Origin of the sequence: Paenibacillus intestini, from assembly GCF_030803945.1 — a bacterium.
Taxonomy (GTDB): Bacteria; Bacillota; Bacilli; order Paenibacillales; family Paenibacillaceae; genus Paenibacillus; species Paenibacillus polysaccharolyticus.
In genome coordinates, this window is the sequence record NZ_JAURUN010000001.1 from 518,831 (window position 1) to 576,501 (window position 57,671).

42 protein-coding genes (1 of these 42 cut by a window edge) are annotated in these 57,671 nt (G+C 42.8%); 7 read left to right on the forward strand and 35 right to left on the reverse strand.

The window, feature by feature from the left end:
• Positions 1–209 precede the first annotated feature (209 nt).
• The 8 genes from J2T16_RS02300 to J2T16_RS02335 form a co-directional block, all read right to left on the reverse strand.
• Positions 210–965: a phosphotransferase family protein gene (locus J2T16_RS02300; RefSeq protein WP_336120075.1), complete on the reverse strand. Its 756-nt coding sequence runs from the start codon at positions 963–965 to the stop codon at positions 210–212.
• Positions 966–1,045: 80 nt separating this feature from the next.
• Positions 1,046–1,318 carry an MFS transporter gene (locus J2T16_RS02305; RefSeq protein ID WP_336120074.1) on the reverse strand — a complete coding sequence of 91 codons (273 nt, stop codon included), beginning with the start codon at positions 1,316–1,318 and terminating at the stop codon, positions 1,046–1,048.
• Positions 1,315–3,720: an alpha-L-rhamnosidase-related protein gene (locus J2T16_RS02310; protein WP_445645166.1), complete on the reverse strand. Its 2,406-nt coding sequence runs from the start codon at positions 3,718–3,720 to the stop codon at positions 1,315–1,317. Before J2T16_RS02310 ends, J2T16_RS02305 begins: the two co-directional genes overlap by 4 nt.
• 26 nt (positions 3,721–3,746) lie before the next feature.
• Positions 3,747–4,568: a carbohydrate ABC transporter permease gene (locus tag J2T16_RS02315; RefSeq protein WP_336120072.1), complete on the reverse strand. Its 822-nt coding sequence runs from the start codon at positions 4,566–4,568 to the stop codon at positions 3,747–3,749.
• A gap of 2 nt (positions 4,569–4,570) precedes the next feature.
• Positions 4,571–5,491 (reverse strand): carbohydrate ABC transporter permease, encoded by a 921-nt coding sequence (locus J2T16_RS02320; protein WP_336120071.1) that lies wholly within the window; start codon positions 5,489–5,491, stop codon positions 4,571–4,573.
• Positions 5,492–5,557: 66 nt separating this feature from the next.
• Positions 5,558–6,847 carry an ABC transporter substrate-binding protein gene (locus tag J2T16_RS02325; protein ID WP_336120070.1) on the reverse strand — a complete coding sequence of 430 codons (1,290 nt, stop codon included), beginning with the start codon at positions 6,845–6,847 and terminating at the stop codon, positions 5,558–5,560.
• Between the two features lie 194 nt (positions 6,848–7,041).
• Complete coding sequence (locus J2T16_RS02330; protein ID WP_499017699.1) at positions 7,042–8,634, reverse strand: response regulator transcription factor; 1,593 nt, start codon at positions 8,632–8,634, stop codon at positions 7,042–7,044.
• Positions 8,627–10,222 carry a sensor histidine kinase gene (locus J2T16_RS02335; protein ID WP_445645167.1) on the reverse strand — a complete coding sequence of 532 codons (1,596 nt, stop codon included), beginning with the start codon at positions 10,220–10,222 and terminating at the stop codon, positions 8,627–8,629. Before J2T16_RS02335 ends, J2T16_RS02330 begins: the two co-directional genes overlap by 8 nt.
• A gap of 652 nt (positions 10,223–10,874) precedes the next feature.
• Between J2T16_RS02335 and J2T16_RS02340 the strand changes: the two genes are divergently transcribed.
• On the forward strand, positions 10,875–12,104 hold the full coding sequence (locus J2T16_RS02340; RefSeq protein ID WP_445645168.1) for a cytochrome P450: 1,230 nt from the start codon (positions 10,875–10,877) through the stop codon (positions 12,102–12,104).
• A gap of 167 nt (positions 12,105–12,271) precedes the next feature.
• Here J2T16_RS02340 and J2T16_RS02345 read toward each other — a convergent pair whose 3' ends face one another.
• The 7 genes from J2T16_RS02345 to J2T16_RS02375 form a co-directional block, all read right to left on the reverse strand.
• Entirely contained in the window at positions 12,272–13,042 is a 771-nt protein-coding gene (locus J2T16_RS02345) for an SDR family NAD(P)-dependent oxidoreductase (RefSeq protein WP_445645169.1), read from the reverse strand.
• Positions 13,043–13,174: 132 nt separating this feature from the next.
• Positions 13,175–14,407, reverse strand: coding sequence for a cytochrome P450 family protein (locus J2T16_RS02350; protein ID WP_445645170.1), 1,233 nt, complete (start codon positions 14,405–14,407; stop codon positions 13,175–13,177).
• 200 nt (positions 14,408–14,607) lie between these two features.
• Positions 14,608–15,693 (reverse strand): Gfo/Idh/MocA family protein, encoded by a 1,086-nt coding sequence (locus tag J2T16_RS02355; RefSeq protein ID WP_445645171.1) that lies wholly within the window; start codon positions 15,691–15,693, stop codon positions 14,608–14,610.
• 40 nt (positions 15,694–15,733) lie between these two features.
• The gene (locus tag J2T16_RS02360) at positions 15,734–16,825 is read right to left on the reverse strand and encodes a Gfo/Idh/MocA family protein (protein ID WP_145331231.1); all 1,092 of its coding nucleotides are present in this window, start codon (positions 16,823–16,825) and stop codon (positions 15,734–15,736) included.
• Positions 16,818–17,678: a sugar phosphate isomerase/epimerase family protein gene (locus J2T16_RS02365; protein WP_445645172.1), complete on the reverse strand. Its 861-nt coding sequence runs from the start codon at positions 17,676–17,678 to the stop codon at positions 16,818–16,820. The genes J2T16_RS02360 and J2T16_RS02365 overlap by 8 nt, the downstream gene beginning before the upstream one ends.
• 85 nt (positions 17,679–17,763) lie before the next feature.
• Entirely contained in the window at positions 17,764–17,919 is a 156-nt protein-coding gene (locus tag J2T16_RS02370; RefSeq protein ID WP_186331783.1) for an SGNH/GDSL hydrolase family protein, read from the reverse strand.
• A gap of 174 nt (positions 17,920–18,093) precedes the next feature.
• A complete protein-coding gene (locus tag J2T16_RS02375) occupies positions 18,094–20,916 on the reverse strand; it encodes a glycosyl hydrolase (RefSeq protein WP_445645173.1) in 2,823 nt (940 codons plus the stop codon).
• A gap of 239 nt (positions 20,917–21,155) precedes the next feature.
• Between J2T16_RS02375 and J2T16_RS02380 the strand changes: the two genes are divergently transcribed.
• Positions 21,156–21,524: a MerR family transcriptional regulator gene (locus J2T16_RS02380; RefSeq protein ID WP_145331225.1), complete on the forward strand. Its 369-nt coding sequence runs from the start codon at positions 21,156–21,158 to the stop codon at positions 21,522–21,524.
• 80 nt (positions 21,525–21,604) lie between these two features.
• Positions 21,605–22,453 carry an oxidoreductase gene (locus J2T16_RS02385; RefSeq protein ID WP_260984743.1) on the forward strand — a complete coding sequence of 283 codons (849 nt, stop codon included), beginning with the start codon at positions 21,605–21,607 and terminating at the stop codon, positions 22,451–22,453.
• Positions 22,454–22,636: 183 nt separating this feature from the next.
• Here the strand turns inward: J2T16_RS02385 and J2T16_RS02390 are convergent, their stop codons facing one another.
• The 14 genes from J2T16_RS02390 to J2T16_RS02455 form a co-directional block, all read right to left on the reverse strand.
• Positions 22,637–23,992 carry a glycosyl hydrolase 53 family protein gene (locus J2T16_RS02390; protein WP_445645174.1) on the reverse strand — a complete coding sequence of 452 codons (1,356 nt, stop codon included), beginning with the start codon at positions 23,990–23,992 and terminating at the stop codon, positions 22,637–22,639.
• 487 nt (positions 23,993–24,479) lie between these two features.
• Entirely contained in the window at positions 24,480–27,230 is a 2,751-nt protein-coding gene (locus tag J2T16_RS02395; protein ID WP_499017700.1) for a glycoside hydrolase family 78 protein, read from the reverse strand.
• A 100-nt stretch (positions 27,231–27,330) separates the two neighbouring features.
• Positions 27,331–28,758, reverse strand: coding sequence for an MFS transporter (locus J2T16_RS02400; RefSeq protein ID WP_499017701.1), 1,428 nt, complete (start codon positions 28,756–28,758; stop codon positions 27,331–27,333).
• 103 nt (positions 28,759–28,861) lie between these two features.
• A complete protein-coding gene (locus J2T16_RS02405) occupies positions 28,862–32,563 on the reverse strand; it encodes an alpha-L-rhamnosidase-related protein (protein ID WP_445645177.1) in 3,702 nt (1,233 codons plus the stop codon).
• A 251-nt stretch (positions 32,564–32,814) separates the two neighbouring features.
• Complete coding sequence (locus tag J2T16_RS02410; RefSeq protein ID WP_445645178.1) at positions 32,815–34,113, reverse strand: UDP-glucose dehydrogenase family protein; 1,299 nt, start codon at positions 34,111–34,113, stop codon at positions 32,815–32,817.
• A 2-nt stretch (positions 34,114–34,115) separates the two neighbouring features.
• Positions 34,116–35,261, reverse strand: coding sequence for an NAD-dependent epimerase/dehydratase family protein (locus J2T16_RS02415; RefSeq protein WP_216514284.1), 1,146 nt, complete (start codon positions 35,259–35,261; stop codon positions 34,116–34,118).
• Positions 35,243–36,013 (reverse strand): glucose-1-phosphate cytidylyltransferase, encoded by a 771-nt coding sequence (gene rfbF / locus J2T16_RS02420; protein WP_145414311.1) that lies wholly within the window; start codon positions 36,011–36,013, stop codon positions 35,243–35,245. The genes J2T16_RS02415 and rfbF overlap by 19 nt, the downstream gene beginning before the upstream one ends.
• On the reverse strand, positions 36,013–37,104 hold the full coding sequence (locus tag J2T16_RS02425) for a Gfo/Idh/MocA family protein (protein ID WP_499017702.1): 1,092 nt from the start codon (positions 37,102–37,104) through the stop codon (positions 36,013–36,015). The genes rfbF and J2T16_RS02425 overlap by 1 nt, the downstream gene beginning before the upstream one ends.
• Positions 37,056–38,246: a radical SAM protein gene (locus J2T16_RS02430; RefSeq protein WP_445645482.1), complete on the reverse strand. Its 1,191-nt coding sequence runs from the start codon at positions 38,244–38,246 to the stop codon at positions 37,056–37,058. Before J2T16_RS02430 ends, J2T16_RS02425 begins: the two co-directional genes overlap by 49 nt.
• Positions 38,247–38,303: 57 nt before the next feature.
• On the reverse strand, positions 38,304–39,398 hold the full coding sequence (locus tag J2T16_RS02435; protein WP_445645180.1) for a radical SAM protein: 1,095 nt from the start codon (positions 39,396–39,398) through the stop codon (positions 38,304–38,306).
• Positions 39,361–40,527 carry a UDP-glucuronosyltransferase gene (locus tag J2T16_RS02440; protein ID WP_445645181.1) on the reverse strand — a complete coding sequence of 389 codons (1,167 nt, stop codon included), beginning with the start codon at positions 40,525–40,527 and terminating at the stop codon, positions 39,361–39,363. The genes J2T16_RS02435 and J2T16_RS02440 overlap by 38 nt, the downstream gene beginning before the upstream one ends.
• Positions 40,528–40,577: 50 nt before the next feature.
• Positions 40,578–41,918, reverse strand: coding sequence for an ATP-grasp domain-containing protein (locus J2T16_RS02445; protein WP_499017703.1), 1,341 nt, complete (start codon positions 41,916–41,918; stop codon positions 40,578–40,580).
• Positions 41,915–42,157 carry an acyl carrier protein gene (locus J2T16_RS02450; RefSeq protein WP_445645183.1) on the reverse strand — a complete coding sequence of 81 codons (243 nt, stop codon included), beginning with the start codon at positions 42,155–42,157 and terminating at the stop codon, positions 41,915–41,917. The genes J2T16_RS02445 and J2T16_RS02450 overlap by 4 nt, the downstream gene beginning before the upstream one ends.
• On the reverse strand, positions 42,147–42,992 hold the full coding sequence (locus tag J2T16_RS02455) for a class I SAM-dependent methyltransferase (RefSeq protein WP_145414308.1): 846 nt from the start codon (positions 42,990–42,992) through the stop codon (positions 42,147–42,149). Before J2T16_RS02455 ends, J2T16_RS02450 begins: the two co-directional genes overlap by 11 nt.
• A gap of 210 nt (positions 42,993–43,202) precedes the next feature.
• Between J2T16_RS02455 and J2T16_RS02460 the strand changes: the two genes are divergently transcribed.
• From J2T16_RS02460 to J2T16_RS02470, 3 genes are all read left to right on the forward strand, one after another.
• Positions 43,203–43,997, forward strand: a complete 795-nt coding sequence (locus J2T16_RS02460) for a helix-turn-helix domain-containing protein (protein WP_499017704.1) — start codon at positions 43,203–43,205, stop codon at positions 43,995–43,997.
• Positions 43,991–44,971 (forward strand): cysteine peptidase family C39 domain-containing protein, encoded by a 981-nt coding sequence (locus J2T16_RS02465; RefSeq protein ID WP_441930174.1) that lies wholly within the window; start codon positions 43,991–43,993, stop codon positions 44,969–44,971. The genes J2T16_RS02460 and J2T16_RS02465 overlap by 7 nt, the downstream gene beginning before the upstream one ends.
• Positions 44,972–45,074: 103 nt before the next feature.
• Complete coding sequence (locus tag J2T16_RS02470; RefSeq protein ID WP_499017705.1) at positions 45,075–45,839, forward strand: nucleotidyltransferase domain-containing protein; 765 nt, start codon at positions 45,075–45,077, stop codon at positions 45,837–45,839.
• Positions 45,840–45,972: 133 nt separating this feature from the next.
• Here J2T16_RS02470 and J2T16_RS02475 read toward each other — a convergent pair whose 3' ends face one another.
• The 5 genes from J2T16_RS02475 to J2T16_RS02495 form a co-directional block, all read right to left on the reverse strand.
• Positions 45,973–46,725: an SDR family NAD(P)-dependent oxidoreductase gene (locus tag J2T16_RS02475; RefSeq protein WP_441930210.1), complete on the reverse strand. Its 753-nt coding sequence runs from the start codon at positions 46,723–46,725 to the stop codon at positions 45,973–45,975.
• A 406-nt stretch (positions 46,726–47,131) separates the two neighbouring features.
• Positions 47,132–48,121, reverse strand: coding sequence for an alpha/beta hydrolase (locus J2T16_RS02480; RefSeq protein WP_441930176.1), 990 nt, complete (start codon positions 48,119–48,121; stop codon positions 47,132–47,134).
• Between the two features lie 200 nt (positions 48,122–48,321).
• Complete coding sequence (locus tag J2T16_RS02485; protein WP_441930177.1) at positions 48,322–49,551, reverse strand: cytochrome P450 family protein; 1,230 nt, start codon at positions 49,549–49,551, stop codon at positions 48,322–48,324.
• A gap of 164 nt (positions 49,552–49,715) precedes the next feature.
• The gene (locus tag J2T16_RS02490) at positions 49,716–52,556 is read right to left on the reverse strand and encodes an alpha-L-rhamnosidase (RefSeq protein ID WP_499017706.1); all 2,841 of its coding nucleotides are present in this window, start codon (positions 52,554–52,556) and stop codon (positions 49,716–49,718) included.
• 58 nt (positions 52,557–52,614) lie between these two features.
• The gene (locus tag J2T16_RS02495; protein ID WP_445645185.1) at positions 52,615–54,258 is read right to left on the reverse strand and encodes a type 2 periplasmic-binding domain-containing protein; all 1,644 of its coding nucleotides are present in this window, start codon (positions 54,256–54,258) and stop codon (positions 52,615–52,617) included.
• Positions 54,259–54,437: 179 nt separating this feature from the next.
• Here J2T16_RS02495 and J2T16_RS02500 point away from each other — a divergent pair, with 179 nt between their 5' ends.
• Positions 54,438–56,120, forward strand: coding sequence for a sensor histidine kinase family protein (locus J2T16_RS02500; RefSeq protein WP_445645186.1), 1,683 nt, complete (start codon positions 54,438–54,440; stop codon positions 56,118–56,120).
• Between the two features lie 103 nt (positions 56,121–56,223).
• On the opposite strand, the gene J2T16_RS02505 is transcribed toward J2T16_RS02500, so the two are convergent.
• A protein-coding gene (locus tag J2T16_RS02505) for a type 2 periplasmic-binding domain-containing protein (RefSeq protein WP_499017707.1) crosses the window boundary here: on the reverse strand, positions 56,224–57,671 show its 3' portion. The gene runs 256 nt beyond the window's last position; 1,448 of the gene's 1,704 nt are visible here — the last part of the coding sequence; its start codon lies beyond the right edge, outside the window; its stop codon occupies positions 56,224–56,226.

A 57,671-nucleotide genomic window follows, 5' to 3' on the forward strand; every position in this document is an offset into this window, starting at 1 on the left:
TTAGTTATGCATTTAAGGTTAACTTTTCCAATTGAATTATCGGTTATCCTGATGAAGATAGAAGAAAAATACAAAAAAGGAGCTTGATTAAGCCCCTTTTTGACGGATAATTTATGAGGTCGATTCAGAAGATCTTCTCCATGGATTGCCAGAGAATTGAACCAGCCGAATGACTTACATTTCTTCAGAATTAAGCACTTTATTATCGTTTAGTCTTCCGGTATAGCTCTTCCAGAACCCCGGTTCCTTCCTAACATCCTTGAACAAAAGAAATGCCGGCGGAAAATCAGCATAATATTCCCCGGCCAAAGATCGAAGCTGATAAGACTAGGCGAAGTAACTGCTTCCAGCAAATGCTCCTGCTTACCAACTACCCTCTCAATGCGTTCATAAGGAAGTTTGACCTTCAGCCTCTCTCCGTCGGCAAGGATCAATTTTAGCATGTGACGATAGGCTTCTCTCCAGGAGGGGAATTGAAGTTCCGTTTGATCTGTGAAATATCCAAAGTAATTCCCTCTAATCTGGTGAAGCTGGGCAAAATAGTCGCCTAACTTACTTTTAATGTTCTCCTTCTGAGTCTGGCTGAGCTTTTTACGGAGACTGTGCATACTTTGGCCCTTTAGCGCACTCATAAAGAAGTAGTCGCTGGGGATTAAGCTTCTGCTGAAATCAGAGCAAATCACTCTTGGGGCCGGGATGGACGTTTCAGCGGATATTTTATGAAAGACTTCCACTTCAGTTTGCATGAGATGATGTTCATAAGAGAGCAGTTCGGTTTCAGGCGACGACGATACTTTTAGCACTAGCGGTTCCAGTACACCCGTTCTTTGGATCAGATATGCTGCATTAAACATGCCGCCTTTTAACTCATGAATGGAGCTCAAATTTCCTTCATCTCCGAAATTCACTTCAACCAGTTTAGCGATTTGTGTTTCAGATAATCTGAATTTTGTTTTACTCTTCATCGTCCCTCCACTTACCCGCTTTGCGGCATCTTTCAGACTTGAATAGCCTGTAAATCGTTGTCGAGCTGTTGAATCTCTTCCTAATGTTGATTACGGCGTTCTTCCAGTTCCTTAACGATCTGAGGATACTTCGCATCTATGTCATACTTGCGCAGGAAGATATACGTAAGTGCAAAGGTAACTGCAGGAAGATATACAGTAAGGGTAAGAATACTGGTTATTGCGGAATCTGGCTGTGTAGTTAATGTTCCATTATAATTACCCATGGCCAGAATCCAACCGATCATTGCTGCGGCGAGACCCGTACCGATTTTAATACCAAAGCTGTTTGCACCTTTCTCCGATGTCGTCATAAGCTCCCATTCATCTTAGATTCCGATGGATTCTGCCAATCCATTACGATGCTGAATTCGCCGTTCTCTTCTCCTCTTACCATTTGACCATTCGGCAAAACAATCATGCAAGAGATTTCCTCTGGCCAAGTGGCATGCATGCGAAATGTAGAATCGACAAGCTGCCATTGTACGGAAACCATGCCTTTAGAGGTCATTGCACACCCTTCAGCGTGTGAAAGGCGGCCGATTTGCGGACTTATTTTTATCTTCTCGCAGCCTGGGGCAGAAGGCTGAATCCCTAACGTTTCTGTTGTATATTCATAAATCGGAACGGAGCCCCAAGCGTGGGCATCGCTGCGTTTGCTCACAGTATCTTCCATCCATGTTGTTAGTCCTTCGCACGCCATTTGCCTCCATGGAGCCAGCAAATCATATACTTTATCGTACAAACCAACCAAAGAAAGCGCACGGAACTGGTAGATGGACATCGCAAATGAACAGGATACAAAGTCTGGGCATTCGATCGAGTGAAGGATTGCATGCCTGGCCTCTCTTCCTGTCAACGTTCCACTTAGAACAGCCCAAATTTGGGTATGTTGGCTGAAAAGCTCCAGTCCGGGGCCGTCGGTAAGGCAGCCAGGCCGGCTGATCGACATACAGTTTTCCTTTACAGCTAGCTGCATGCGTTCGGCTCGATCAAGATACTCCTTCGCAACGCTCCTTCTATCAGTAAAAGCAGCAAGCTCAGCAGCTCTTTGCAGTGCGTAAGTATACATTAGACAATAAACCGTCAGCGGACCTTGGCGGGCTGCGTCAGGAACGCCATATTCTTCTTTCCATTCGTCAGCCCAGTCCACAAAAGACCAATACCGAGGGTTCATCTTACCAATCAGACCGCTTGCTTCAATCTTCCGGTGGAAATAACCGAGTATGGCGTCTACACCCGGTAGGTACCGCTCGACAAGTTCCCGGTCTCCCGCAAACATCATGTGGTCATGCAGCATGTAAATCCAATATAATGAAAAGCCTGGTATGACTTGGGTTGATACACTAGGATATCGGGACTGTGTTAATCCCTCCGGGAGCAAGGAACTGTAGAAATCAAACAAAGTTCTGCGGGCAAGCCTGTCATCGCCAGATAGAATATACGTGAACTGGATTTGGGAGCGGGTATCCATCACATACTGCAGCTGCTCATAATACGGACAATCTTCGTATGTTTCATGCATGCATCGTTTAAGTGTCCTGATGCTAATATCCCATAAAGCAGTTTCCTGAGGATCTGAAGAACGATATTGGGCGACGACATCAAGCGGGTAACCCGTTTCTCTGTAAGAAAATGTACGAAGCGTTAATGGTGCTTCTCCCGTCCTGATTTCAATTCTGACATAGCGGAATGTGCGAAACCAGAAAGGTTCATATTTCTCTATAAATTCTCCGCTTTCCTGTTCCAGGCCACTAGGTCTATAAATATCCAAATCACCATATAAATCTCCATTTGTACTGTCCGTCCGATCCCCTTTGTCACGTATCCAAGGGACCGATATGGGCGGATTCTCATAACATTCGGCGCACAACAGCCTGATTTCACTTCCTTGTCCGCCGGACAAATCCATTTCCAGGTAACCTGTAGTCAGCTCCCCGGCGTCAAGATCTACCGTTATCATTGAATCAGGTGCGATCGTTAACGGGCGTTCGTACGTCAACAATTCCAACCAATCAGGTTTGCTTCCTTTTGCGGAGAGCTGGGAAATACCAACAAATTTGCGTTTAGTTTCATAGAGAAAAGGAATGGGACGTTTTCTTAACTCCCACGGTTTCAGTTCCCCATGAACGATATCGAATACATATCGGGAGGCCTTCTCCCACTTTTCCGAAACATAGCCTGCTTCTGTCCATCCAAAAGGACGCTTGAACCCGTCAACGGCTTCCGAAATTCCGAGAAATTGCGTATAGACGCCTTGGGATAAAGTAATCGCCTCATCCTTTATACATTCCCAGGATTCATCGGTATGTGCATCTGCAGTCTGAGTATTCTGTTCATCTCTGATAACTGCATGCACATACAGCCCGGGAAGCCGCGTACGCCATACAGACTGATTTCCCTCGCCGGCATAAGGATAACGCAGCACCTGAGCAGCAAAAACGTTTGTGCCTTCTTTCAGGTATTCTCCAACCTCAACTTCCTCATAATGCCATGTGAACCGATCCCCTTTGCAAGGTCCCCGGCTTACGGGTATACCATTGACATAAAGCAGGTAGCGGCTGTCAGCTGAAATGCGAAGCGCGCAGTTATGCCTGCCTTTTCGAAGTTCAAATATTTTTCTAAAATAGACAAATCTTCCTCCCTTGGCTTCATCTTCTTCCTTCCAATGAGGGTGCCATATCCAGCTTGCCTCTTCTTCCCAATCAGGACGCATAAGTGCCCTCCTTTTTTGCAGATCAATTACTCTTTTACACTTCCTGAAGTGACTCCTGAAATAATTCGTTCCGAAAAGATGAAAAATAATACCAGAACCGGAATGGTTGCAATGACGGAAGTTGCCAGTGCTTTATCCATATTAAGCAGAATATTGGATGTATACTTCATAACTGCCAGCGGTATGGTTTTGACTGCGTCGTCTTGAAGCATAATTAACGGCAGGAAAAATTGGTTCCATATATTAACGGACAATATAATGCACAGACTGACGATTACTGGTGAAGCAAGCGGAAACATAATGCGGTAAAAAATTCTCCATTCCCCGGCGCCGTCTATTCGTGCGGATTCGGCCAGAGCATCTGGCAAGCCGGCGAAGAAGTTCGTGAGCATCAGTACAGCCATTGATAAACCCGCTGATAACACCAGAATTACGCTCCACGGAGAATTAATCAGTCCAAGATTTTTGATAATCAAAAATACGGGAACTACACCGAGCTGGACAGGGAACATGAGACCAATCAAAAAGTACAGCATTACACCTTGCTTGAACTTAAAGGAGTAACGACCTAAGCCATAAGCAACCATGGAGGCTAAAGCTACAATGATGATGATGGTCATCATGAGGATAAATACGCTGTTCCAGATATTGACGCCGAAATGTTCGTTGCGGAAAACTTTGACATAGGATTCCAATGTAAAGGACTTGGGCCAGCCCAGTGTATTGGACAGTACATCCTGCTTGGTGCGAAATGAGTTCCATGTAAGATACCCAAGGATGAGTAAGGTGAAGGAAGAGTACATCCAGAGGATCAGCTTTGTTACATACAGCTTTTTGATATCAGCCATGATCATTTCTCCTCCTTATAAGTGAATCTTAGCTGAATCAAAGCAACCACAAAGATGATGGCAAACATGACGACGGCAATGGTAGTCCCCATACCTACGGAGTTTGTGCTTACCGTTCCTCCCATCGCGCCATTCGTTCCGAAAGTAATTCTGTAGAAAAACAGTGTCATCACATCCATCGAATTGTTAATACCGCCGCTTACCCCTCCCAGCAAATAGCTGAAATCAAATAAGGTCATGGCAGCGATATAACTGATCATAGCAATATTTACGATACTGGAACGGATCTGCGGTATAATGACCGAGAAGAACCGTCTCCAGTAGCCGGCTCCGTCCAGATAAGAAGCTTCCATCACTTCGTCGGACAGCATCTTCATGGCTGCCACGAAGTAGATCATACTGAAGCCCACACCGGCCCAAGCATTCATAATAAACAAGGTAAGGACCTCGTAGCCCGGAACCCCTAACCAATTTCGAGCATGTTCCCCTAACCCGATTAGCTGGAGAAACTCGTTGAAAATACCGATATTCTGGTCAAAAACTAGCGTAGCCAGAAATACGATAACGCTAGTGGTAATAAACTGCGGAGCAAAGATCATTGTTTGGAAAAAGCGGTACCCTTTTACACGTGTATAAATTACATAGGCAAAATAAAGCTGTATAGGAATCAGCAGCCCGACGTTAAGCACGACTAATATTGCATTGTTTTTAAGCGCATTTAAGAACTGCCGTTTTAATTCCGAATTAGTGAACAATTCAATATAATTATTAAAGCCTACAAACACCTTCTCACTAAAACCGTTTGACTGAAACAGACTAAGCTGGGCAGCTGAGAAAATGGGATAGATCACGAAAATAGAATACAGAATAAAACCGGGTAATATAAACCACAGATAAGGTCTCTTTCCAAGCCACTGCAACATCTAGATCGCCTCCAAATGATTTGGACGGTTAAGCAGCTCGGCTTAACCGTCCAAAAATCGTTCTGATTATTTTGTACGGAGCAGCGCTTCTTCCAGCATGTCTGCAGCTTGCTGACCATCAATATGAGAGGTTAACAGTTGCGGCATTACTTGCTGAAGAAAGATATCATTCAACTTGATCTCTTCTGTTGATATGTTCGTTAATACGGAATAAATATTATGACCCAGGGAATCAAACGCACTCAATTCTTTGACTCCCTCATCTCTAGGCGTGATATCCTGCAGGGCCGGCACCATACCTGTTTCATCCTCAAACAGCTGTTGGGCTTTTTGACTGGACAGAAACTTTACATATTCGACTGCTTCTTTCGGATGCTTGGTTCCAGCAGATACGGCAAAAGTGGTCGCATTACTGAAGCTTTGCGGAGCAATGCGTTCACCAGATACTGTCGGGATATAAAATCTGCCGAGGTTTATTCCAGCGCCTACGAAGGTTGGATCATTCCAGGTACCATCTGCCATCATTGCTGTCTTGCCGTTAGTAAATGCGAGCTGGGCACCGGCATTGTCTACAGAGGCCAAATCCTTGGTGAAATAACCTTTATCGGCGAACTCTCTGATCGTTTGGAATACCTTAATTATGCTTGGGTCTTTGAAAGAACCAGTCCCCTCATTAATCTTGGTTAATGCTTTCTCAGCGGTAGCAGGCATTAGCGCAAAGGCAAGCCAAGCCCGCTCGAATTCAGATTTACCGGGAACGCTGAAGGGGGTTATTCCCTTATCCTTTATTGCTGCGACCAACGATATAAATTCATCTAAGGTTGCCGGGGCCTGCAATCCTTCCTTTTCAAAAATGTCCTTGTTATAATAAATCAACTGAGAGTCCATAAAGGCCGGAGGCGAGGAATATAGTTTTCCGTCCACCTTCGCGTATTCCATGAGGTCTTCCCCGAAACGGCTGGTATCGAGCCCGTAATCATCCAGATTAAGCAATGCACCGCTCTGCACATACAGCTTCATTTTAGGCGTCTTGTTTCCTTGAACATAGAACACATCCGGCAGCGAGTTACTCTTAACAGCCGTATCGATCGCTGTCTCTGACCCTGAGAATTGAAAGTTTAATTTGATATTCGGATGTTCTTCTTCAAATGCTTGATTGATTGCGGTAAATCCCGCCTCAAACGATGATTGGTTAGACTGGTCTCCCCACACGGTTAGTTCCACTTGTTTTTCGGTTCCGGCTTTGCTGCCTTGATCAGGTGAAGAGCTGTTTGTGTTGTCGCCACATGCTGCCAGCAGCAAGATGGAGACACTTGTCACTGCAAGAAGTGCTTTTCTGAATAACCCCTTTTTCATTTTTTATTTCTCCCTTCGTGTCTAACGGTTTGTAAGCATGTAATAATCATAGTTCACAAAATAAAGCGTTTCCATGAACAAGTTTTTGTTTATGATTCCACATTATTGGATAGTTGCATTTGATGTAGGGCAAAAAACCGGAACAGTGATGTCCCGGTTGATCGTCATTCCAAATTATTAGATGAACATTCCATTTAATTAGATGAGAAGCCAGTCGAGTTTCTGAATTCAGAAACGGTCATACCGGTAACTTTTTTAAACACCTTCACGAAATAATTCGGGTTTGGATATCCCACACGGGAAGCTACCTCTTCAGCAGAAAGCGAGTATCGCTTCATGAGATCGATAGATTTACGGATACGAACCTGGGTCAGGTATTCAAGAAACGTCATCCCCATTTCCTGACTAAATCGATGACTGAAATAATGAATGTTTAAATTCACTAAGCTTGCGGCATCCTCAAGCCGAATGGTTTGGGCGAAATGTGCTTCTACATAACGAAAAACCGGCTCCAGCCATGTTTGCGTTTTCATCCTGGCGATAGCGGATAAGTCATTGAACCGTCTAATCGTCTGTAAAAAGCAGGACTTTAATTCATCCCATGTTCGCATGGAATCTACTGAATAAAAGGGGAGGGTCATAAAATCGGACTTCTCTGTATCAATCCGCATATTTATGTGCAATGGATCATTTTGATAAATTTTAAGCATCCACTGGACCAAACGGAACGCAGTATCGGGAGAATAACGTGTCTCTAGTTCGCTGCCCACGGCGTCAAGCCACTTCGCCAACTCTTCCTCTGAAGAATTCAATATGCTTATAAATTGCTGCTGCCATTGTTGAAACTTGATGTCCAGCTGCTCCTGAACAACATTTAGACTCGCATCAAAGCGGTACAAGCCTGGCCCGCTGAAAAAGGATCGGTCAATCATTTGCTCTGCTTGGTTTCTTATCACTTTACACTTCTGAAAGGTCAGATGCTCAGACATACCAACTGATACTGTAATGGCAAGATTCTGCTTCACTGTGTCCATCCATTCTTTTACCAGACCAGCCATCATCGTTGTTTCTTCCGGTCCAGTTTCTCGACTAAAGAGTAATCCGTGAAAAAAGCCTTGATCAAAGCCAAGAGGAATTGCATGTGTCGTTTTATTCATAAGATCTTGTAGGAGAAATCCCAAGGCAGTCTGGTCGTCATCGTTGCCTGAGTGATCCATTGACCAAATACGGATTGCAACCCAACAAACAAAAGCAGATTCTTTCAACAGGTCTGTAAGCAAAGGGTACTCTTTGTGATAGAAATCCACCGGAAAAGCAACGATACCCGGAAGTATTCTGGATTGTGTCATCAATCGCTGCCTTTCTTCATCCATGGCATTGGCCCGGCTCTGTCTAGCGCGAACCTTTGAGGAGAGTCTCTCTGATAATCGGGTCAGTGTTGAAATCAATTCATCTGGGTCGAACAGATGCTTGGGAATATAGTCTTGAACACCCAATTGGATTGATCTTCTCGTATATTCAAACTCTTCATAGCTGCTCAGGACTAAAATGATCATCTCTTTATCCGTCTCTCTAATCCGTCTTATCAATTCTAGACCATCCATTTCAGGCATTCTTATATCGGTCAGCAGCACTTCGGGGTAACCATCTGTAGAAAAGGCCTCCCATGCCTCCTTGCCGTTCCGATAAACACCTTGTATTTCATAGCCATTTTCATTCCAGTCAATGATGGTCTGAAATCCAACCCGAACCAGGGATTCATCATCTACAATCGCGATTTTAATCATTTTCGTTTGGCCATCCTTCTTTCAAGATAGGAAGCTTTAACTCCACAGTAGTGCCTGCTCCCCGTTCACTCGTAATGTTCATTCCGTAGGCAGGACCATAGAACATTTCAATCCTCTCTTTCACACTCAATAATCCGATGTGGCTTCCAGTTCCGCTGCTCATAACCTGCTTGATTTCATGTAAGCGCTCTTGACCGATTCCGCTGCCATTGTCCCATACCCGAATACTAAGCATCCCATTCTCTGCTTTTGCCTCCAGACGAATCTGTGCTGAATGATCAACAGACGACAAACCATGAACTATAGCATTTTCTAAGAGGGGTTGAATCAAAAATTTAAGCAGCCGATACGGTTTCGCCTCATCCTCCAGTTCGACCTGAAATATAAAGTTTTGATGACGTACTTGTTGAATCTTGACAAATTCACGCATGACGTTAATTTCGTTTTCAAGCGAAACAAGTTCATTGGTGTCTCTGATCGAGTATCTCAACAGATTGCTCAATGCATCTACGATCTCTTTTATATGATCCTGTTTTCGTATCATGGCCATCCACCGGATGGTATTTAACGTATTGTAGATGAAGTGAGGAGAAAGTTGATTTTGGAGCACTTTTAACTGCACCTGCCGTTTGCGTTCTTCACTGGCCTTCACTTCACCCAATAGATTGTAGATCTCATACATAACAGAAATAAAGGTTTCATTCAGCTGCGTAATTTCTCTGGCCCCTCTGAATTTGGTAAGGGAGTTAGGCTTCTCGCCGCGCAATCCTCTCCGCATATTGGCAAGAAGCCTCGTGATCGGCAAAGCAATGTCGGTACGAATCAGGTAGGAGGCAACCAAACCAAGGACCAGACTTCCCCCGGCCAGCCAAGCAGCAAAAACACTCATTCGGTATACGGTGGCATACACTGTATTTAGAGCATACTCAGCTGTAAGCGTCCATTCATTGTAATCAAGACTTTGTTCAAGACGTAAAACTTCAGAAAAGGTATCTTCCTGTATTCCGTATTCTTGAAGCAGCACTTTATCCGGACCTTTAAGGAAAAAAGCAGTATTGGAACCTGCCATAGCGGAGCTAAGAACGTCCCTGAATACATTAGAAGAAACAATAAGATAAAAATATCCTATAGGTCGGAAGTTCTCATCTTTAATGACTCGTCCTAATCTGAAAGCACTTACATCATCGTTTGTAGGAAAACCTGACCTTACAGAATCCCAATAAGGTGCCCCATTGGCTGTAACCGCATTTGCCTTTCCTTTCTCACTTAAAGGCTCTTGTTCATCTTGGCCGATGACAAAGGTACTGTTGTCAGTAACAAATACACATCCTTTAATACGGTTGCTGTCTAGTCCGCCAATGATCGGCAGCACGCTTCGCTCCAGTTGCTGCTGAATTTCAATTTTTTCAAATTCGTTATGGACCGGTTCAGACAGTATTGCTCCTATTTCATCTGAGGTTAAAATCTGCAGACTCACATTATTATAGGTCTGAATGGTTGCTTCCAGTTTGTCTACAGTCAGGCTCGTAATCGAATCGGAATATGACTCGGCATTGGTACGGATCGCAGCATTATAGTTCTGGGCCAAGAGGCTTAGTCCAACAATAGAGGGGAGAACAAATAAGGGCAAATAAAATAGGAGCAGCTTCTTAGTCAGATTCCAATTATTCCATCGACGAATTAACCATTTATATCCAGGTAGATAGGTAAGGGGCCTTCTCATGTAAGATTCTTCTATACCTCCTATGCTGCTTGACTGACCCAATTAGGGTCAATTTTTTCGACATCATTGTCTTCTTTATAGCGAATGGTTCCGGTTCCTTTAAAGCTCTCTCTTTGTCTATTGGATGAAATGCTTGAAGGGCCAGATACAATCAGCCAGACTTCAATTCTGCAGTATCCGTAAAAACGGGTACCTCACCAGTATCATATATTTATGGATAAAATCATTATGCCGGCTCTTTCTCATAATACCTCCTCCCAGCATTCACAACGTCTTGAAGGCTTTCATATTTATACTATGTTGGAGACAAAATGATTGAAATAACTCTTTCTTAAGGTTAGATAACGCAATTTGAAAGATTGTGAACATTGGATAACCTAATTATTACGTTTGAATATCGTTTAAAAGGATATTATTTGAATTTATATACATTTTTGTGATAAGGTTTAATTGCAAATGATAGTCAGAATATCACATCGAAGCTTGTCATATTAAAATCAGAGGTGGTGTTGGAAAGATGAACTCAGAACAGAGTAGTATCGTCATTCATGAGATATCCAAGTTACAAACTCCTGAACAATTATGGAATCCCTATGATTGGTACCACGATATGCTTGTCAATAATCCGATATATTATGATGAGAAGCAAAACGTCTGGAACGTATTTCGCTATGATGATGTGAACATGGTGCTTAGTGACTTCAAGTTATTTTCAAGTATACGGAAAAGAAGTGTGTCACCTATTCCACCAGTCATTACACGTGTAGATATCAATTCTACCGATCCTCCTATTCAACGTGATATACGTAAGCTGGTATCCAGTGCCTTTACCCCAAGAAGTCTAAAGGAGTGGGAACCAAGAATCAGGAACATCGCAAAAGAATTAATTAATAAAATGAAACAGATGAACAAGCCCGACATTGTCAGTGATCTTGCCGTTCCTCTTCCCGTCACGGTCATTTCTGATTTGTTAGGCACACCAAGACAAGATCTTCATCATATAAAGAACTGGTCCGATATTTTGTTTTTCCCTAATTCAGAGGTCAACGTTACGGATCAAGCCAAAAGAAAATACCGTGCGATGTCGGAATTCAACGAATATTTGCTTCCCATTGTTAAGGGAAAACGTCAAAATCCTGAGAAGGATATTATTTCTGATTTAACTCTTGCAGCGTATGAGGGGACACAACTTACAGATGAGGAAGTGGTAATCTTCAGCTTGGGTCTGCTTGCTGCCGGCAATGAAACAACAACCAATTTACTCGCTAATATGTTTTATACTTTCGTGTATGAACAAAAAGGAATTTATCAGGAGATTCTCTCCAATCGTAGCCTTATTTCCAATGCCATTGAAGAAACGTTGCGTTATCGCTTCCCCATCACACTAGATCGGGTAGTGACATTGGATAGCCATGTGTTGGGTGTCCCTATGAAAAAAGGTGATGTCATTGTTGTATGGCTTGGAGCCGCGAATAATGATGCACAGCAATTCCCGGAACCAAACAAGTTTGATATACACCGAGAGAATAGTAACAAGCATCTTAGCTTTGGGAAAGGCCCTCACTTTTGTCTAGGAGCCCCTCTAGCACGTCTTGAAGCTCAAATAGCATTAGAGTGTTTCGTAGAAACCTTTGCTGATATTGTTGAAACTGAAGCCTTTAATCCTGCGCTTCATTTACACAAAGGAACACAAAATCTACTTACTTTACCTGTAGAATTAAAAATTTTGGATAGAAGTATTATTTAATTTTCTTCCATAAAATAAGCGACCGTTCCTCTTTCGAACACTGAGGGAACGGTCGTTTTGGTATGATGATTTTATTTGAATTAATTAGGACGCGTCTTGAATTTTATGTTAGTAAGTTCTCAATTCACTTTTTAAATAAATTACCGTTCGTCAAATGGCTTCTGTTTCTATGCGTTAATAATTGAGCCCCCGTCGACAAAAAAGGTTTGACCCGTTATATGTCTGGCATCTTCACTTGCCAGAAAAGCAACGACCGGAGCGATATCTTCATAAGGGTCCCCATAACGACCGATTGCAGTGGGCTTGAAACCCAGCAGCTGCGGGTCACGCTGATCTTCGGGCAGCGCATCCAGATGTGCGCGAATTCCATCCGTGAGGGCTCCAGGATTTATGACATTCACATTGATGTTGTCCTTGCCCCATTCTCGGGCAACAACACGCGACAACGCTCGTATTCCTTCTTTAATGGCAGCATATGCGGCATACCCCTCAAGCCCGTCATAACCTGCTCCTGAGCCAAAATTAATGATCTTTCCTCCACCTTGTTTTAAATACGGGTGACTTTCCTTCATCATGAGCCAAGTGGATATAAGTCCTGTTTGGTAGCTCTCATCAAGTGTATCCAATTCATGTTCCAGAAAGGAATGAGGTGTCCGAATAGCAATTGCCAAATTGACTAGAATGTCGATGGTATTAAATTCCTTAATCGTATCTTCAACCAGTAATTTGACCTGCTTGGGCTCAGACAAATCAGCAGTCTTGGCAAGAACCGAAAACCCTGCACGTTCACAACGTGCAGCGGTTTCCTCTAATGACGAGCCATTGATATCAGTAAGCATTAATGATGCGCCCTCTTCAGCCAGACGTAGAGCGATGTAGCTGCCCAGTCCTCCTCCTGCACCCGTTACAATGGCAACCTTACCCATTAGTTTTCCCATAATTCAACCCCTCCACCTTAATTCATGGTCTAAAGTCATCGTTGCTTCCTCTGTCAACATATCCATGCTGTTTAGTTAGTTTTATCGCATGAAACCCACTGAATGGCTGATAATCAACCGCACGTTCAGAATTTAGTATGCGACCGGAAACGCTTTGAGTCCCCGAATGATCATACCTGGCCTCCACTCCAGCAGTTCCGGATCTGTATTTAACCGAATCTCCGGTAGCCGTTGAAGTAAAGCGTTGATCGCAATCTCGCCTTCGAGTCTCGCAAGTGGAGCGCCAAGACAATAATGAACCCCTTTCCCAAAAGCAATGTGGTCATTGACTTTGCGAGTAATGTCAAACGTATCGGGTTTTTCATATTGACTGGAATCACGATTCGCAGAGGATAATGCGACAAGCATCATGTCTCCTTGGTGAATTTGCATTCCCTGAAACTCCACATTTTCCGCTGCCCAGCGTACATTGCTTATTTCAACTGGCCCATTAAATCGCAGCACTTCCTCAACCGCCGCTTGAATCAGATCAGGATCATCCATAAGTAGTTGCTTTTGCTGTGGATGTTCCAGCAACGCCAGCATACCGTTCCCAATCAGGTTCACTGTTGTTTCATGCCCTGCAATTATGAGTACGAATACAAGTGCATATAACTCCTGCTCCGTTAGTTTGTCACCTTCTTCCTCTATGCTGATGAGATCGCTGATGAGGTCCTCTTGAATATGGTTACGCCGCTCCTTGATCAGTTCTTGTAAGTAATCGACAAAAGCCTTCATTACTTCATCGCTCTCCTGATTCATCTGTGGATTGCTGACACTCTCCATAATGGTGTTGGACCAAGCTCTGAATTTGTCTTGATCCTTCAGTGGAACGCCTAGCATTTCACAAATAACGATAATGGGCAGCGGGAAGGCATAGTCCTCAATCAAATCAAACTCCAGAGTGTTTCTTGCCTGAATCTTGTCTAGCAATTGATCGCTTATTTCCACAATTCGTCCTCGCTGCCTCTCAATCATACGGGGAGTAAATGCCTTCTGAATCAAGCGCCGCAGTCGACGATGATCTTCAGGACCAACACTGATCAGATTTCGTGAAATAATCGCCTGATGCGGAGGAAGTGTCTCCTCCTTTTCATTGTTATTATTATGAAGGATTCCGGTTACAAAGCGGCCATCCTGCAAAATGTTGACGGCATCCTCATATCGGGTAACCATCCAGGCAGCATGTCCACTAGGAAGTAAAAGTCGATGAACAGGCTCTTCGGCACGCAGCTTTTCGTAGACTGGGAAAGGTTGCTGAATGAAAGAATGATTCAAGAAATCAACTTCGGACTTGGAACGGCCTTGATTTTCATTGGTAAACATCGTAACGCCTCCCAAAATGATAGTTTAAGTATTAATTCAATATAAAGACTATCATAATTGGAGTTTGACTTTCAAATAAGTTCGTTCAATTCCAGTAATACGAAATTCAACGTTTTCTTAGGTCAATTAATGACTTTGGTTTGTCTTTATAATCTATTCACAATAGACATCGGTGTTTATTACATCAGGTACTATTGCTTCTACTTTTTGTTTTTGTAAGAGTCCATTAGCATATTAAAGATTATTAAATCATCACGGTAATTCTCCGGAGTTGTTTTTATGACCTGATCGTAAACAATTGCATCGTAAAGGGCTTCCAGCTCAATCGTGTAAGGGTCTTTATACGTATGTCGAATAACGGTTTCTTTGTACAAGTCCCCTTCTGTTTCTGACACGATTAATTTAACAGGTAGTCCTTGAATATACGGTGTGTCAAATTCTATTCTAACTATTTTATCCTTTCCGTACACTTCCAGATGAGCATCAAACTTACCTACGTTATTCATACCTGTCTCATAAACTACATTGAAAGAAGGATAGTTGAAAATGGCATTTATAAAGAAGCCTGCACTATTAAAAGCAAAACCGGATACGGATTCTGGCATTCCCAAAGCCTCACGCATAGCAGAAAGATCATGCGACCCTAAAGCGGTAAGGAAATAGTACAACATAATTGTAGTTTCATCAGCGCCCTCACCAAGAACTTCTCTAATCCACTTCTCTGATTTCTCAGCTCGTTCTTTATTTACTTCTTCGGGAAAATCGTTAAACTTTTTCGGGTATGCTCCAGATTGCCTTATGAAATAATCATTCGGTCCAATAATATCTCGTACTCTTGCGTACAAAATTCGGTCTAATCCCCCTATTTCTTTAACTGCAGCTTCAAATGCAGGAGCATATCTTCTCATATAACCGACCATGATATGAACATTATTTCTGCTTTTCGCCTCGATCACAGCTTCTGCTTCGGATAATGAAAGCACCATAGGCTTTTCAATGAGAACATGCTTACCTGCATTGGCAGCAGCTATAGCAGCATCTGCATGATATTCGTTACTGTTACAGACGAAAACAACATCAATATCTTCGTCATTAACGAGATCCTGCACATTTGTATAGAGATTTGAAACACCAAATTTTTCTCCGTTATATTTGAGTGAATTATACGAAACATCACATAAAGCAGTTACTTTGAATTTTTCGGGTAATTCTTTAAGGATAGGCAAGTGTACGACTTGTGCAAGTTCACCCGTACCAATAATTCCTACATTAAGAACTTTACTCATTAGAACTCATCCTCTCAGTATGAAAACGACAAATTTCAATTTAAAATTTAATCGTGTCATTTAATTCGGCTGAACGATAAATCGCTTCAAGTATCTGAGTAACGACTAGCGCTTGTCTTGGTTCAACTACAGGATTTTTGTCTTCAAGGATTGCATCAATCCATTGAGCAATTTCTCGATCAGCATCTGTTTCTTCTACGGGGGATATATACGATATACCGGCTGCATTCTGTAACTGGGTGCTAACGAGATTTCCATACATTTCTGTATTAAATATCAGTTCATTTGTACCTAAGGCTGTATTCCGGCGCATTTCGGCGCCTCCTTTTGTTCCAGACAACGTAGTCATTGCTTCTCTTTCATCTAGTGAATTCAGGGCCCAGGAACATTCTAGATAAATGGATGCACCATTCTTCATTTTGATAAAAGAGAACGCTGACTCCTCTACGTTAAAATGATCCGGATCCCACGGTCCAAAAGGATTGGCCTTATTCTCATATCTTAATTTGTTGTGCACTACGCCGGTTACACTTTCAACTTCGTAGTTATTCATCAACCATAGAGTCAGATCAAGTGCATGGGTGCCAATATCAATAAGCGCACCGCCTCCTTGCATGTCTTTATTTAGGAATACTCCCCAAGTTGGAACACCTCTACGTCGAATTGCGTGCGCTTTAGCTACATAAATTTCTCCCAGATCGCCATTAGTACACGCTTGTTTCAAAAGTATTGAATCTTTTCTGAAACGATTCTGGTATGCGATTGTCAATTTTTTACCTGTACGCTCAGCAGCTTTTACCATTTTCTCTGCTTCCTGACTATTCATGGCCATGGGCTTTTCACACATGACATGCTTCCCTGCCTCTAAAGCCTCGACAGTCATTGAACTGTGTAATGCATTCGGTGTACAGATATGAACGACATCAATTTCAGGATCTTGCAGCATATCTTTATAATTGGTATAAATTTTTGCATCATTTCCTACCAAATCAGCAGCTTTTTTTGCTTTTTCTTCATTTCTACTAGCAAAACCTTTGACATTTACCTTATCAGACAGTTTGAGTAATGCTGGTAGATGTTTTTCTATAGCAATTGCTCCGCAGCCAATAATACCTACATTTAATTTATGCATACTCAACACCCAATAAATCGGATAAGGCGTTAAAGCTTATCTCCACACTTTTTATTTCATCTATCGATATAACATCTTGCTCAACAATGATATATTTAGTGGCTGTGTGCTCTTTTACTAATTTGATAATCCCCTTAATGTCCAGCTTTCCTTGTCCTATTTCTACAAAATTATCAGAATTAAACAATGGAATGAAATCATGTATAGTTATCTCTTTTTCCTTGTCTAGTGTGTCGAGTATATTTATTGTGCTAACGGGATGAGGCAAATCTTTGATATGAATTAATTCACATCGAGTTCCAAGTTGTTTTAGCAACTGCTCGACATTCGCCCCTCCCCTAATAGCCCAATAGATATCTAATTCAAATTTCAAATAATCAGGATTTGTATTTTCTAATAGGATCTCAAATAACGTTTTCCCATCAAACTTTTGAAATTCTTGAAAATGATTATGATAATATAGCTGGATCCCGTGTGTCCAAAGTCTCTTTCCATATTCATTTAATCGTCTACTGAAAGCGATTGCATCATCAGCTCCTTGAAACATCCTCATAGGAATAATTGCTCTATTACACCCTAACTCTTTGTGATAGGCAATTATTTCATTGAGTTCTTGCTCATTTAATTCGGCTGGAATATGTGTTCCAAGTACTTGTATGCCTGCATCTTCAGTCATTTTTTTTAAATCACTGGCAGACAGAGAGCTGATATTAAAAGCGCTATCACTTTGAAAATCAACTGGGATTTCAATGTGCTTATACCCAATTGTTGATAAATTCTGCAAAGTTTTAATCCGATCTTCATTGAATTTATTTCGAACAGAAAACATTTGTAAACCAATTTGAATAGTCAATAAAGTGACCTCCTATTATAATCTTTCCCGATATTGTAGATTAATCATGAAACCCAAACTCTATGGAATCTGGGTTGCCAACGTTCTAATTCAGATGTTTTTGTAGCACTTGAAGGACTGTTTCATAACCTTCGACGTTCAGATGAAGAACATCGGTCGTATACTCTAGCTTCAGATTACCATGCTCGTCTTTTAGCGCTGGGTGAAGATCGACGTAATCAATTGCAAGGCGCGCGGTCATCTCCTGAATCCTCTCGAATCAAAGCGTTGGTTCGACTGCCCAGGATATACTGTATGACACGCGCGTCATCGGAAGGGTAAACCGATTCATTTTTCCGGATCGTCCCAAATACGAGTGTTTTGCTTTCTTAACGAGAAGAAGGAAAATAAAACGGAAAACGGCACTAAAATTACGCTATTCGTCCGATCCTTCCCCTAATACGATTCCAACGGGACCAATCAAGCCGCAATCTAGCGGTTCCCGGTTAGGATCGAAAATGCTTAGCGCATTGTTCAGGGTCGTCGCTACTTCGACCTCTAACTCGTTGTTTTCTCCATAGCGCAAGTATTCCCCGATTGGAATATGACGCCCGATCTGATCGACACCGTGGAGCTCTTGGCCGTTAACGAAGACCCTGAACGTATCGGACACCTCGCCCATCTCTAAAATAACGGCAGCGGAAGTATCTTTCCGCTCTTCAATGCGGAAACTTGTCCGATATCGTCCAATTCCGGATACTTGCCGGAGCGCCGGAATGTGAATCCAGGAGCGCAGCTCGTCAAGTTCAAGCTCGATCCGTTCAATCTTCGTCTCCGTTGGATGAGCGCCAGCAGTCCAGCTGTCCACGACGAGAGACCAGCGATCTGGTATGATCCGCGTACCTTTCGCAATCGTATCACGATATTTCTCTCGCTGAAGCAATCCTGTCCATTCTTCGGCAACTGCGATCAAAGCAGTTCCGTTCGGGGCGAGTCGCAGCTTCGCCGTTGCTTGACCGGAGCCTGTATGAACAGCGGCCATCGGGCATATTGTTCCATCCCAAGCGTTCAGCTTGAAAGGATTCCCCGTCCCTGTGAACTGCACTTCTCCCTCGAATGCCTGCACTTGACTTGGATTGTAGATGAAGTAATAAGAAATACCGTTTTCGTACCGACAGGCATTCAACAGAGGCGACTCGCACTGGACTTGAACGGCAGGAATGACGGAGAGCTCGCCCAGTGCCCCGACCGCATCTTCTTGAGTGTTAACCGCTCTTACCATCGGCAGGTTTAACAGATGCTCGATTCGATCGCACAGTTCGACGTCTTTGGCTCTCATCTTGTCCTTGCTGCCAAAGAATGAAGCAACATGATTCGGAGCTACTCCAACGACCACGACAGGTAGTCCGCTCTCCGCGAAGGCGATCAGTTGATTGGCTGTTTCAATCGGGAGATCGGACGCCCTCCAGTCTCCGGTCAACGACTTCTTACGCATATCTACGACGATAGCACGATATGCCGGTCCGTCCGCTACCAGTACGGATTGTCCCTCGAATGTACCGGTTTGGGCATTTGCTAAATCCAACAAACATGGACTTACAAAGTCATACGTGAAACCGGCTTGTTCATACGGGGTCAATTCCGTTCCCATTGCGCCATGAATCCCATCAATATGATAACGATAAATCGCCAGATCTACCTTCGGCTTACCAAGTTGAAGCAGATATTGAGTGCGTGCGATATAGTCTGTAAGGGCTCTTGCATGAAGGGAATTTGGTTGGCGTCCTCCCCATTCGTTCGAGAACCTCGACCCCATGAGCGACAAGCCCGGCCATTTGAACATCGCTTCGAAATGTTCCGAAGCAGATGAAGTATCGTAGGACATACCGTGAAGAACCGCCTGGTTGACGCCAGCCGCAAAGCCTCGATGCAATTGCCAGAGAAGACCGAAGTCCTGTCCGGTCCACGTCTGCTTGTAGCCATAATCCATAACAGCGCCTACCTCAATCGAATAGATCTCGCGATCATACAGATGAACGGCACCCGATTGGATTCGGTAACCGTCGGTCGAATCATGGAAACCGAGTGATTCCGTCTCCGGGATGTCAACTTCGGCAAGGCCCGAGGAGAGCTCGGTAGGCATGCCGTAAGTTTGATAACGAAGCTTCATATGATGTCCGTTTGCCCACTTTCTTATTGTCCGAAGGTGATTGTCCCGGAACATATCTGTCAAGGTTTGAAAGAAGTCGTTCCTAATGCGCAGGTTTGCCGAGCGGTCAGCGAAATCGTAATCGGAGTCTCCGTCCGTCCGATTGCCCGCACCTAGCTGATACAAACCTTTGACGAATATCGAAGGCAGATAAGGAGTCAAATCATAGCCTCGACGCATATGGAACTCCTCCAATACAGCAGGAGACCAGATCGCGACGGGCATCGTCGCACCGTACATCCCGCCTAGCATAGTTGCGTTCAATTCAATGGAATCACAGAACAAGTTTCCGGCGTTCTTCTCGTATAAGGCAAGTATCTCAGGATCCGCAAACAGGCGTTTATCCCAGTAGCCCGTAACTGCATCGGCTGCAGCTTTCGAAAAGTGGTCGATCGCGGGAGCACCGATTGAGTCGTTCATCTGTCCGTTCGTTTGACTCCAAAAGCCGAACAAGTACCATTCTCCGTCAAGAGGAGCTGTCCATTCTATCCTTCCGTCGTCAACTCTAAAGGTGAGATCGGCTGCCGTATCCAATTCTAGCGTGACGACTTCACCTATGGACTCGCCGCTGTATCTCCGAGCAACCGTCACAGCCACAAGCTTATAAGGACGTGACGGATCGACCGTATCGGGGACAGGAATTGCTCCGTTGTAAGTCCCTGCAACTACCATTGTCCCAATATGCAACCCATGTGTGCAGCGATCGTCACTTTTGTCCATGACGGCGGGCGTTGCGATCGGCCACAGCGGTCCTACAGTGAAATCCAACTGAAAGTTAAGTGGAATGGCGGCTTCGAGTGCAGCTTTCATCCGGTTGTTCCACTCATCACCTCCGAAAACGAAGCGGCCATAATCCGATGGATGTATGTCCGCCGAAGGGATCGGGAAGAAATGGAGGATTTCTGCACCGCCATAGCCAGCTTCCGCCATCCACTCAATCTCCCGTTTGATCTCGTCTTTGTCCATGAACGCACCGGGAAGCCACCACCTCATTTTCGGGCGATAGCGCTTGGAGGGAGTTTGGAATTCCACTGGATCCCATGTATTCATTTAAAACACTCCTTAACTGAGAATGATGGGGAAACTTATCTTTTTCAAACTAGTTATATATTCATTATAAGAACTTTGATTTAGAGAGACTGTAACGTAAACCAAACATTGTATAGCGCGATCTTAACCTGTGTTAACGATTAGAGCTGAGAGAAAGCAAGTCAAGGACTCGCTTTTGCTTGATGAAAAGGGTACAATCAACTTCAAGTTAACTTTAACTATTAAAGGAGCATTCGGACATGTACAGTATTAGTGAAATTGAGAAGATCACAGGTTTGCGTCCCTCCACTCTGCGTTATTACGAACAAGAAGGCATCTTACCACATGTTGAACGGAACGCTTCAGGTAGAAGAGAATATTCCAATGAGGTTTTAGAGTGGCTTGAACTGGTTGTCGCTTTAAAAGATACGGGAATGTCTATTGAAGATATAAAGGCTTACACAGAGCTGATTCGACAAGGTGATCCTTCCCTGGATGCCAGAAAACAATTTTTGCTTATGCATAAAACCAAAGTGGAACGTACTTTGGCTCAGACTCAGTTCCATCTGGAAAAGATTATACGGAAGATAGCGATTTACGATGTTTTGATGCATAAGAAGATGAAATAGCTATGAATATTTATTTTTCAAAATGAGTATTGACTTCAAGTTAACTTTAAGAGGTAGAGTAAAGTTATTACCTTGAAGGAGTGATTACATTGTCAGAATCAAAAGTATGGCTTATTACTGGATGCTCGACAGGATTCGGGCGTCACATTGCGCAACAAGCGATTGAAGCAGGTTATAACGTTGTCGTGACCGCACGTAATGTTCAGCAGGTAACAGATCTTACAGCAGGACATGAGGATCAGGTAATTGCTCTCCCACTGGACGTGACTAGTCCAGAACAGATCCGCAATGTGATTGACCGCACGATTGAGAAGTTTAATCGTATAGATGTGCTTGTGAACAATGCAGGTATTGGATATTTCAGCTCTGTTGAGGAAAGCGTGGAGGAAGAAACCCGTAAAATGTTCGAGGTTAACTTCTGGGGACTTATGCATGTAACGAATGCTGTTCTTCCACATATGAGATCACAAAAAAGTGGTCACATTATAAACTTCTCTTCCATTGGCGGTCTGACTTCGTTCCCGACCCTTGGCTATTATCATGCTACAAAATACGCTGTTGAGGGCATATCCGAGAGTCTATCCCAAGAATTGGCACCTTTTAATATTCATGTGACTTTAATAGAGCCAAGCAGCTTCCGCACAGATTGGGGTGGTCGCTCTTCTGTCAAAACAGAGACAAGCATCCCTGAGCTTAAAGAATCCATCGTCGGACAGATGCTGCAAGGGATCGAACTCGGTGTTGGTCAAGAAGCTGGAGATCCTGCAAAGGCTGCCGAAGCAGTTATTAAAGTTGTGGAAACAACGGAACCGCCTCTTCGTTTGCTGCTGGGACAACAAGCCTACGATGCAGCGACCTATAAATTTAATAGCCTGCTTGCCAGTATAGAACAATGGAAAGAAACAACGATAAACGCAGATTACAAATGATATAAGATTGAATTACAAAAACCCACAAGGCATCACTTTTTATGTGATATCCTTGTGGGTTTATATTTTTCTCTTAATTATCCATTATAAGATTGTACTTAATCAGTTTTTAAGTAATACGATAAATAAAATAAAAAAGCCGCTATAAGCGACTTTTCTATATTGACCTGATTAAATTAAACGTTATTTTAATTTGTTTTCTTCGGAAATAGCATCCATTAATATTTTCTTGGCTTTAGCGCCATGATCCGAGTAATCAAACATTGACATACTGCCCCACCCACTATAATCCGGAGCCCAATAACGGATACCGATAAGCCCATGTGTTTTACCCCACTGAACCACATCATGATAGATTGCGGCTTGTCCTTCTTCGTTATGCGGATATCCCTTGACCGTGTTTGACCATCCCGCATATGCGCCCTGCACTTCACCTGAAGGATAAGAAAACTCTGCGATAAATACAGGTATACCCACCTCTTTGTTAATCGCAGTAACTATTTTTTTGTACATAACCATTTTATCGATGTATACTCCTGGCGCACTGGGATAAAAACTAATTCCAGCAGTATCAATAGGGAATCCATTTTCCTTTAATGTCTTGAAATACGTGACTGCTGTTTTCACTGTTGTTACTACCGTGGCGATGTGAGTAGAAAACTTAACATTGCTTGAATCAAGTCCTAAACTAGTGTACGCCTCTTTAATCCCTTTAGCTACCGCAGTCATCTGCACTGCATTGTATTTCCATATATTATTCTTCAACCAATTGGTTCCCATCACAGAATAGACATGTCTCATGAAGCCCGGAACTTTTTCCAGCTTTTCGTTTACTGCGGTTTTCAATCCAATGCTTACCCCTGCAAAACCATAGTTTGCTTCGTTACCAATGTTCCAGTTCTCTACTTTGACGCCTGTTTTCAAAATTTCGGTTGCCACAAATTTTCCGTATGCTTCCAAGACCATGTTCATCTCATCCAAAGTTAATTCTTCCCAAGGTTTTCCGTTTTGCAGCGCATATATCTCGGGATATTCTTCGAAATTAGGTGCTTGCTGCCGATCCATATCCATGTATGTGTAAGCCAGCATAATTTCAGGGTTCAACGGTATATTTAGTTTGGCTGCCATTCGAGCTAGCTCTAATCCCTGCTCCAAGGTATGGTAATTTGCATTTGAGTCTTCCTCACCGTTAACGATATTATCCGCAGTAGGAGAGCGTTTAGTCGCAATTCTTGCGTACATTTCCGTAGCGCCTGATGAAATATACATCTTCTCTAATTCCTCTCGACTTTTCGCAGTAACTTCTCCTGCTTTATACGTAGTATTCCCCGTTTTAAATGCATCTCCCGAAAACGGGCTTACCGAAAGCGCTACACGGAACTTCTCCGTAGTTACAGCAGGTACATAATCTTTATCTTCCACATACACGGATAAATTTCTTACGATAATCCCTGCTATAATTAAAATAATGATAAGTATAGAGATCATGATCTTTGTTCTAGTTTTCATGTGATTGAATACATACTTTATTTTATTCATGATGAAAGAAGTCTCCCTTTATAGCTAAGCTAGGTAGTATTGTAATTAAAGTAATCATTTAATATGTGCTTCGTTAACAAAAAGAATGGCAATTGTCAGCATAACCTGAGTTAAAGAGACGAGGGTGATCCATATTCACCATATTTTAATTCTTCCCCTTTCAATTTTCTGAAACCCTTGAGCTACAAACTGAGCAACCTGTACCCCCATGATAACGAAAAATAAAGAAAAAAAAATCGTACGAAAGGGCAAGCCCTTTATGCACTATTGGGCAAAGAGTTGAGAGATCATAATACGGAATACTGTTTTCAAAAGTGGAAGTTTGCTATCAAATGTAAGATTCCTTATCAACAGCTCCATGACGCGAAATTCTCTCTCCTTCTACGTTTTGTCACTCTCATACCCAATGTTCTCGAAAACACTTTGTCAGACCACACGAACAATAAAGACAAAGGGCATTGTAGTTATCCTACAACACCCTTTTGTTTTAATGAAAAGCACCTTGTTTTTTCGGTTCATTTAATGTTTTTAAAAGCAGTTTAAACAGCATTTCTGTTTCCTCAGGGGTATTTGCCAACAATTCGCTTATGGAGAAGTCATATGCATATTTTATCATTGGATGGTCCAGCATACCGGGGGCATGCTCTTCAAGCATCTGAACAGCTATTGGCTCTTCTATTATTTCCTTAAGAGTGGAGTCCAGTGTAAACCTGTCTATTTTAAGATTGGTTTGTGTAGGATATCTGTAGGCGTAATCTCCAGAACCGACTTCAATGAAATCTTTTTGCTCAGGCAGTTTGATGATGGCAGTAGTATTGGCCGGGATTGTTACATTGACGATAATTTCTCCGTTCTCGCAAGACCATGAGCTCTTGATTTCGCCATATACTGAGTTATAAATGCCTTCAACTGCACTTATCCCCTTAATGAACTGAGGTTGGATCAAGATTTTTTTAAAGCCGGGTTCAATTTGATTAATACCAGCCAGCTTCCTGTACATCCATTCCCCAATAGATCCATATGCATAATGATTTAAGGAGTTCATGCCGGATGTATCAAAATCTCCATTAGGAAGAATGGAGTTCCACCGTTCCCAGATGGTTGTAGCTCCCTTCTTAACGGCATACAACCAGGACGGAAAATCCTCTTTTAGGAACAAGTTACCGGCAAGCTCGTGCAATTCATTCTCAGATAATACATGACACAGATATGGAGTGCCCACAAAACCAGTTGTAAGGTGATTCTTATGTTGGGCAATATTTGTCTCCAGTGTCTTGCGGACTCTCTCCCGGTGCTTGTCATCAACCAGATTAAAATGAAGAGCTAATACGCAAGCTGTTTGAGTTTCACTGACTAATCTGCCGGTTGCTGAAATATACTCTTCCTTGAACGCTAATTTGATTTGGCTGTGAAGAGTTTCGTACTTGGAGGCATCCTCCAATTTATTTAACAACTTGGCAGTCTTGGCGAGCAGCTCCGTGGAATAGGCATAATAAGCGTTAGCCACCAGATAAACGTCCGTAGCTCCAGTTCGCTCATTACTAATCTCTTCTTTATCAAGTCCGAGCCAGTCTCCGTATTGAAACCCTGTCTGCCACAGCCCATTAGCCCCGCAGCGGGCGGTGATGTAATCAACCCAACCCTTCATGCTGCCGTATTGCTGCTCGAGCAGCCTGAGATCACCATACATTTGATACATGGTCCAGGGAACAATAACTGCAGCATCGCCCCAAGCAGCGGCTCCTTCCTGATTCCCAAGAATATTAGGGATTACATGAGGGACGCCATATTGTTCAGTTTGTTCAGAAGCAAGATCACGCAGCCATTTTGTAAAGAAGGACGCAACGTTCATATTAAATGCAGAAGTTCCGGCAAACACTTGAGCATCTCCTGTCCAGCCAAGACGTTCATCTCTTTGAGGACAGTCCGTGGGAATGTCCAGGAAATTACCGCGCTGACTCCACTGGATGTTACTGAATAACTGGTTAACCATTTCATTGGAGGTTGTCAGATTACCTGTTTCCTCCAGATGTGAATGCAGTACGCAGGCTGTAAAAAACTCCGGCTGTACTACCTCTAACCCTTCTACCGCGATGTAACGAAATCCATGGAACGTGAAGTGCGGCCGGAAAATTTGTTCTTTACCGTTACAAATAAATCGATCAATAGATACAGCCTGCCGCAAAGTTTCAGGATACAAGTTACCTTCTTTATCAAGCACCTCGGCATGTCGGATGGTAATGACCTGGCCCTCACGCCCGGTAATCTGAAGTTCTACGAATCCGGTGACAATTTGTCCGAAATCTATAACCTTCTCTCCTTTTGGTGTCGTAATGAACTCCACCGCGGGAAGCCTCCTGGTAATTCTGACCGGTTCACTTTCCTGAGCGACAAGACGCTCTTTGTTATAGGAGAAAGGCAGCACATCATATAGCGTATCGTCTATAAAACAAGAATCGTAGGTCTCCCCCATGTAGATTTCGCTGGAGCGAATCATTCCCTTGGTTACCTTCCAGCTTTCATCCGTTACAATCATTTCTTTAGATCCGTCTGTATAGACGATGTGAAGTTCTGCGATAGCTGCCACTTTGTCACCGTAATGATTCGGAGTACAGGTAAAGCCGAATATCCCTTTATACCAGCCATTTCCAACGGTAATCTCGATTTTATTACTTTTTTCAAGCATACCGTCTAAACTATAGGTCTGGTATTGCAAACGCTCATTGTAATTTGTCCAACCAGGGGCAAAGTAGTGATCTCCTACTCTATTCCCGTTAACCGAAATCTCATAGACTCCTAATGAGGATGCATAGAGACGGGCTGACTGTATATCCTTTTCTACAGTGAAAATCTTTTGGAAAATGGGAGGTGCAGTCTCATCATCCGGGAAGGTATGTGTAATCCAATCTGCTGTAAAGTTACTTCCCTTCAGAAGACCTGTTTCAAAATGTCCTTCAATGCTTGCCTGATTGCCTTGGTTATCCCAAACGGTGACATGAACCTGGTATAGAGTGGCGGCCTGAAGCGGAGGTCCCGCATACTCTACCAGAATTGAAGTATCGGCTTCCACCTTACCTGTATCCCAAATTCTCTGAGTATCCTTTGTTACTGCAATCTGATATGCAGTCTGCATAACTCCCTGCGCTGAAGAAACTAATTGCCACGATACCCGCGGGTTTGTTGTATCCAAGCCCAGGGGATTTTCCATGTATTCAATGCGAAGATTTTTTAGCTTCATATTGATCCACCTTTCCATAATTCAAAAATTTTATGATATCGCTTACTAATTTTATTTTTCAATAATTAATGCTTCAAATAAGCGATGCTACCGTTCCTCCCTAACCATTTTTACGTTCTTCCAATTCTTTAACAATTTGAGGATACTTCTCATCCAAATCGTACTTACGCAAGCAAAGATAAGTAAGAACAAAGATCACTAAAGGAAGATATACCGTCAGAACAAGGATACTGGTAATCGCTGAATCGGTTTGTGTTGCTAATGCCCCGTCATAGTTACCCAATGCCAATATCCAGCCGATCATTGCAGCTGCCAGACCCATACCAATCTTAACGCCAAAACTATTTGCACTGTTGACCATTCCAACTAATCGTTTGCCTGTCTTCCATTCACCATATTCCACCGTATTGTTCACCAGCACCCCGCCCACAGCCATCATTGGAATTGTTGCTAGTGTGGCGATACCTCCAAGGACTAAAGCCGCAATAAAGTTATATGGCATAAAGCAGCGAACAAGGGATGCAACGATGCCAAAAATCATACCAATTCGCGCTGTTCTTGCAAGTCCGAATTTTTTAATCATCGGTCCTACGATAGCGAAACCTAAAAATACCGGAATCAATCCAATGGCTCCCATGATTCCTATTAAATCTTCATTTCCGAGAATATACTTTGTGTAATAGATTCCTGTCGACCCGTTAAGCGTATACATCATGTTAATCAACAATTGTGCAAACAGCATAATGACCCAATATTTGTTTTTGAACAGAAGCTTGATGCTTTCCCAAAAAGGGACGTTATCAGTCTCGACTACTTTTACATTTCCATTGTTTTCTTTGGAAGCTAGGAATGTCAGTACCAATGCAATAAAAGATACAACGCCTAGCACAACGGCAACCATAATCCATGCGGATTGATCTCCACCAAACATATTGGTCACCGGAATTAGTGCGATTGAAATGATCATACCGATAAAATAGCCAAAGACAGTTCGAGTAAGGCCCATTTTCCCGCGTTCTTCTACACTTCTCGTCCGGATTGCCATTAAGCTTCCGTAAGGTATTGCAATCCCCGTATAAACAACGGCTGAGGCAAAGGCTACCGTAACTAGAGCATAGATGCTCTTTACAGTTGTTGATGCTTCAGCTGGTACTGTGAACAGTAATATGATGGAAGCCATTGCTGGCAGAGCCATCCATAGAATCCACGGTCTAGCCTTTCCGTATTTGGACTTTGTTGCATCGACAACTCTACCCATTACCAAGTCAACAATAGCATTGATAAATTTGGTGATGAGCATAATTGTCCCCACCGTTGCGGCTGCAATGCCTACTTTATCTGTATAAAAATAAGTTAACATTCCGATCAGCCCGTTGATGGAGTTTAAGGCAATTTGCGCTGCGCCGTCTCCCAAGTAATGATGAGGTTTCATTGTTTTCTGAATACCTTGGGCATCAAGACCTAAAGCCTTAGACTTTTTGTTTGTTTCTACAATTGGTGGACTAGAGATATTCTGTTCAGCTCTCATTGTAGTTTTCCCTTCCTTCTCTCATAGATGTCACCGCTTTCAGGAATCATATCTGAAACGTTCAACGTTAGCATAACGACAGTCTAGGGTAGATTTAGTCTTGTCATATGATACAAGTAAAGGTTTCTGCACCATGGAATGAATGCTCCGTACCATCTGGAAGCTTAACAATTGCTGATGTCCCTACAGGTAATTTAGCTTTTAACAAAAATTGATGCTCCTCAATATGCCATTCGATCTCAATCAATCCCTGCTTGGTTGCCACACTACCCTTCGCCCAGTCTAGTTTACCAATGTGCGGTTCAATTCTAATGGTAGTTGCTCCCGGATCAGCGGGTGTTACACCTAGAATAGTAGCCGGGAATTCAGCCAGTGGAACAGCACTCCAAGCATGACAATCGCTTCTTGGATTCACTTCCATCTCTGGAAGCGTCGTCAAACCTTGTGAAGCGAATACACGCCAGCGATCCCACAGTCCAAATATTTTATGCTGTAGCCCCACTTTCTTTAAAGCTTGAATCATTAAATACGAGAACGGCAGCGTTACCCGGTGAATTTGCTCTTCCAGTGTGCGTTCCATCAGTCGTCGGGCTTCTTCTCCTTCGATTGCTCCTGCAAGGATCGATATAATCTGAGTGTGCTGACTATATATCTCCAGCCCAGGCATGTCGCGAAATAACTGACGTTCTTCTGACCAGGCAAGCTTTCTCAAGGCATTACACACTTGTTCTGCTCTCGATTCCATTGTTGATGCAGCTTGACTCCAGCCTGTAGCATGTAATAATGTTGCGGATTTCCTTAACGCTGCTGCATACATGAAACTCAGCAAAAACATGGGACGATCCACGCTCTCAGGCGGCGCACCGAGCGGCCATGCGTCAACCCAATCGAAGTAGGTCCAGTATCGGTTTGAAGTAACACCAACGATTCCGTCATCCGTTAACCTTGTATGAAACCAATCCATTAATTCAATGATGGCAGGCCGATATTGCTCCACTAATTGCAGGTCCCCATTAAACTCAAAATGCTCTGAGATCATATCTACCCAGTAAAGTGAAAAAGATGGAATGACTTGAGGCTCAACCGACGGGAAACGTGCCTGAAGTAATCCGGAAGGTTGTCTCGAACGATAAAAATCTTCTATGGTTCGCCTTGCCATTCTGTCATCGCCGCTAACATTATACGTAAACAGCATCATGAGTCGACTATCCATCGCATACTGGAGTTGTTCGTAATAAGGGCAGTCTTCATAAGTTTCATGCATACACAGTTGTAAAGTTCGAACGCTAAGATCCCAAATTTTGTTAAGTTCTTGATCTGAAGATTCAAATTTCGCTTTGACTTCTAATGGATATCTGGATTCTCTGTATGACAACTGCATCAGTTCAAGCGGGGCATCTTCTGTTTCTATTTCCAAACGAACGTAACGGAACGTTCTGAACCAGAAAGGCTCGTAGATCTCATCCGTAACCGTGTCATTTACTTGTCCTGCAACAATATAGGTATCAAATTCGCCCATTAACTGTCCGGTGCTGTCTTCTCGATCTCCTTTTTTTCGTTGTATTTCAGTGCTCTCGTGAGATTCATAACACTCCGCGGCCATTAATCTCACTTTAGCATCTCGGCCATTACGCATCCGTATGTTGAGATAACCGGTTGTCAATTTCCCGGCATCAAGATCCACCTGGATTTTATGTCTGCTTGGGATTACCAGCGATGATGTGTTATCAAGCGTATTTTGTAGAAACTGTTCAGTCTCTTCGACTCCAACTCCCGCTGCTTTTGTTACTTCTATAAATTGTTTTTCTTCTTCGTACATAAATGGTATGGGTCGAGGTAACAAGTTCCATGGACTAAGGATCCCGGCGAATCCATGTGTTTCGGCGAATGGGACAGCATGTTCCCAGGTAGAATCATCGTACTCGGGGAACTCCCAGCCTTGCGGTGCGTCTTTCCCTTCTACTTCTTCTACGCCTCCCATCCAACGGATAAGCTGTTTAGGCACATGCCTGTATCCGAGATGACGATAGGTACGCCAGTTTGCATCAGAGTGCAGTGACATTAATTCAGTGCCGGTTTCGTCTCGTAATGAGGCCTCTACTAGCAGGCCAGCAGACTGTGAGCGCCAAACGGAAATAGGCCCTCCCTCTCCAATTTTGAAAGGTTCCATCGCAGGATAACGGAGAACCTTTACTGAAAGTACGTTGTTACCTGTAATAAGATGTTCACTTACATCTACGGATTCGTAATATGTAGTGTGCATATCCCCTTTACAAGGACCGATCGAAACGGATTTACCGTTAACATAAAGTCTGTATCTGCTGTCTGCAGAAATATCAATCATCAATTTGGGTGATATCGATTCATCGATGTGGAAACTTCTTCGGAAATATACAAGGTGATGCTCGGTATTTGCCTGCTCCTCGGGCTGCCTGACATCCCATATCCATTTCCCTTTCCAGTAGCGGTTCTCCTGAACAGAAGCTTCACCATACTGCTGAAGCTTCTCGTTTAAGGAAGCCCCTCTCCCTTTTTCACCCGAGAACTGAACAGTACCCATGTATGGTAAAGAGATTGATCCAGTACAATTTTGATGTTGAAAAGTAAGTTCGATGTCATAAGACTGACCTGATGGATCTATTCCTTTAGCCGAAAGTACGTTTTCATTCAAACGAACCTGTTCAAAAGAAAGGTTTAGATTCATTGGTTCCGTTTCTACTGCAAGTTGAACGACTCCGCTTTTATCTTTAGTGATTGTAAACACGGCATAAAACTGTAGGTAGGGCGTCTTAATGGTTCCATTCCATAATTCATGCATCCAATTAACTCCATTCTTTTTTAATTCTTCTTCACATAAAAGCCTCAAATCAGCATGAATTGACTGTAATATTTCTTTGGATATAGGTGAATGTGGAAATGAAGAAAGCATTTTAAGAGTAAAGCCTTTGGTATAATCAAGGTACGGAGACTGTACCAGTTCTGGAAGATATCTATCCAGTATTGCTCTAGCCTTCTCATCACTCAACATATCGCCCAGAGTAGAAAATGATCCCCATTGGGGATTCGTTGTAATAAATTGTCTTTTCTTCAACCATTCCTCGCACAAAACTGGCCAATGCTGCGCCTCAAGATGATCTTCTGCCAAGCCAATTCCATGCATGCCACTTTCGAACAGATGTAATGCAAATGGAATCTTGTGCTTACGAAGTCCATTTGCGAACAGGAGACTGTTTTCCAAAGGTACACCGTTATCTTCAACCGTATGCCATAAAAACGCCGGTGGCGTATCTGCAGTAATCTGCTTTTCGTTGGATAATAGATTCAGTAGATCGGGATCTGTTTGCCGTTCTCCCAAAAGTGCTTCTCGGCTGCCTGTACTGGTAAATTCATCGCTCATTGTGATGACTGGATAGCCAAGAACCATGAGGTCAGGACGACTGCTTTGCTTAAGGATTGAATCATTAGAATGAGGATTTCCGAGATCAAAATGGGTCCCTACTGTTGATGCAAGGTGACCTCCCGCGGAGAATCCCATGATGCCAACCCTTTTTGAATCCACATTCCATTCAGATGCGTTTGCTCTAACAAGACGGATGGCTGTCTGAGCATCCTCTAACGGAGCAGGGTGTTGGTGTGGAGATACTCTGTAGTTCAATACAAAAGCAGAGATACCAATACGGTTGAGCCACAATGCGACTGGCTCTCCCTCATGATAAGCTCTTGTGGAATAAGCACCGCCTGGACAGATAATCATGGCAGGGTAAGAGTTATTTCCTTCTAAGATATATGGTGTCAGCAAATCCATAGTCATTCGCTCCTAGCATGTGATGGATCTATGATATAAATTTTAGCGGACAGATTTGGTTCGGAAAATAACTATATCTTAAGGTCTAATAATTCAATCTGAACTAGTTGTTATATTTCACAATCATGATGTAGTGACTGAATGTTATCATAAAAAAAAGGCACCTCTCTGGAGAAGTACCTTTAATCTATATTATCCGCGAGACATGTCGTTCGCTTCGCAACGGATAAACATGTTATAATGCTCCGTTATTAAACACTATATAAAGCAGGTTCTTTGTTTGTTAGCATATACCTTGCATCTATTATCCGAATGTCGTTTGCATGATCGGTTAGAGTCTGAAACTCTGGCCAGGCAGTAACAATGACACAAATATCACTACCTGCTACGATTTCATCCAGGGAGTTTGCCATCTTTAATGGAAGACTGTAGTGCTCTTCAAAATTCCTCATAGCCATCGGATCATAAGCAGAGAGATTGGTGCATCCCTCATCCAGAAGTGCTTCGATAATCCCTACTGCGGGGGAGTACCTAACATCATCGCTGCCAGGTTTAAAAGCTAAACCGAGTATGCCGATTTGTTCATCCCGGTGTTTTAGTCGTCCGATTACTTTTCTGACCGTATGTTCAGATATATCAAGATTTACTTCCATAACAGCGTTCAATATCTTTGCATCGACACCATATTGACTTGCCGTATTTTTCAGAGCAAGAGTGTCCTTAGGAAGACAATATCCTCCAAATCCGCAGCCGGGATAAACATAATTAACCATTCCAGCCGGAGAACCTGACCACCGTTTATCCATGTGTAAGAGATGGAATAACTCAGGTATATTCACCTGTCCTATATGTTCTGCAATGAGTGCCTGTTCATTTGCGAAGCTGATCATCGTTGCGAGCAATGCATTGGAAGAAAATTTGAGCATCTCTGCTGTTTCTGCGCTCACTTGGGCATATGGCACAGAAAAACTTTCATAAAGCTTTACAAGTAAATCTGACGTTATCCCATCTAATTCACCTATGATGATCCGATCAGGATGCATAAAGTCATCCCAAGCGTTACCTTCTCTCAAAAATTCCGGATTGTATGCCAAGCCGATGTCTTGTCCAACTCGAAGTCCGCAATCCTCTATAACTGGCTTGATCTTGGTGCGCATCGTGCCTGGAGGTATGGTTGATTTGACTATAATGCTTGGATAAGCATCTTTGGGTGAAAATCGACAAATGTCTTTGACTACATCAAGTAGAGTAGATAAATCGAGGCCTGCTCTTTCATGGTAAGGAGTCCCGACACATATAAAAATCAGCTTAGCATCGGAAAGGGATTCCACCAGACTGTCACACAGTACTAAATTTTCATTAAAATGTTCGTTCAACATGGGGGGTAAACCTGGCTCATGAAATGGAAGCTCACCCTTGCTCAATGCCATTCTTTTATAGATATCCGAGTCATATGCCTTTACCGAATAGCCCTTTTCCGCGAATCCCAGCGCGGCGGTTAGTCCGACAAAACCTAATCCAACAACAGTAATATTTATGGAATCTCTCACATTCATCTGCCCACCCCGCAGCTGATCAAGTAACGCCGAATTCCTTGTTCTAGTCCGATTTCAGGATTAAAACGCAGTATTTTTCTCGCTTTTTCAATGCTGGGGCATCTTCGTTGAGGGTTATGAGTCAAATAATGGGGATCAGCTGATTCTTGATATGTAACTGCAGGAAAATACCCTGTTAGTTCCCTTGAACATTCAGCAAATAGTTGTGCCAGACGGGATACGCTGATTTCTTGAGTATCGGCTCCAATATTAAATACATCAAATTCAGAATGAGTGATCACTTTAAAATACCCCACGATGGCATCGGCGATGTAACAATACGTTCGGGTTGGTGCACCATCTGATAGAATATCAATTGCTCGATTTTCTTTAATTGCTTTTGCAAAGTCTGCAGCAACTCTCTGATCACTTAGCTCAAGCCCGGGACCATAATTGTTAAAGGGGCGAACAATACGCACCGGGAGCTGATGCTCTTGATCATACAACGAGCAGATCGTTTCTCCCATTCGCTTGGACTCATCATAACAAGCCCTCGGTCCAATGGTAGCTACATTTCCGTTGTATTGTTCTGAGGTTGGTATATACTCTGGATCGGGATTACCATAAATCTCGCTGCTTGAAAAATATAATATGCCTTTCGGTTGGTGAGACAGACAAGCATGTAACAGGCGCTGCAGGCCAAATACATTAGCCTCCAGCGTACGCAGCGGATACTTCCGGTAAAATGATGGTGATGCGATGGATGCCATGTGAAAGATATAATCAGTCCCCGAGATATAATCAGAAAAAGAATCCGTAGTCACGTCAAAGACAACTGAAGTCACGGGCTCTCCTACGGCCTGAAGTCGTTCAAGCCATGTAGGAATTCCTTTAGGAAAACGATCCAAAACAGTAATATGTTTAATCGGTGTGCCTGACCTGTTTATATGTAAAAGGGCAAGCACGAGGTAGTAACCAATAAAACCTCCACCTCCGGTAATTAAAAACCGACATCCTGAGAATAAATGTCTCTGCTCCAATTTTTGAGTTATATAGTTCAAGTCTTCTTCAATGATTTCATTTCCGAAGAAACCAGGCTCCCATTGAAGGTTGAATGTACGAGATTGGTCATGTTCTATTGAATCTAACCCCATATTTTCCATGGTGCATTCCCTTCCTCCCATAATTGTTCCAATTCCTGTTTGTCCCGAATCGTATCCATACACGCCCAATAACCTTCATGATAATAGGCCATTAATTGCCCCTGATGAGCAAGCTCTGGTAATACATGGCGCTCTAACTCTGTCTGATCTCCATGGATATAATCCAATACCTCTGGTTCCATAACAAAAAAACCTGCGTTTATCCATTCATCAGATAACTGTCCCTTCTCTTGAAAGGAAGTTACTGTACCATCCTGACATTTCATTATGCCAAAGCGGGCTTTGGGTCTAACTGCTGTTACGGTTACAAGCTTGCCATGACTTTTATGGAAGCTTATCAGCTTATGAAGATCGATATCTCCTATACCGTCGCCATAAGTTAACATAAAGGGTTCACCGTGTAGACGCTGTTTCAAGCGCGCTATTCTTCCCCCTGTCATTGTGGCTTGTCCCGTATCGATTAGATTGATTTTCCAATTCAGTTTTGTTGCTGTTAGTAAATCGGTTTGATTTTGATCCAGACTCACAGAGAAATCGTTATTTAAAAACGGGTAATCCAGAAAATACTTTTTGATATAATTAGCTTTATATCCCAGAGCGAGCTCGAATTCATGAAACCCCTGCGAACTATATATATGCATAATGTGGCACAAAATTGGCATGTCACCGATCTCAACCATAGGTTTAGGACGTACTCTTGTTTCCTCTGCAAGTCTTGTACCTAAACCTCCACATAGAATCACTGTTTTCATTAGAAGTGACTCCCTTCGTTTCCGGTTTCGCGACTCATGGCTGCATGTTGCTGTGCATAATCCATAATCGTTTGATGCCATTTCATTCGTTCAATACTTAAATATCCTTCTGCTTGTCGATCATCTGGCTGAAGACAGCGTTCGGCGAATTCCTGTAGTTGATTTACATAATAATTCATGGGTTCAAATTGTTTTAAAAAAGTATGCGGATTAGAATCATTCAGACGAATTTTCAAGCTGTAGAAACCTGTTAATGGTCTGAAAAAGTTCGGGACAACCACTGTTGCCCGCTCAAAATAAAGCGTATGCATGGCTTTATATGGGAGCTCAAATGAAGTCAAAACACTCGCTTCCAACCCATTACCATATCGAAGTTTGGCATGAAACGTCCAGTCACAGCCATCCGGGCCATCAAAATTAGAAAAAGCTGAAGCTTGACTTCCTTCTAGACCTACAAGATGCTGTATCCATTGAAGCCAGTAACAACCAAGGTCATTAAAGCAGCCTCCGCCCTTGAGTTTCACACTACGATAATTATCACGATGACTATTGGATGCTGGAATGCTAATACGGGTTTCTGTCCGATGTAACAAGCCGTATTGACCGGAGTTCACAATGGCTTTGAGAGCAGATTGCCAGGGGTGATGTGCAGTTATTATCCCTTCCATGAAGACGAGTGAATGAGATTGATTCAGGGCACTCGCAAGTTGTCGGGCCTCCCCTTCCCCTAATCCTGCAGGTTTTTCTACAAGCACATGTTTGCCAGCCTTAAGTGCACGTAAAACCCATTCCATATGGAGATCATTGCTAAGTGCAATATAAACGGCATCAACATGAGGATGCTCCAGTACCTCCTCAAGAGTGTGCAGGACATGGGGTATGGAATATTGTTGGGCCAGGTGAAGTGCTTTCGAGCGGGTACGATTAGCTATGGCTACTACTTCCACCTGTGGTACATAAGGGATGACATCCAAAATAGCACGGCTAACAATAGCTGCACTGCCAAGTATGCCAAGCCGGCAAGTTTTTTTGTTGAGCTCGTTCATATATGAGTCAGCGACGATGAGCCATGCAGGTATAATACATTGCATTTTGAACAGGCGGGTGACAACTGTTTTCCTAATGTGGTTCGTATTTGATCATAAGCTTTGGAATGCCAAATATCCGATAATGATTGATCATGCAAGTTGCCTACAGAAAATTCGGAGAAAAACTTACAGGCACTTACATTGCCTGTCGGTGTAATATCTGCTCTTGTACTCAGTGCCAGACAATTCGAAGCACAGCGTGAAGTCATTGAACGACCACTCACGAAATCTTCGATTTCATCAAAGTCCAGTCCAGGCTGGTATCGAATCCGTGTTTTCCATGTATGTTCATTAATTGCCCTGAGATCCATCATTAGTGCTGGGATATGTTCGGGTTTGATGTGATATTTAAAAGCATGCCAGCTGCTGCGGTGCTGCTGGTCCATCGGATGAAGCCAATTGAATTTTTCCTGAAAAAAGGTATCCATTTCTGCCGATGTTTCATGCGAGATATACCATGGAAAGCATAATAAAACCAGATCAATCCCTTTTTCTTCAAAGAATTTCATTAATGGATGTAGTTGACCAATCATACTGTCGTTAATGACCGTGTGTATCGATATTTTCCCCTGAAACTTTCCTTCTTTACGTAGTTCCATCAGCCGGTCGATCTGTTTCATCACTTTGTCAAAGGATCCTTTTCCACGTATCAGATCATGTTCTTTCTCAAACCCTTCAATGGCAATAAGTAACTCAAGGTGAGGTGAGATACGACACAACTCATCTTCAAACTTCTCGATCAGGTATGCGTTAGTACAAATCGTTGTTTCACGGGGGTCTTTTTCAAGCAAGTCGAGAATACCACGAATATCCCGGTGGAAAAGCGGCTCTCCACCCCATAAATATAGTCTGGACTTCGTATTATGAGTTTCTTCCAATACGCGCTGAAAAACAGCAAGGTCCATGTCCATATTTTGTTCCGTTTTGTCCATATCGTGATGATAGCCCGACTCATTCCACTGGTAACAGTGCTTGCATCGCAGATTGCATCGATTGGTCAGTTTCAATGCAACCACTTCGGGCATGTCCAACTTAAACGAAGGGTTTAGCTTTCGCTCTCTATGCGGAATAACCACATTTCTCATCGTCCGTTTCAAAATCTCAAATGATTTATCATCCATTTCTACCCGACTGTTAGGCTGCATCATATCTCTTCCTTTCAGACTGAGATTTTGTTAAAAACTTGGCCGCGTTTTTGCCTATTACGGTTTTTCGTTATAAAACAGGCAGCATCCTTGGCATATAGGCAAAAGATGCTTACGAAGATAACGCCGATATTGCTTGTACTTTTCCCCTCTCCAGATCGTAGCAATGCTCTCGTCATTAACGTTGCCCAGCGTAAGATCATAATAAGCATGACAGGACGTAACATCACCTCTGGCGTTAATTTCTGTACTGATCCACGGAAAAGGGCAGCGTTTTTTGATATGCGTCATCGAATGCCAGTTAGCGGTGAAGTATTTCCTGATGTTATCTTCTGACATCTGTTGAGGATACGTATTCATATATTTGTTATTTTTTTCGCAAAATTCAGCTAGACGTTGAACTTGCTTCTCAATCAGACCCGCATCCATGTCAGAAAAAATGGCTGGATCACAGATAAATCCTTTGGATAGAGGTGCCTCTAGTACTCCAAATTCTTTTCTGAGAATCCCGCTATACTGTTGATGATTTTCCTCCGTTATATAAGCCTGCAGCTCAATACTGATGCAGTCCAGCTTGGAGATATCAATGGATTCAAAGAAAAATCGTTCCAGATGCCGGTGATTTGCAGGTGTAACGACCGTACTAATACCGATCTGCGGGTACGCACTTCCTGCTTGTTCTCTTAAGGAAAGCAGTTTGTTAATTCCGCGAATAGCTTTTTTAAACACGCCCTTACCACGCTGAGCATCATTAATTTCTTCCGGACCGTCGAGTGAAATCCATATCCGTTCAGGCGGAAATTGAATTAACATCTCTGCATGTTTCTCCAAAAGCGTTCCATTCGTCGGAAAATGAACTTTGCTTCCTGCTTCATGAATGGCCTGAAGGATTTCACCAATTTGAGGATGCAAGAGAGGTTCCCCTCCGTAGAGCTCGTAGTAAGGTTGGGCGGGTTTACAGGTTGCGATAATATCACGAATCACATCAATGCTTAACTGGTTTAAAACCTTATACTCACGATAAGGGCCTTTCTCTCCCCATTCGTAACACATTCTGCATCGAAGATTACAGCTCTCCAGCAGTTGTAAAAAAACCCACTTGGGTAATGAGACATCAAGCTTTGGCATGGTTATTGTGGATTCGATCTGCATGTAATGCCTCCTTCTCGGAATGAATGAAGCGGCTCAAATATTCTGTGGGATAATCTTGAATCTGTTCTCGTCTAGAGATCAGATTATGAGCAAGTTGTGCCAGTAGATTTTTGGAGTAGCCTTGCTCAGCCCATACGTTGTACGGTATGCCAAACCCATTTTCCTCCCAGATGGATGCATTACGCTTCTCATGCTCACCAAATGGTTCAAGCATAATGAGTGGTGTGCCTGATGCTAAAGAATCCATCAAAGCCCCTGCACCAGGCTTGGATACAACCGCCATGGCTTGGCGAACCAATCCATAGAGTCCGTGATGCTCAAAGGGTGTCTTGTAAACAAAAGGTTTACCAGAATCCGTAACAACGTATGGAGGAAATGTATGCATACCAGACTCGTCTCTGAACCATGTGCGCCAATGAGGATCATTCATTATATAGCGTAAACCTGGCGTATTTGAAGGGAAGACCTCTTCTTCTGTGTATGCTACAATATCCAAGTCATACCCATGTTCAGTGTCCAAGAGCTGACGAAGCTTTTCCCTGAAGGTTCCAATGCCCCATCCTCCTCCATGAATAACGAGACGACTTGCGCGTTCTTTGTATGGGACCGGCGGCTTGTCATCCACATCGAGTCGATACATCATCTCAAGCCTGTTTGGATGATACATCGGAACTTCCCGATAAAATGAGGCATAGTTGGGATTAAGCTTCAGTAATTGTTTCCATGAGGGAGATAGACTGGAGTCCACATACAACAGATCCACGTTAATTTCATCCTTTGTTCGTTCACGCAGCATATTCAGCACGTGGACCCAGTGCCCGGACAACACGATAAATCGAGTACGTCCTTCCTTCAGCCACTGGACAAGTAGAGACTCTACTGCAGCGAAGTTTAGACTTTGGCGAATGTCTCCAGGTATTCGTTGTGACGCAAGAGCGACAGCGAAATTTTCACGATAAGCCTGTCTGTTTTGGTCTGTTTTGAACTGCTTATCTTCCTCCATCACGTTTTCAAATACTTCAATGCAGGTTTCCAGACCGAGTTGTTGTAACCTTCTAGCGATGAGTAACCCCGGGATATAGAAACCCAATCCAAAACCGGAACACAATATAGTAATCTTTTGACCCATTCGCACCGTCTCCCCTAGCATAATAAGCTTGGAATCCCGACAAACTTGGGTTACGTAATCAAGTTTAGCCCGGAATCCAGCAATGACTGGTTAACTCCGGCAACTAGATTTTGCATATGCTGCTGGCTCTCGTAAATGACTGCAAAATAAAGTCGTCCCATGGTACGTTCATTCAAATTATGATTTGTCAAAGGAGATATAAGTGTTCCCGAGGAGAGTGGCAAGATGCCCATTCCCCTCTCTTTGGTGTACAAGATCTGCTGTTGATTTAAATTTTGAAGCAAGTGCTCATATTGGAAACGGGCAGGAACTTCGAGATTGAACTGTACCAGGCTACTATGCAGCTGTGGATTGCTAATTAAGCTATCTACACCGTGTTTAATTAAACTCATGGATTTTCGGGCATTTATTTCAACCAGAGGCTCTATTGAACCATCTTGTAATATCATAGAGTCGATACAAACATCGCCAAAGTAGCCGTCCTGGTATAATAAACTTCCGATTTCTAACATTTGATCCGTGTAACCTGAAGCATACAGATGCGCTTTAAACGATTCACTCATCGTATGTGAAGCACCGAATGCGTATCCATGATTATCAAGTTGTTGAAAAGAAACGAGTTGAACCTCGCCCGATTCATGGATATAAAGTTGGCAAGAGAAATCAAATTTACGATCCAGTAGAGGTTCTACGACAAAACGAATCAACTTTTCCTGTGCAGCTTGCTTATCCAGATACTTGATCAAACGAAGCAAGGCTTTTTCGGAGTGAATGACGAAATTCCCTTTTCCGGACACACCAAACTCATCCTTTAATAGCACAGCTCCGTCACAAAGCATTTCTCTGGTGATCGCAAGTAGTTGTTCCCTCCCCTCGACGACTCTGCCGACATTCGGCAGGTTCAGCCGATCGCGCATTTCAAGTGAGTACGATTTAGCATTAATTCGCTGTACAATATTTTGCTCGGGATAATGGGATGCAAGATGATACTTTTGTGCAAAAGCTAGTGTTCCAGGTATTGCCGCAAACGCTTCCAAGGTTGCTTTTTCCAAAGAGAAGCAAGATAGTAGTTGATCCGTAACATCAGAGAGATTCATGATTTCAAAGACATTTAAGTGATCTATTTCGCTCTCCCTTTCTGCGGTAAACCATGGATTTCGATTCATATGGATGTCATATCCGATCGAGCGAATGTAATCATGTTGAACGGAGTCCATGACATGGCGCGTAAGCAACAAGTCTCCGGTTTTACAAAAGACAAACAAAAGCTCGTCCATGGAATCAGTAATCTTCTTTGTTTGTATATTTTGTATGGCAGGAATAGAAGCAAGCCGGGAATCGCGCCAGTACCGCTCTGCTTCAAATGATCCACAATGTAGAGCAAAATTCATACGCTGGCCATCTGATGGATGAATTGCGAAAATTTCCGCACGGATTGCAGATGCTCCAGACTGAAATGATCAAAATCAACTTCAATATCGAACTCTTCTTCAATACGTAAAATAAAATTGATAATATTCAGTGAATCCATTCCTGCATCATGAGTTAAGTCAGAGGATTCGTTCAGCTTGTTAATCAGGCTTGGGTCCTCCTTGATTTCGGCTATGATCTCAATAATTTTAGTTGTCATTTTTTACAGTCTCCCTTTTTCGTAGTACCACCACGATATCCGTCTGGGGTACAAATAAATTGTAATTCGTTACATGCACTTGTCTCGTTTCGGTCACGGATTCAATCTTTAATTCAGGAGGAAGACAGCGCTTGATGTGAGTAATTAATGTTTCTTTGGTAAATCTCCAAATTACACCATCAATCGAAGAGTTCGCCATATAACCGCCGTCCGTTACAGAACCTGAAAGAGACTTGAGCACAACCGGGTCCGCAATAATGATGGATCCACCGTCACGTAACAGTCTGCAGCTCTCTACGAAGGCTTTTTTGTGATAACGAATGTGATGAAAGCTTCGTGCAAACAAAATCATATCGCAGCTATGATCTGGTAAAGGAGTCGGCTTATCAATGAAGGCATGAATATAAGAATCAAACCTTCCCCACTTCTTTCCAAGTTTTAGTGCATTTAAATTCGGATCCATGTTGAGGAAACGAATATCCTTCTGCTTGCGAAGGTACTTGTTCAATAAACCTGTACCACAGCCCACCTGAAGAACATCGCCCCTTAAAGGGGGTAAAACTTTATAGACATTACGAGGAATCGGGAAATTTTGAACGTACATGGCTAATTCGTAGAAAATCGGATAACGCTCTTGCAGTCGAACCAATTTACTGGTGTAGAAAGGCTTCCGCTTTTTGTGACGTTTAAAGTCCCATTTGTTCAAATAGTAGACGGGGGATAATAACAAGAACAGAATAATAAAGACTCCTTGGACGCCATAAATTCCAAGTTTGCTAAAGCGATCATTGGACTTATGAGGCATCATTTGTTCAGAAGTATCGAAAATGATCACTCCCCTCTCACAACTTATAAGTGGTGTAGAACTCAATTCTAGCAAGATAGAGTGATCCAATATATGGTTGAATACGCCAAAAAATACAGATATACTGTCCGTAAGCAGTGCTTCCTACCAAATGACTTACGAAGCGGAGGAAATCTGATCATGCACGATTCAATCGTATTTAGAGAAGAGTATTTTTTTGACTCCTTTAGCCCCGTCCATTTGAAGCTGACAAAAGAAGAGCCGTTTACGATGCTGCATCACCATGATTTTGTTGAAATCGCTTATGTATATGAAGGAGAAGGGCTTCATCAGATCGGGGATCAATGTATCCTGGTCTCCAAGGGAGATTTGTTTGTTATCCCTCCTGGTGTATCACATGCGTTTCAACCACTGGATTTGAAAGAACAGGCCCCGTTATATATTATGAATTGTCTGTATAAGCCGTTTTTGGAGAAATCATTTTTTCGTGGAGGACGCACATGGTCTATGTTCGTCGAGCAACGTAATGAATTTCGCAATGTATTCAGACAAATGTTACATCAACAGGAGGCTCGTACCGCACCATATTTAGCTGCTGCTCAATGCCAATTACTGAATAAACTATTCTACATTCTCTACAATAGTAATCAGCAGAAATTGTTCAGAAAGACCGAGATCAAGGATTTTTCAATACACCGGGCAATTCAATATATGGGAACCCATTATAGGGATACACTTACACTTCAAAAAATAAGCCAGCTTGTTGCGATGAGTACAAGAAATTTTCAACGAATGTTTAAAAAAGAAACGGGTATCAGTTATATTCAGATGTTGCAACACATTCGTATGTTATACAGTTGCAAATTACTGGAGTATTCAAACTGGAGTGTTCAACAAATTGCTCAAGCGATTGGCATCGATGACATGAAATATTTTTACAAATTATTTAGAGAACATTGTGGAACGACTCCAGGGGCATATAGGAAATACATAGGGATTTCTACTGGGTTATTTCGGGAGGATACGACATGTTAGATATACAACCTCTCAAAAGTTTCGATACCCCCTTTCAAGTAACGTCTTGTATTGATGATCACTTCAAAACGGTTACTAATTGGCTAGGTAGGGATATGAGAACGATGTACGCAGATGCATGTGTCTTTGAGTACGATGCTGATCCACAAAAACTTTTGCTGGATCGCATCGTCTATCCCCGTTTAAACCTGAGTTATCTGGACACCTATCATGGTATAAAAGTTGATTTTAGAGATCGAGATTTCAGTGGGACTATGCTGAACAGCAACGAGGATGAAAAGCCATTTCTGGACATGCTGCAGTCTGAGTTAGGTGCCGGCATGGCTGTATTGGTAGGTATTGATGTGTACTATTGTCCATGGTCTGACGGGTATCACAAAACGCATGCACGGCATTCCTGTCTTGCTGTAGGCATAGACCAGAAAGACCAGAAAATAATGCTGGTGGATGCGTATTACGGACAAAAAAATATGGAGATGGAGCTCCAATTGTTTTTGAACATTTCATTTTACTACGCTATCTTTCGTATAACGCATCCCTGCTCTTTTCACAACGATTGGAAAGGACTGCTATCTTCCAGTTTATATGAACAAACGGGCGTGCCAACAATGCAAAACAGTATCCGGAACTTAGAGCAATTTGCTGAGGCATATTTAAAAGAAGGAATCGTTATTTCAGATCCCAAAATGGATACACAACACGCTATCTTTCAATGGATGAAGTTTTCATTGGCCAGACTTAGATATGCATCGTTTATCTTTTACTTACATGAACGTTCTCAGGAGAATATGTTCCATACGATTGGAGGACAATATTTAGAGCTTGCTAGAAGGTGGGATGCTATCATGAATCAGTCCATCAAATGTTGTTTTTCTGGCAATGCCTTGAGTCAGCGTCAGAAAATATATAATAAAATGCTTTTTATCATTCAACATGAGGAAGAATTGATAAATCAATTGCAGGATTTGGCGTAATCCACTATATATCTTATCTGTTCACTTCTGTAAATTTGAGGTTAATGAAGTTATCAAATCATACAGGAGTGATTTTTTTATGTTTCAACATCATCAGATTGCATTGAATCAATTGGTTGAGCTTTTAAAACCTGATCCTACGATCAGAGCCATTATAACGGCGGGCTCAATCGCTCAAGGTAAAGCCAGAGAAAACTCGGATATTGACGTTTACATTGTCGTTACAGATGAATCTTTTGAAGAAAGAAAATTGCAACATCAACTATCATATACAAATCATGAGATCTGTGATTATCCTGAAGGGTATATTGACGGCAAGATTATCAATTATCGTTTTTTGGAACTCGCTGCTGCACAAGGCAGTGAACCTACAAGGTATTCTTTCTTGGGTTCTAAGGCCGTGTATTCAACCATTCCTCAACTGGATGAACTTCTTCAGCGAATCCCTGTGTACCCGGAACAAAATCGCGAGAAAAATATAGTGGATTTTTATTCGGAAATTTACTTGCACGCTTTCTATTTTGCCGGAGAAGCCGTCAAAAAAAACAATCCTTATCTGCTCTCCCATACTGTTAGCAATTTAGTTTTATTTGCCGGTCGGGCAATTTTGGCGATAAATCATCAGTTGTTTCCCTGCCATAAAGGTCTGATGAATGCAGTCTCTAGAGTAACCAATAAACCAGAAGGCTTTGTAGAATTGACTAATGATCTCATCGCTCATCCCAATTACGAAAAATGTATGGATTATGCCAAGATCATGCTTGGATTCTATGATCCCGACATTGCATTCGAGCAAGCGCTTACTATTTTTGTGGCCAACAATGAATGGAACTGGATCGATCAGGAACCGCCTCTAGCGGATCGTTAAGCAGAATAAAGCGAATACTGAATTTTCAAAATATCATCTCCCAAAGTCAGGTATCGAATTGGAACAAACTAAAAGGCCATCACGGTCTGAGTGTGATGGCCTTGTGTGTTTATTTAACGTATTTACCTAGGTGTTAGAGCGTAAGCCCGCCGTCTGCTACAATGATGGAACCCGTCATATAGCTCGATCCATCTGATGCGAGGAATGCCACAAGCTCAGCAAGCTCCTCGGGCTCGGCATAACGCCCAATACGCATATTAGGGAATTCTTCCGGCATATAATCGCTGTCCTGAAGCATTTGTGGCACAGCTGCTGTGAGTGAAGTTGCTACTCCGCCAGGGCATATTGCATTCACACGAATTCCTTTCCTCACGTATTCAATGGCTGCTGCTTTTGTTAAACCTGCAACACCATGTTTACTTGCTGTGTACGCAGCCAAACTGTGCTCTGCGCGGATTGCAGTTGTGGAGGCTGTGTTAATGATATGGCCATAGCCTTGTTGATCCATCACCTTGAGCGCATACTTCATACCCAGGAAAATCCCCTTCAGGTTGACATCAATAATCTTAGAGAACTCGTCCAATGATATTTCGTGGAAGGGTTGGAATTTTTGGATAATGCCAGCATTGTTAAATGCTACATCAATCTTGCCAAACGATTCTACCGCTTTTTGAATATAGTTCTGAACATCTCCTTCGTTGGATACATCTGCCTGAATGAAAATGGCTTCTCCCTCCTGCCCTTTCACCAGTTCAAGAGTTTCATTTCCCGTAGCTTCATTAAAATCAACCAGTACTAATTTAGCTCCTCTTGAAGCCATAAGGACTGCACTTGCTCTACCGATGCCACTACCCGCCCCCGTAATCGTAATCACTTTCCCAGCCAGAGAATCTGATTTTTTGTTCACCGTTTGATTTGCTGCCTTTGGAGTCTCTTCTTCTACAAAAGTTACATTAGCGAGATCTGCTTTTAATGCAGACAAAATCGTTTCAGGCAAATCCACCTGAGGAATAGCGGCAAGTTGATCGAGTGTAAAATGGGAAGCCATTTTGAATGAAGGTTCGTTAATAAATTCTGGCAGATGTTTAGCAAGAAGTGCAGTTGCTTCCGCGTTATTTAATAATTCCGAAATTTTGATATTCTCATTGTAGTTTGTCATGTGATCCTCCAGTTGTTTGTTTTATGATAGTGATGCTATTATTGAAATGTGAATAATATCATTTTATGTCGAAACTTGCAATCCTTCAATTTATATTGGAATCGATGAATGCACTTCGCTGTTACAGCGATTTTCATGAATGAAATACCGGAATTTGCCGCAGAGAATCATTCAGTTGTATTTTCTTTTCTTCGTTTAATACGTCCCCTGCATATTCTATAATTACACCCAGTGGTACTCCCATGGCATCCGGATGAGGTTCCTCTCCAATCTCCGGCACAGCAGCAAGAATCAACTTTTTACACTTGTCATTCTTCCATAACGCCCCTAGTTTCACATCCAGGCTGTACTCCAGCACCTCTTCCTCAGGTAAATGCTCGAGATCTGCAGCAAATTCTCCGAATACACGGGTCATCCAGTTTGTACATAAACCAAACCATTGTGTAACGGAGGGCTCCACCATGCTGATCAGACCCATTGACGTTTGTGGACGGGCAAGGGACAGCCCATGAGTACCTGTAGGGAAAATATGCATCTCAAAAGGTACGTTTTGGCGAGTCAAAGCATCAGCAAACGCAAGGGAGTTACGCACAGGTACGAGCTTGTCATCGAATGTGTGGAATATAAATGTCGGGGGTGTGAGATGGTCCACCTTCTGATCTACTCCTGGAACAGGGACTGGAAAAATCGCTCTCATTTCTTCGAGAATACAAGGATAACCAAGAATCAAGGCATCAGGACGATCAGAACCCATCGTACTTAGTGCGGCAGCCAAATGTCCACCTGCGGAGAAACCACAGACGGCAATTTTTCGCGGATGAATGTCCCACTCTGCACTATGTGTGCGAATAAGCTTCAAGGCCTCTTCTGCATCGTTGAGAGGTCGTGGAAACGCAGCATCTTGATTGAGCGAGTAACGTAAAATAAAAGCCTGATATCCTTCAGCCAAAAAAGCAATCGCAACCGGTCCAGCCTCCCGATCAGAGCAGACCCTGTACCCTCCGCCAGGGAGGATAAGTACCGCTGGCCGTTGTTTTATATTTGGCATTTCGGGTGATGAATCTAGCAGATAGGCAGTCAGGGTAACATTTGTATTGCTCAAGTCATACGATAGAACTTTCATACACGTGCAGGTCTCCTCTTTTATAAGTTTAAGTTTCAAAGAAAAAGGAATACTTCCATTGTAGATTTCAGAGAAAGGCCCTGCTATAACGCGATACAAAGATCAAATAGCGAAATCGAAAGAAACCGTTCCAAGCAAAAAAACCGCGAGATCGCGGTTTTTTTGCAGTCAAACAACCTGTATGCTGTGAATATACGAATTCAGAAAAGAACCGGGAATTCATACAATCCACGAATAATCATGCCGGGGCGCCATTTTAATGGTTCGGGCTCGTCCTTGAATTGAATATCCGGCATTCTACGCAGAAGTTCATGAATTGCAATTTCTCCTTCAAGTCTGGCAAGTGGTGCTCCAAGACAAAAGTGAACACCTTTACCAAAAGCGAGGTGATTGTTTACCTTACGTGTGATATCAAAAGTATCCGGATCAGGAAATTGATCCTCATCGCGATTCGCGGAAGAAAAGGACACAAATAACATCTCACCTTTACGTATGTGTTTGCCCCCGAACTCCACATCCTCTGTAGCCCAGCGAATGTTACTTACTTCAGCAGGACCATTATAACGCAAAATTTCTTCAATAGCTGGCCCAATAAGTTCAGGCTGCTCCAATAATAATTGTTTCTGTTCTGGATTTTCGATCAAGGCTAACATACCATTTCCAATCAGGTTTACGGTAGTTTCATGGCCAGCGATAATCAATACAAAAACAAGGGCGTATAATTCTTGTTCGGATAATACATCCCCTTCTTCCTCAACAGTAATGAGGTCACTGATTAAGTCTTCTTGAAGTGACTGTCTTCGATCTGCAATCAGTGTCTGTAAATACTCTACAAATGCGCGCATGACTTGATCACTTTGCTCGTTCAGCTCGGGATTGTTGAACCCTTCCATAATGATATTGGACCATTCGCGAAATTGAATCTGATCTTTATGAGGCACACCCAGCATTTCGCAGATGACGATGATCGGTAAAGGGAAAGCGTAGTCCTCTATCAGATTCATCTCTCTCTTCCCTTTTGCTAAAACTTGATCCAGTAAATCATTGCTAATCTCATAGATTCGGTTCCGGAGGCGTTCAATCATACGAGGAGTGAATGCTTTTTGGATAAGTCTTCTTAATCGGCGGTGATCTTCAGGCGAGACACTAAGCAAATTGCGTGAGATGATCTCCTGATGAGGAGGAGCTGAACCAGGGGACTGTTGCACATAAGGAGGATTGGTTACAAAACGCTGATGGTCTTGCAAAATAGTTGAAACATCCTCGTAGCCAGTTACTAACCAGGCAAAATGCCCGCTAGGTAAAAGGAAACGGTGAACAGGGTCTTCCTTTCTCAAATGCTCGTATACAGGGAAAGGATTTTGAATAAATGCTTGATCCATAAAATCGACTTTAGATTGAGACTCGTTTTTATTTCCATGCGTAAACATAACTTCACTTCCCCTTCTTAAAATGATAGTTATAATATCAATACGATATATATTCTATCACGCACCGATATGACTTTCAAATTTTGATAAATTGATCATTTTTTGTATAGAAAAGCGCACAAGAATATGTTGTGCGCTTAGAATAATCGATATTAATCCAGGTTTTAAATCAGTTGAATCGTCATCAACTTGAGATCTAACTTATCCAGTTCTTCCTCCGGTGTGTTGAACGAAGGATAACTGGACAGCTCACGTATGCTTGCTTCCCCCATAGGGCCAATGATTGAAGGATCCAAGGAACCAAGCGTAGGTGAAAGCTCTTGCAGCATACTCCGGCTCTCTTCATTACGAAGCAACACATTGAGAGGGGTGCGTGTACTCAGTGTTTCTTTGTATGGAGTAGAAGGCATATAATTAAAGTCGTAATTGCCGCTGGCTACTTCAATGCAGACTTCATGGTCACCCTGTAATACCGGAAGACCGGCATCTGATAGTACAATCCCGTTCATGATGACCCGGTCAATAATTGCGCGTGGCAGCTTAATTGTTGCTGTCGCATTAAAGGGAACGGAGAAGCTTAAATACAATTTGCCTTGCTCGTCAAACTTCCATTCACTTCTGTAAGCTCCAGCTACCGTATCAATGTGGGCTTTAGTCCATTGAATTCTGAAATCTGGCATTGGCGCAAGCACGGTATGACGGAAACCAGGCCGATCTTCAGCAGGATTGATTCCAGCCATGTAACGATACATCCATTCCACGATCGCGCCATAAGCGTAATGATTCAACGAATTCATACCACTCTCGTTAATGTTCCCATCGGGTAAGATGGAGTTCCACCGTTCCCAGATGGTTGTAGCTCCTAAATTAACGGCATATAACCAGCTCGGGTAATCATCATTAAGCAAGAGTGTGTAAGCCACATCATTGCTTCCGTGTGCAGACAGAACACGATTCAAATAGGGCGTACCAACAAATCCTGTTTTCAGATGATTTTGATCCTTGCGTACGCGCATGAGGAGGTCTTCCTTTATTCGCGCTATATACTGTTCCGGTACGAGATTCATATACAATGCGACCGCATATGCGGTTTGGGTATCCACTGCCAAACGCCCGTTTGCTGTGAAAAATTCATTTTGAATGGCTGCTCTAACTTCCTGGGCCAGCTTTTCGTAGGAGGCAGCAAGTTCATCGTGTCCAAGCACCTTTGCGGCTTTGGCAACAATGTCCGAGGAGTACGCGTAATATGCTGAAGCGATGAAGAAAGGATCTGTCCCGCCCATCGGTGAATCGGGATTATCTCCATCTAGTGCCAACCAATCACCAAAGTGGAAACCTACTGTCCAGAGTCTAGCTCCCCCGGACTCTTCATCAGAACGTTTAATGTAATCTACCCATGCCTTCATGCTATCAAATTGTTGCTCCAGAATGGCCTTATCTCCGGAATGTACATACGTATTCCAAGGAATAATGGTTGCCGCATCTCCCCAAGCGCTTGAGCCACCGCCCTGCACTCGGCCCACAGGAACGACCATCGGAACCATTCCATCCCGTTCCTCCTGCTCCATCCACAAATCATAACCATATTTATTGAAAAAAGCATATGTGTCCATATTGTAGTTAGCCGTACCTGAGAAAACCTGTGCGTCTCCAGTCCAGCCCATGCGCTCATCCCGCTGAGGACAATCTGTAGGCGTGTCCAGGAAATTCCCCTTTTGTCCCCATAGTGCATTTTGGAATAATCGATTAACACCGGCGTGACTGGTTTCCAGATAACCAATACGATCCATATCGGAGTAAACTACACAGCCTGTAAAATCATTCAAATCCAGCACTCCAGGCCAGCCTTCTACCTTGACATACCTGAAGCCGTAAAAGGTGAAGTATGGACGTACAACCGCTTCCTCCCCATTTGCTGTATATACGTATTCCGCTTTGGCTGACCGAAGGTTTTCACGGAAAAAGTTTCCTTCCTGCAATACTTCGCCGTATTGCAAGCGGATCATGGTTCCTCGGGGTGCTGTTGTACGGAATTGAAGCCAGCCGACCATATTTTGTCCCATATCAATCACGGTTTCACCTGCTGGTGTGGTCAGAACAGATACAGGGTTTATCGTTTCCTTGATGACTACCGGGAGACTTCTTCTAGCTTGCAGCCGTTCGTATCCCAGATCGATTTCATGAACCGGATAGGTTTCACTTACGTCCAGTGTGGCATCGTTTATTTCTCCATCATAGATGTTGCCATCCAGTACATGGGAGCGAGTGGCGTGCCAAGACAGGTCCGATGGAATGACTTCTTCCGTACCATCGGCGTAAGTAATCACGAATTCCGACAACAAAGCAAAATGATCCCCATACAAATTGGCTGTTGTGTCACCTTCGAAACCAAAACGACCCTTGTACCAGCCGTTACCCAGGCGCACATCCACGGAATTTGTACCTACCCGTAGCAAATCTGTAATATCGTATGTCTGATATTGCAGCCATTTGTGATATGCATTATAATGCGGAGTCAGATATTCCTCCCCTGCTTTGACCCCGTTTAATTCCAATTCATATATGCCCAAACCGCAAATGTAGGCTCTTGCCTCCGTAATTGGACCTCTTAATTCGAAGCTTTTTTTCATCACGGGATGAATATCCCTGTCCAGATCAGGTGTTATCCACGTGGCCGTCCAGGATTCATCCATTTTTGCTGTTTCAAACCAGGCAGTTTCACTAACGGCCTGTTCCCCACGTTCATTCCACACGGTAACTCTCCAGAAGTATCGTGTCCGTAGAGCTAATTCCAAATTTGGCGAGTACGCAAGTGAATTGATATCCTGTTTCTTCCCGCTGTTAAATACGAGCTGTGAAAAAGATTCATCAAGAGCGATTTCGAACTGTGCCGCAATTTGTTTCGTTGCCGTAGTATCTGTAACCATGTAAGAAAATCTTGGATTGGATATTTCGAATCCTAGTGGATTGGAGATATGATTTGTTTTTAGCTTCGTAACCTTCATCTTTGTAACCTCCTGTGTCAATTCGCGTAATTCACTGGAAATCATTCGATGTAATGATCTAGTCTCCCGTGGATTGATACCACTCGTTTACTTCTTTTGTAATTTGTCTCCCGCCGGAATTCATCCACTTTTGTACAAACTCATCAAACGCAGCAAGTGGCTCCTCTCCATAAATAATCGAGTTGAAGGTTTCGATTTCAATTTTTTGCAAATAGGTGTTTCGAGCTTGCATTGTTTTGGTCGGAGGGCCTTGAAACAGATTACTGCGATCAATGTGCCTCTGTTGATTCTCCACAGCATCTGCCTGCATGGCAGGAAATTGTGTTTCATCCTTGGGGTCGATCCCCATACTTAGTAATATAGCGCGATCATGGGAATTGAGAGTTTTACCTTGGCCCATTTTCAGTGATGCTGCTTTGATTCGGGAAGGATAACTCGCATATTGTCCCATAAGGGTGTACTTATACGTGCTTACTTTTCCTCCAGGAATGTCCTTGCTGTTGCTATTTACGGATCCATCCGAGTTGATTACATAATCGTACCCGTTTTGATAAGCGCTAAGATACAAAGGATCATCGGTTATTGTAGCTTCGTATAAATAGTTCTGATACTTGAAGAATGCCTGTAAAGCTTCTTCTGAGATATGCCGGCTTATCATCAAAGCTCCACTGTATGAGTTTCCTTTTAAGCGAGCTACGGTTCCGTCCATTCCAACGGGAATTGGATAAGGTACAAACTCGGCTGACGAGTCCTTGGCTTTTAGTTGTTGGAAAGGATAGTCACCAAACCATCGGGGGCCAGCAACCATACCTACTTTTCCATCAATGATGTTCTGATTCACTTGGCTAAAGTCTTGAAGTGCTAGGTTATTACCAATGTAACCTTTCCTTTTCCATGATTTTAATGTCGCAAGCGCCTGTTTAATCTGAGGCTGGACACTTCCATACACGAGTTGGCCTTTTTCATTTTTGCTCCATATACTCGCGATCGCTCCATATGCACCGAATACCCATGAGATATCCCCTATCGGTGAGACGACGTACTGGTCTTTAATTGCAAAATCAATACCGTACGTGTCTTGAATGCCATTTCCGTCCGGGTCATCATAAGTAAAGGCATTCATGACCGTTTCCAGTTCGTTCAAATTGTTAGGAGCTTTGAGATTCAAGTGCTCCAGCCAGTCCTTGCGAATCCAGAGAACGGACTGTGATGCTTGCTCCGTAATGATCGGAATAGCCATACGCTTTCCATTGATCTCAAAAGGTTTCCAGGCTTCTGGCACTTCTGCCATTGCTGCTTTCCATGTGGGCGAAGCATAACGCTCCCAGGCTTCTCCTGCATCCAGGAGTTTTCCTGAAAGCATAAACGTGTTGACCGTATCCATCACATTCGACGTAAAAACATCAGGTAATACGTCATCGGAAGATAGCATTAGCCGAAGCTTCATATCATAGTCTTCAGCTGGAGCACTCCATTTTGTACGAATTTTTACACCGAGTGTGTTATAAGCCCAGCGGATGTGTACATTATCTGCAACATTTTCGCTGTTTTTATAGACGGTGGTCGGTTCATTCATTTTGACTGTTGTCAGCACAACTGCCGATTTATCGGGCTCAAGTTGTGGCGTCTTAGGAGTACATCCTGCAATGAGCAGGATCAGCCATAAGAATGAAAGAGAAAGATAAATTGGTTTCCAGTTCATACAAATTAAGCTCCTTCATTATCATCATATTGTGCCAGTGATTGAGTCTAAATAACGCTTTTTCAACATTACATAATTCATTCTTAACCTTACTTCCATATGTAAGTTAAATGGGTTGTAATTAAGAAGTGAGAAGCCTACAATTAGGTGAATTTAGTTCTTGGCAGGGGGATTTCAGATTGAGAGAGAAATACAGAACATTTCTGAGTATGGTAGCAATTACGTTTATTATGCTTGTTGCCGTTCTTATCATGTATACCTTTTCGGTTCAATCCAGTCTGGATACGGTGCAGAAGGATATTAAAACGAATAATCTCAATCGTGTGCAATTTGTAGTGAATTCGCTGGATCAAAGCCTGGACCGGTTAAACATGTTATCCATCTCGATGGAAACAGACAACTCCATTGCTTTGTTACGTTCTGTTGACGTGATGAGCTCCTACGAGCAGGTACAATTAATTCAGAATATCGCTACAAAAGTTAATCTGCAAAGTTTGTCAGAAGGATGGAACAACAAAATCTCAATCTATTCAACACTTTTGAAACAATGGATTATTTCTTCCGAGATGGGCATGAAAGCTCCTGTTTTTAACTCCAAGAATTCAGGATGGCATTACGATGAAGCCTCAGATAAATACTACAAATATAAAGTGATTCCTCAGACTATTATTCGACTCGAGTTCCCTCGAAGTAACCTTGAAGATATTGTTGAGAACTCCCATCAGGGAGAGAATGAGTCTGTATTTTATAATACTAACGGGAATTCCATCACACGTAAGCAGGCCAATCCGGTAACATCTAATATTGTAAAGGAGATCGCAGCTCATCTTCAACCAACTTCCGGTTCTGAAACCGTGTCCGTAAAAGGTGAAAAATATATCGTGAATTATGTATATTCTCACCAACTTGGATGGTATTTAATTGACTTCATGCCGCTTGATAGAGCTTTACAACCTATTCGTTTCAGTCAGTTCTGGTTCTATGCTTCTTGTATCATGCTGTTTATAGCAGGAACTACAATCATTGTGGTTCTCTTCCGTAAAGTTCAGATTCCAATCCTCGCTTTGTTGAAAGGTGTTCGACTTTTGAAGCATGGAGACTTCTCTTATCGAATACAGCGGGAGAGCAGTAACGAGTTTGATTTTTTATATGGACAATTTAATGATATGGCTGGGCAAATCGAGGATCTGATTGAAAAAGTGTATAAAGAGAAAATTGTAGCAAGGGAAGCCGTGTTAAAGCAGCTGCAGGCTCAGATTAATCCTCATTTTCTGTATAATTGCCTTTTCTTTATCAACAATATGACGCGATTGGGCAATGAGGAAGCGGTGACAGCCATGACACAAAATCTGGCTGAATATTTCAGGTATACGACGCGATTGGACGAACCTATGACAACCCTGGAAAAAGAGATGGGGATCATACGCAACTATCTTAAAATTCAGAGCTTACGTATGGATCGGCTCTCCTATGAGATTGAAATTCCGGAGGAATTAAAGACTGTGCCGATTCCGAAACTGCTCATTCAGCCTTTGGTGGAAAACAGCATCATTCATGGTATTGAAAAAAAGCGTGATTCTGGCCTCATACGGATCTCAATAAAACGTATTGAGCATGGGCTCTGTATCAGGATAGATGATGACGGAAAAGGAATGAGTACGGATGATATCCTTGCACTTAAGGCCAGGATTGCAAAACCTCCGATCGATACGTTGGGATGTGCGCTCTGGAACATTTCGGAACGCCTAAGAATACATGATCCTGTCCGTTCACATCTCGAGTTTGAGCAAAGCCCGCTTGGTGGTCTGCGCGTCCAGCTGCATTGGTCTCTTGAACCACAACCAAGTGAAAACATGGATTGAGCTATGAAATTGACCGCATGGATTCTCCTCCGTTTAACCAATAATTCGCATCAAAACAAAGGCACCTGGATTGTTTTAATCCAAGTGCCTTTTCTCTGGCTTATTATTGCTTCACCGTGTCATACCACTCATTCACTTCCTTAATAATTTTATCTCCTCCAGATGATTTCCACTTTGCGACAAATGAATCGAATTCATCGACGGGCTTTTTGCCATAAATAATTTCAATATAGGAGTCGATCTGCATTTTGGTTAATAATTCCTGCCTGGAAAGCATCGTTTTGGTAGAAGGACCTTGGAAATACTCTGGTACATCGATATCACTTTGATCCATGGCAACCAGCAAAGCTTTTGAAGAAAAGGCCTCCAAAGGATTTGATGTGTCATTGCCAAGAATACCTGTTGGTGCCAGTGCAGCTAACTCTTGATTACTCAATGTTTCGTTTTTAGCCATTTTAACATTGGCTTCCAACCGTTTGGAAGGATACACGGCGTCCGAGCCCGTAATCGTGTATTTCATCGTTGAAACTTTGCCACCTGTAATTTTACTCTCATCCATAACCGCTTTGCCATTCTCAATCACATAATCGTATCCATCCTGAAAACCCTTGAATAGCAATGGATCATCTGAGTTATATGCCTCGTACAACGCATTTTGATAATGGAAAAACGCCTGTAGAGCTTCTTCTGAAATATCCTTATTGATCAGGATCGCACTCGTGTATGGATCCGCGATTGTTCGCATGTTTTTTCCATCTGCTCCCTTAGGAATCGGATATGGATTATAAATCGCATTGGGATTGGATACCAGCAGCATCGATCCCGGATAAACCATCATCCAGTTTTCTCCGCCCAGCATACCCACTTTTCCGGAGGCAACGTTCTCGGCTACTTTATTAAAATCGTGCAGAGCAATGTCACTCGCAATGTATCCCTTGTTCATCCACTCATTGAGCTTGCTCAAACCTGACTTGACCTCTGGTTGAATGGATCCATACTTGAGGTTACCATCTGTGTCTGGATACCAGCGTTCCGGTATGGCTCCAAACATTCCAAAGAACCATGAAGTATCACCCATAGGTGAGCCGACTACTTGATCTTTCATCGCGAGTTCCAGAGCTAACGTGTCCTTTTTTCCATTGCCGTCTGGATCTTGATTCACAAAAGCATCCATCACCTTCTCGAGCTCATCCAATGTCGTTGGCGCTTTAAGGTTTAACTCATCCAGCCAATCCTGTCTGATCCAAAGTACAGACTGTGTTCCAGCTGTAGGCCGAAGTACCGGTATGGCAAATTTTTTGCCATCTTTCATGAAAGGATACCAAGCGGTGGGTTCCTCCGCGAGAGCGGCTTTCCAGGTATCCGATGCGTATTTGTCGAATGCTTCTGTTACGTCAAGCAATTTTCCTGAGTCAATAAAAGTGTTAATCGTGTTGGATTGGCTTGAGTTAGCGACGAATAAATCAGGTATCTTGTCCCCGGAAGACAACATTAGCTTCAACTTAGTGTCGTAATCTACCGCAGAGGATGTCCATAACGTTTTCATTTCTA

Coding starts and splice junctions, on each gene's coding strand:
- J2T16_RS02310 (WP_445645166.1), bottom strand. CDS start 3,720: ATGCGTCCTGATTGGGAAGAAGAGGCAAGCTGGATATGGCACCCTCAT.
- J2T16_RS02485 (WP_441930177.1), bottom strand. CDS start 49,551: ATGTTTACGCATGGAAATAAAAACGAGTCTCAATCTAAAGTCGATTTT.
- J2T16_RS02450 (WP_445645183.1), bottom strand. CDS start 42,157: ATGACAACTAAAATTATTGAGATCATAGCCGAAATCAAGGAGGACCCA.
- J2T16_RS02360 (WP_145331231.1), bottom strand. CDS start 16,825: ATGCATAAATTAAATGTAGGTATTATTGGCTGCGGAGCAATTGCTATA.
- J2T16_RS02375 (WP_445645173.1), bottom strand. CDS start 20,916: ATGAATACATGGGATCCAGTGGAATTCCAAACTCCCTCCAAGCGCTAT.
- J2T16_RS02435 (WP_445645180.1), bottom strand. CDS start 39,398: ATGCAGATCGAATCCACAATAACCATGCCAAAGCTTGATGTCTCATTA.
- J2T16_RS02300 (WP_336120075.1), bottom strand. CDS start 965: ATGAAGAGTAAAACAAAATTCAGATTATCTGAAACACAAATCGCTAAA.
- J2T16_RS02370 (WP_186331783.1), bottom strand. CDS start 17,919: ATGACCGCGCGCCTTGCAATTGATTACGTCGATCTTCACCCAGCGCTA.
- J2T16_RS02340 (WP_445645168.1), top strand. CDS start 10,875: ATGAACTCAGAACAGAGTAGTATCGTCATTCATGAGATATCCAAGTTA.
- J2T16_RS02305 (WP_336120074.1), bottom strand. CDS start 1,318: ATGACGACATCGGAGAAAGGTGCAAACAGCTTTGGTATTAAAATCGGT.
- J2T16_RS02440 (WP_445645181.1), bottom strand. CDS start 40,527: ATGGGTCAAAAGATTACTATATTGTGTTCCGGTTTTGGATTGGGTTTC.
- J2T16_RS02325 (WP_336120070.1), bottom strand. CDS start 6,847: ATGAAAAAGGGGTTATTCAGAAAAGCACTTCTTGCAGTGACAAGTGTC.
- J2T16_RS02350 (WP_445645170.1), bottom strand. CDS start 14,407: ATGTTTACCAATGAAAATCAAGGCCGTTCCAAGTCCGAAGTTGATTTC.
- J2T16_RS02430 (WP_445645482.1), bottom strand. CDS start 38,246: ATGCAGCCTAACAGTCGGGTAGAAATGGATGATAAATCATTTGAGATT.
- J2T16_RS02330 (WP_499017699.1), bottom strand. CDS start 8,634: ATGATTAAAATCGCGATTGTAGATGATGAATCCCTGGTTCGGGTTGGA.
- J2T16_RS02320 (WP_336120071.1), bottom strand. CDS start 5,491: ATGTTGCAGTGGCTTGGAAAGAGACCTTATCTGTGGTTTATATTACCC.
- J2T16_RS02415 (WP_216514284.1), bottom strand. CDS start 35,261: ATGGAAAATATGGGGTTAGATTCAATAGAACATGACCAATCTCGTACA.
- rfbF (WP_145414311.1), bottom strand. CDS start 36,013: ATGAAAACAGTGATTCTATGTGGAGGTTTAGGTACAAGACTTGCAGAG.
- J2T16_RS02490 (WP_499017706.1), bottom strand. CDS start 52,556: ATGAAGGTTACGAAGCTAAAAACAAATCATATCTCCAATCCACTAGGA.
- J2T16_RS02445 (WP_499017703.1), bottom strand. CDS start 41,918: ATGAATTTTGCTCTACATTGTGGATCATTTGAAGCAGAGCGGTACTGG.
- J2T16_RS02390 (WP_445645174.1), bottom strand. CDS start 23,992: ATGAATAAAATAAAGTATGTATTCAATCACATGAAAACTAGAACAAAG.
- J2T16_RS02395 (WP_499017700.1), bottom strand. CDS start 27,230: ATGAAGCTAAAAAATCTTCGCATTGAATACATGGAAAATCCCCTGGGC.
- J2T16_RS02355 (WP_445645171.1), bottom strand. CDS start 15,693: ATGAGTAAAGTTCTTAATGTAGGAATTATTGGTACGGGTGAACTTGCA.
- J2T16_RS02465 (WP_441930174.1), top strand. CDS start 43,991: ATGTTAGATATACAACCTCTCAAAAGTTTCGATACCCCCTTTCAAGTA.
- J2T16_RS02345 (WP_445645169.1), bottom strand. CDS start 13,042: ATGGGAAAACTAATGGGTAAGGTTGCCATTGTAACGGGTGCAGGAGGA.
- J2T16_RS02495 (WP_445645185.1), bottom strand. CDS start 54,258: ATGAACTGGAAACCAATTTATCTTTCTCTTTCATTCTTATGGCTGATC.
- J2T16_RS02400 (WP_499017701.1), bottom strand. CDS start 28,758: ATGAGAGCTGAACAGAATATCTCTAGTCCACCAATTGTAGAAACAAAC.
- J2T16_RS02480 (WP_441930176.1), bottom strand. CDS start 48,121: ATGAAAGTTCTATCGTATGACTTGAGCAATACAAATGTTACCCTGACT.
- J2T16_RS02405 (WP_445645177.1), bottom strand. CDS start 32,563: ATGGATTTGCTGACACCATATATCTTAGAAGGAAATAACTCTTACCCT.
- J2T16_RS02380 (WP_145331225.1), top strand. CDS start 21,156: ATGTACAGTATTAGTGAAATTGAGAAGATCACAGGTTTGCGTCCCTCC.
- J2T16_RS02425 (WP_499017702.1), bottom strand. CDS start 37,104: ATGCAATGTATTATACCTGCATGGCTCATCGTCGCTGACTCATATATG.
- J2T16_RS02315 (WP_336120072.1), bottom strand. CDS start 4,568: ATGGCTGATATCAAAAAGCTGTATGTAACAAAGCTGATCCTCTGGATG.